Annotated in this window: 44 protein-coding genes and 2 tRNA genes (2 of these 46 only partly in view); 18 read left to right on the plus strand and 28 right to left on the minus strand. The window is 69.1% G+C overall.

What is annotated here, in order from left to right; translation table 11 throughout:
• Positions 1-131, plus strand: partial view of a DUF305 domain-containing protein gene (locus tag AB0L53_RS35310; protein WP_364003449.1) — the final stretch only. The gene continues 487 nt to the left of window position 1, outside the view; the window shows 131 of its 618 coding nt (coding positions 488-618); its start codon lies beyond the left edge, outside the window; it ends in the stop codon at positions 129-131.
• Between the two features lie 277 nt (positions 132-408).
• Here AB0L53_RS35310 and AB0L53_RS35315 read toward each other — a convergent pair whose 3' ends face one another.
• Positions 409-825 (minus strand): SsgA family sporulation/cell division regulator, encoded by a 417-nt coding sequence (locus tag AB0L53_RS35315; protein WP_020547189.1) that lies wholly within the window; start codon positions 823-825, stop codon positions 409-411.
• 427 nt (positions 826-1252) lie between these two features.
• On the opposite strand from AB0L53_RS35315, the gene AB0L53_RS35320 reads away from it, so the two are divergent.
• Positions 1253-1327, plus strand: a tRNA-Val gene (locus AB0L53_RS35320).
• Positions 1328-1575: 248 nt separating this feature from the next.
• Here AB0L53_RS35320 and AB0L53_RS35325 read toward each other — a convergent pair.
• Positions 1576-1800 carry a hypothetical protein gene (locus tag AB0L53_RS35325; RefSeq protein WP_357955675.1) on the minus strand — a complete coding sequence of 75 codons (225 nt, stop codon included), beginning with the start codon at positions 1798-1800 and terminating at the stop codon, positions 1576-1578.
• A gap of 248 nt (positions 1801-2048) precedes the next feature.
• Here AB0L53_RS35325 and AB0L53_RS35330 point away from each other — a divergent pair, with 248 nt between their 5' ends.
• Together AB0L53_RS35330 and AB0L53_RS35335 are read left to right on the plus strand one after the other, a co-directional pair.
• Positions 2049-3455, plus strand: coding sequence for a hypothetical protein (locus AB0L53_RS35330; RefSeq protein WP_364003452.1), 1407 nt, complete (start codon positions 2049-2051; stop codon positions 3453-3455).
• A 154-nt stretch (positions 3456-3609) separates the two neighbouring features.
• Positions 3610-3681, plus strand: a tRNA-Pro gene (locus AB0L53_RS35335).
• Positions 3682-3758: 77 nt separating this feature from the next.
• On the opposite strand, the gene AB0L53_RS35340 is transcribed toward AB0L53_RS35335, so the two are convergent.
• From AB0L53_RS35340 to AB0L53_RS35365, 6 genes are all read right to left on the minus strand, one after another.
• The gene (locus AB0L53_RS35340) at positions 3759-5939 is read right to left on the minus strand and encodes a hypothetical protein (RefSeq protein WP_364003455.1); all 2181 of its coding nucleotides are present in this window, start codon (positions 5937-5939) and stop codon (positions 3759-3761) included.
• Between the two features lie 382 nt (positions 5940-6321).
• Positions 6322-6528 carry a hypothetical protein gene (locus AB0L53_RS35345; RefSeq protein WP_364003458.1) on the minus strand — a complete coding sequence of 69 codons (207 nt, stop codon included), beginning with the start codon at positions 6526-6528 and terminating at the stop codon, positions 6322-6324.
• A gap of 2 nt (positions 6529-6530) precedes the next feature.
• Positions 6531-6866: a hypothetical protein gene (locus AB0L53_RS35350; protein WP_364003461.1), complete on the minus strand. Its 336-nt coding sequence runs from the start codon at positions 6864-6866 to the stop codon at positions 6531-6533.
• Positions 6867-6973: 107 nt separating this feature from the next.
• The gene (locus AB0L53_RS35355) at positions 6974-7840 is read right to left on the minus strand and encodes a helix-turn-helix transcriptional regulator (protein WP_364003464.1); all 867 of its coding nucleotides are present in this window, start codon (positions 7838-7840) and stop codon (positions 6974-6976) included.
• Positions 7797-8333 (minus strand): DUF6879 family protein, encoded by a 537-nt coding sequence (locus AB0L53_RS35360; RefSeq protein WP_364003467.1) that lies wholly within the window; start codon positions 8331-8333, stop codon positions 7797-7799. The genes AB0L53_RS35355 and AB0L53_RS35360 overlap by 44 nt, the downstream gene beginning before the upstream one ends.
• Positions 8317-8505, minus strand: a complete 189-nt coding sequence (locus AB0L53_RS35365; protein ID WP_364003470.1) for a hypothetical protein — start codon at positions 8503-8505, stop codon at positions 8317-8319. Before AB0L53_RS35365 ends, AB0L53_RS35360 begins: the two co-directional genes overlap by 17 nt.
• A gap of 394 nt (positions 8506-8899) precedes the next feature.
• Here AB0L53_RS35365 and pglW point away from each other — a divergent pair, with 394 nt between their 5' ends.
• The 7 genes from pglW to AB0L53_RS35400 all read left to right on the plus strand — a co-directional run bounded on the left by pglW (position 8900) and on the right by AB0L53_RS35400 (position 28967).
• A complete protein-coding gene (pglW, locus tag AB0L53_RS35370; protein WP_364003473.1) occupies positions 8900-13507 on the plus strand; it encodes a BREX system serine/threonine kinase PglW in 4608 nt (1535 codons plus the stop codon).
• Positions 13504-17124: a BREX-2 system adenine-specific DNA-methyltransferase PglX gene (pglX, locus tag AB0L53_RS35375; protein ID WP_364003476.1), complete on the plus strand. Its 3621-nt coding sequence runs from the start codon at positions 13504-13506 to the stop codon at positions 17122-17124. Before pglW ends, pglX begins: the two co-directional genes overlap by 4 nt.
• Positions 17125-17252: 128 nt before the next feature.
• Complete coding sequence (locus AB0L53_RS35380) at positions 17253-18539, plus strand: hypothetical protein (RefSeq protein WP_364003479.1); 1287 nt, start codon at positions 17253-17255, stop codon at positions 18537-18539.
• Between the two features lie 261 nt (positions 18540-18800).
• Entirely contained in the window at positions 18801-22676 is a 3876-nt protein-coding gene (locus tag AB0L53_RS35385) for a hypothetical protein (protein ID WP_364003482.1), read from the plus strand.
• On the plus strand, positions 22676-25534 hold the full coding sequence (gene pglZ / locus AB0L53_RS35390; protein WP_364003485.1) for a BREX-2 system phosphatase PglZ: 2859 nt from the start codon (positions 22676-22678) through the stop codon (positions 25532-25534). The genes AB0L53_RS35385 and pglZ overlap by 1 nt, the downstream gene beginning before the upstream one ends.
• 5 nt (positions 25535-25539) lie before the next feature.
• Complete coding sequence (gene brxD, locus AB0L53_RS35395) at positions 25540-26853, plus strand: BREX system ATP-binding protein BrxD (protein WP_364003488.1); 1314 nt, start codon at positions 25540-25542, stop codon at positions 26851-26853.
• Positions 26853-28967, plus strand: coding sequence for a DEAD/DEAH box helicase (locus AB0L53_RS35400; protein WP_364003491.1), 2115 nt, complete (start codon positions 26853-26855; stop codon positions 28965-28967). Before brxD ends, AB0L53_RS35400 begins: the two co-directional genes overlap by 1 nt.
• A gap of 47 nt (positions 28968-29014) precedes the next feature.
• On the opposite strand, the gene AB0L53_RS35405 is transcribed toward AB0L53_RS35400, so the two are convergent.
• The 7 genes from AB0L53_RS35405 to AB0L53_RS35435 form a co-directional block, all read right to left on the minus strand.
• Positions 29015-30340 (minus strand): HAMP domain-containing sensor histidine kinase, encoded by a 1326-nt coding sequence (locus tag AB0L53_RS35405; protein WP_364003494.1) that lies wholly within the window; start codon positions 30338-30340, stop codon positions 29015-29017.
• Entirely contained in the window at positions 30337-31026 is a 690-nt protein-coding gene (locus AB0L53_RS35410; protein ID WP_364003496.1) for a response regulator transcription factor, read from the minus strand. The genes AB0L53_RS35405 and AB0L53_RS35410 overlap by 4 nt, the downstream gene beginning before the upstream one ends.
• A gap of 58 nt (positions 31027-31084) precedes the next feature.
• On the minus strand, positions 31085-32425 hold the full coding sequence (locus AB0L53_RS35415; protein WP_364003499.1) for a cation:proton antiporter: 1341 nt from the start codon (positions 32423-32425) through the stop codon (positions 31085-31087).
• A gap of 114 nt (positions 32426-32539) precedes the next feature.
• The gene (locus tag AB0L53_RS35420; RefSeq protein ID WP_364003502.1) at positions 32540-34009 is read right to left on the minus strand and encodes a cytochrome P450; all 1470 of its coding nucleotides are present in this window, start codon (positions 34007-34009) and stop codon (positions 32540-32542) included.
• Positions 34006-35109: an alpha-hydroxy acid oxidase gene (locus tag AB0L53_RS35425; RefSeq protein WP_364003747.1), complete on the minus strand. Its 1104-nt coding sequence runs from the start codon at positions 35107-35109 to the stop codon at positions 34006-34008. Before AB0L53_RS35425 ends, AB0L53_RS35420 begins: the two co-directional genes overlap by 4 nt.
• On the minus strand, positions 35109-36692 hold the full coding sequence (locus AB0L53_RS35430; RefSeq protein ID WP_364003505.1) for an NAD(P)-binding domain-containing protein: 1584 nt from the start codon (positions 36690-36692) through the stop codon (positions 35109-35111). The genes AB0L53_RS35425 and AB0L53_RS35430 overlap by 1 nt, the downstream gene beginning before the upstream one ends.
• Positions 36693-36764: 72 nt before the next feature.
• Positions 36765-38336 carry a fatty acid--CoA ligase family protein gene (locus AB0L53_RS35435; protein WP_364003508.1) on the minus strand — a complete coding sequence of 524 codons (1572 nt, stop codon included), beginning with the start codon at positions 38334-38336 and terminating at the stop codon, positions 36765-36767.
• Between the two features lie 125 nt (positions 38337-38461).
• On the opposite strand from AB0L53_RS35435, the gene AB0L53_RS35440 reads away from it, so the two are divergent.
• The 4 genes from AB0L53_RS35440 (at position 38462) to AB0L53_RS35455 (ending at position 41754) form a co-directional block, all read left to right on the plus strand.
• Positions 38462-39151, plus strand: a complete 690-nt coding sequence (locus AB0L53_RS35440; RefSeq protein ID WP_364003511.1) for a sulfotransferase family protein — start codon at positions 38462-38464, stop codon at positions 39149-39151.
• 30 nt (positions 39152-39181) lie between these two features.
• Positions 39182-39580: a YchJ family metal-binding protein gene (locus tag AB0L53_RS35445; protein WP_364003514.1), complete on the plus strand. Its 399-nt coding sequence runs from the start codon at positions 39182-39184 to the stop codon at positions 39578-39580.
• A gap of 9 nt (positions 39581-39589) precedes the next feature.
• On the plus strand, positions 39590-40039 hold the full coding sequence (locus AB0L53_RS35450; protein ID WP_364003517.1) for a DUF6221 family protein: 450 nt from the start codon (positions 39590-39592) through the stop codon (positions 40037-40039).
• A 65-nt stretch (positions 40040-40104) separates the two neighbouring features.
• Complete coding sequence (locus AB0L53_RS35455) at positions 40105-41754, plus strand: RecQ family ATP-dependent DNA helicase (protein ID WP_364003520.1); 1650 nt, start codon at positions 40105-40107, stop codon at positions 41752-41754.
• A 7-nt stretch (positions 41755-41761) separates the two neighbouring features.
• Here the strand turns inward: AB0L53_RS35455 and AB0L53_RS35460 are convergent, their stop codons facing one another.
• From AB0L53_RS35460 to AB0L53_RS35500, 9 genes are all read right to left on the minus strand, one after another.
• Positions 41762-43075, minus strand: a complete 1314-nt coding sequence (locus tag AB0L53_RS35460; protein ID WP_364003523.1) for an aminopeptidase P family protein — start codon at positions 43073-43075, stop codon at positions 41762-41764.
• The gene (locus AB0L53_RS35465) at positions 43068-44351 is read right to left on the minus strand and encodes an alpha/beta fold hydrolase (RefSeq protein ID WP_364003526.1); all 1284 of its coding nucleotides are present in this window, start codon (positions 44349-44351) and stop codon (positions 43068-43070) included. The genes AB0L53_RS35460 and AB0L53_RS35465 overlap by 8 nt, the downstream gene beginning before the upstream one ends.
• On the minus strand, positions 44348-45172 hold the full coding sequence (locus AB0L53_RS35470; protein WP_364003529.1) for an ATP-binding cassette domain-containing protein: 825 nt from the start codon (positions 45170-45172) through the stop codon (positions 44348-44350). Before AB0L53_RS35470 ends, AB0L53_RS35465 begins: the two co-directional genes overlap by 4 nt.
• Positions 45169-45981 (minus strand): ABC transporter ATP-binding protein, encoded by an 813-nt coding sequence (locus AB0L53_RS35475; protein ID WP_358435442.1) that lies wholly within the window; start codon positions 45979-45981, stop codon positions 45169-45171. The genes AB0L53_RS35470 and AB0L53_RS35475 overlap by 4 nt, the downstream gene beginning before the upstream one ends.
• The gene (locus AB0L53_RS35480; protein ID WP_364003533.1) at positions 45978-46973 is read right to left on the minus strand and encodes an ABC transporter permease; all 996 of its coding nucleotides are present in this window, start codon (positions 46971-46973) and stop codon (positions 45978-45980) included. Before AB0L53_RS35480 ends, AB0L53_RS35475 begins: the two co-directional genes overlap by 4 nt.
• On the minus strand, positions 46973-47911 hold the full coding sequence (locus AB0L53_RS35485) for an ABC transporter permease (protein WP_357955639.1): 939 nt from the start codon (positions 47909-47911) through the stop codon (positions 46973-46975). The genes AB0L53_RS35480 and AB0L53_RS35485 overlap by 1 nt, the downstream gene beginning before the upstream one ends.
• Before the next feature lie 6 nt (positions 47912-47917).
• Entirely contained in the window at positions 47918-49603 is a 1686-nt protein-coding gene (locus AB0L53_RS35490) for an ABC transporter substrate-binding protein (protein ID WP_364003536.1), read from the minus strand.
• 36 nt (positions 49604-49639) lie between these two features.
• Entirely contained in the window at positions 49640-51535 is a 1896-nt protein-coding gene (locus AB0L53_RS35495; RefSeq protein WP_364003539.1) for a beta-L-arabinofuranosidase domain-containing protein, read from the minus strand.
• A gap of 105 nt (positions 51536-51640) precedes the next feature.
• Complete coding sequence (locus tag AB0L53_RS35500; protein WP_364003542.1) at positions 51641-52867, minus strand: alpha-hydroxy acid oxidase; 1227 nt, start codon at positions 52865-52867, stop codon at positions 51641-51643.
• Positions 52868-52949: 82 nt separating this feature from the next.
• Here AB0L53_RS35500 and AB0L53_RS35505 point away from each other — a divergent pair, with 82 nt between their 5' ends.
• The gene (locus tag AB0L53_RS35505) at positions 52950-53585 is read left to right on the plus strand and encodes a metal-dependent phosphohydrolase (protein WP_364003546.1); all 636 of its coding nucleotides are present in this window, start codon (positions 52950-52952) and stop codon (positions 53583-53585) included.
• Here the strand turns inward: AB0L53_RS35505 and AB0L53_RS35510 are convergent.
• The 4 genes from AB0L53_RS35510 to AB0L53_RS35525 all read right to left on the minus strand — a co-directional run bounded on the left by AB0L53_RS35510 (position 53535) and on the right by AB0L53_RS35525 (position 56100).
• Positions 53535-53798, minus strand: coding sequence for a DUF4031 domain-containing protein (locus AB0L53_RS35510; RefSeq protein WP_225298128.1), 264 nt, complete (start codon positions 53796-53798; stop codon positions 53535-53537). The genes AB0L53_RS35505 and AB0L53_RS35510 overlap by 51 nt on opposite strands.
• Positions 53795-54547, minus strand: a complete 753-nt coding sequence (locus AB0L53_RS35515; protein ID WP_364003549.1) for an HAD family hydrolase — start codon at positions 54545-54547, stop codon at positions 53795-53797. Before AB0L53_RS35515 ends, AB0L53_RS35510 begins: the two co-directional genes overlap by 4 nt.
• 18 nt (positions 54548-54565) lie before the next feature.
• Positions 54566-55735, minus strand: coding sequence for a cytochrome P450 (locus AB0L53_RS35520; RefSeq protein ID WP_364003552.1), 1170 nt, complete (start codon positions 55733-55735; stop codon positions 54566-54568).
• Positions 55736-55824: 89 nt separating this feature from the next.
• Positions 55825-56100: a hypothetical protein gene (locus tag AB0L53_RS35525; protein ID WP_364003555.1), complete on the minus strand. Its 276-nt coding sequence runs from the start codon at positions 56098-56100 to the stop codon at positions 55825-55827.
• A 188-nt stretch (positions 56101-56288) separates the two neighbouring features.
• Between AB0L53_RS35525 and AB0L53_RS35530 the strand changes: the two genes are divergently transcribed.
• Both AB0L53_RS35530 and AB0L53_RS35535 read left to right on the plus strand, forming a co-directional pair.
• On the plus strand, positions 56289-57533 hold the full coding sequence (locus AB0L53_RS35530) for a hypothetical protein (RefSeq protein ID WP_358435481.1): 1245 nt from the start codon (positions 56289-56291) through the stop codon (positions 57531-57533).
• A 14-nt stretch (positions 57534-57547) separates the two neighbouring features.
• Positions 57548-57671: the beginning of a DUF2786 domain-containing protein gene (locus tag AB0L53_RS35535; RefSeq protein WP_364003558.1), read on the plus strand. Its footprint extends 560 nt past the window's final position; only the first 124 of its 684 coding nucleotides appear in the window; the start codon lies at positions 57548-57550; its stop codon lies off the right edge, out of view.

The raw sequence follows: 57671 nt of genomic DNA on the forward strand, positions 1-57671 counted from the left end.
TGAAGATGGCCGGAGAAGAGCTCTCAGCCGGCACGGACCAGCCGATGAGGCGCATGGCGAGAGACGTCTACTCGGGCCAGAGCATCGAGATTACGAGAATGAAAGCGGCTCTGACCGAGATCACCCAATAATCCCAGCAAACCATCAGGAACCCGACATACCGTCTATGGTCATGTCGTCTATGGCGCGGACCTCGGGCACGCGTTCACTGGGACCCCGGCCTAATGATCAGACCCCGGGCGGCCCCGCACAAATCATGAGACCCCGGCCCAATCCCCGGACCGGGGTCAAGAATGCGCACGTAACGGCGCCCGGCCACCTCCACCGGAGGAGCGTGCCCCTGGACAGACCCCAGCCCTGTGCGGCGCCTGGGGCTCACCGTGCTCTGCCGTAAAAGATCAAAAAAGGTCAACTCGGCCAGAGCATATTGGTGAGTTCGGCGTCGAGGTCCATGAAGTCGGTCTCGCGGCCGGCGGGCACCTTCTCGTAGGTGCGGTGGAGGAACTCGGTCAGCGGCGCCAACGGCACCTCGAACAGTGCCTGGCCGAACGGCGAGGTCAAACTGATGTGCAGGGTGCGTTCGCCGTCGGCGCGTGCGGGCCATACCTGCACGTCGCCGTCGCCGACGCGTCTCACGATGCCAACTGTCAGCAACTCACGGGCAAAGATCCACTCGACCGGTTCGTCGTTCCCTACGTGGAAGGCCATGCGGATGGCGTACGGGTCGTCGGCCGTGTAACTCAGTCCGGCGAGCAGGGGGACGGTAGTACGGTCGGGGACCACAAGCCGAAGGCCAAGCTCGGCGGAGACGGTGGTGCTGTTCATCGTCAGCCAAACCTTTTCGTCGAAGGTCCCCTCTTCGGGGCTATCACTGCTCTGACGGACTTCGTCCTGAGCTATCACGCGGAACGAAGAAACCTGTAGGAAAGATTCCGCTCCTAGGCCCTTCTGTAACGCACATCACAGCTGGACATTTAGGCATCTACCTGGCTAAACGGCATCAATCGGGTCGTATTTACAAGGGTTTTGCGTGTTCGTGGAGCCTGCTCCGGGGAGCCCACCAAGAACGTTCCTTGAGAAAAGATCACGATCGGCACCTACCGGAACACGACGATGGTATGCCAACGAGCCGTCACGCCGATGGGCAACCGCACCCTTTCCCCGAATCCCCCTCCGAGCCTCCCGCCGCTTCGCCACCTGGTCCCGGAGTGCGGTATGGTTTTCCCGTCGGCGCCGCAAGGGGCCGCAGGGCGGGCGATTAGCTCAGCGGGAGAGCGCTTCGTTCACACCGAAGAGGTCACTGGTTCGATCCCAGTATCGCCCACCACGCTTGTCGCAGGCCAGAGGCTCGCTACTCATCATGAGGAGCGGGCCTCTTCTCATGTGTGCGTCGCTGGTGCGGCCACACGGGCGCCAGCTGGCGGTCGGCGATCACGGGTGACCGGATGTGGACACCGACCCGGTCAGTCCGAGACACCCGCTGTGAGCCGAGACCCCGTGGGATGTCGAGGCGCCCTGTGAGCTGAGACGCCCCGCCCACGCCCAAGATGGACAGGGCGTCTTCACGGCGCACCGCTACTTGGCGGCGTCGACGAGGTTGACGATGGCCACCGCGGCGCGGAAGTGCTTGTTGCGGCCGAGATCGCCGATGGTCTTGATGTTGAACGCCTTGGCCAGCGACTCGGCGTCGGCGTCGCTCACCCCGGCGAGCGCGCTCACCGGGGCGGCGGGCAGCTTCTCCAGCTCGTACTTCTCGAATGCCTTGTCGAGCAGCTTGTCGAGATTGGCGTTGATCGTCATGGCGCACCTCCGTGCGGTGATCGGACAGCGGGTCACTGCATATCCCACGGGGAGGTTTTCAGCCTTGTCGTGATCCGCCCTGGAACGACCCGGCCACCTTTCCTGGTCATGAGAGTGGCTTGCCGAATCTCTGGAACCGGTGGCGGACGACCTCCGGTCACACGGTCAGGGCTTGGCGGACATCGGGTCCGGCCCGCGCGCCGGCAAATCGTTTGAGGCGGGATGGCGCGGACGTGGATGATGGGATCATGGAGTATCGCGAGGCCGACGGCCGCGTTCCAGCCCGCCGGGTAGTCCTGGTGGAGCTGCACGGCTCGCTGGATCGTCGATACCGGCCCGAGGACGTGGCCGACCTGGTGCTGCGGGCCCTGGACGGGAGCGTGTCGCGCCGTGAGCGGGTGCTGCTGGAGCGGGCGGCCAAGCACTCGGCCCGTCGACAGGGCTGGTTCTCCTCGATGTCCGCCGACTACGCCCGGCCGGTCGGCGGCGCCCGGCAGGTCGCCGCCGCCACCCGGCTGTTCGACCGGACCGTGGAGGTCGACCCGGACGATCCGGAGTCGTTGCTGGAGTTCGCCGCGACCATGGGACGCGACATCCGCTGGACGCCCCAGCGCACCGACTTCCTGGCCGACCGGCTCAACCGCGACGCGCGCGAGACGGCGGGCATGGAGCTGTCCAAACGGCAGTACAACCGTCGTTTCCGGATGCTGCGCCGGATCGCCGCCAAGACCGCCACGCTCGGCATCGAGCAGGACAAGCGTCGCCTGCTCATGGTGGGCGTCACCGGGTTCGGCACCGATATCCCGCTGGAGCGCTTCCTGGCCGACGCCGACGCGGCGTGCTTCGTGGCCTACTTCACCGCGCGGCGTAAGCTGCGCCGGGAGTTCAGCCTGTCGGGGCGGGAGAACCCGTTCGACGAGATCGCCGCGATGTCGCTGAAGCGGTGTCTGGCGGGCAGTGACTGGTGGATGGTCGCCCAAGTCCGCGCCTCCCCGGACGTGCTGGAACACCTGAGCGAGCAAGAGCGAGGCAGGCTGCTGGGCCAGTGGTCGGCGGTCATGCGCCACAGTGCCGACCTGCTGCGCGAGCGGTGGAATCCGGACACAGACCGGACGACGATGATCGTACGGCGGGGCGATGACTCCACCACCTGGAACAACCTCGCCACCGCCTACAACGCGGCCCGTTCCGGCTGGCTGGCGTGTCTGGCCTCGCTCGGCGCGCTCGACCTCCTGGAGGTGGCCTGCCCGGGCAAGACGATGCGGCTGATGGCCAGCGACCTGGTTGCCTGGCACAGCGGTGACGTCGATCCCAATACCGCGGTGTGGGCGGCGTTGCCGTTGCCGTGGGAGGTGCTGGACGGGAGCGCGGACTGCACGCGGACCGAGGTCGAGGCGGCGTGCCGTACGGCGAAGCTGGATCCGGAAAGATCCGGTTGGACGGCGCCCGCGGCCAGGCGCGGCGTGGCCGTCTTCCGGCCGACGCCCGAACTGGTGCACGGGGTGAGCATCGCCGACCCGGTCTGGGCCGGGCTGCTGCGCCGGGCCGGGGTGTTCAGCGGCAAGCACATCAAGCCGGAACTGGCCGACGATGCCACGCACGGGCTGGCCTCCGGGGTGGTGGTCAGCGACCTGCCGATCAAGGACACCCCGTGATGCGAACCCGGTCGCCATTAATCCGTGGTGCCCGTGGAGATGATCGATTAGGTTGAGAGGCGGCCCACTTGGTTCAGCGGTGGAACGCCTGGCTCTTCGTCCGGGCGGCCGCCGGTTCGAGCCTGGTCGGCGGCGCCTCGCACGATGGCATGGCCTTGCTGTAGCTCAGTGGTAGAGCGCCCGGCTCGGGACCGGGTGGACGCCGGTTCGAGCCCGGTCAGCGAAGCCTCCATCGACCTGGCCCGTGAGGAAACGGGCAGAGCCCGCGTCGATTGCTCCATCGAGGGCATGCGCTGTCGCGGGTCAGGGCAGGTTGAGCGGCGTGGTGACGACAAGGTCCCAGTCGTCCCAGCCTGCGACGTCCATCCAGGTGATCACGGGCCGGCCCTGGCCGTTCAGCGCCATGGCCAGGCGATTACCACCGCCGCGCCGGATCGTCGTAACCGGAGTACGAGTGCAGCGTGTTCCCGTGCAGGTGGCGATGACGATCCGTTCGCGGTCGAGGTCCTGGTAGGCCACCAGCGCCCGCCCGTTCCGGTCCAGCACCATTGCCGGCGCAGTGTTGCGACCGGGTTCGGCCAGCGTGACGCTGTCGGCCTTTGAGCACTCGCGGGTGTGGCAGTCGAGCAGCTTGATCGCGCCGTCGCTCACGTCCAGGTGGGCGACCAGCGGCCGCCCGTCGGCCTGGACCACCATGGCGGTGTCGGCTCGGTGGGCGTGGTCGGAGTAATCGGGCGAACCTTCCCGGACGGGCTGTCCTAGGCGTGTCCGGGCGCAGGCGGGATCGGCACAGGAGATGACGAAGATCGAGCCGGTGTCGCGGTCGAAGCGCAGGACAACGGGGCGGTCGTCGGGACCCACGCCCACGACGAGGCCGCGCCTGTCGACTCTGTATCTGTCGGCGGGAAGCTTGGCGATCTCCTTGGTGCGTGGATGGGTGCAGGCCGGATCATCGCAGGTGGTGATCGAGAGTGATTCCTTGTCGATGTCACGCGCGCTGAAGGGATGGTCGTGGAGCTGGGCGACCAGCAGGCCGCCGCCGGGCCGTGCCGCCAGGGCGACCGTCCTGTGCTGGACGGACGACGTCACCTCCGTGATGGGCTTGCCGCCAGGGGCTGGGATGCAGGCCGTCGCGTCGCATATCAACAGCCGAAGCCAGGCGCGCCATTTGTCGTAGTCCAGGATCAGCCCATCCTCGTCCGCGCCCTCCTGCGTCCACGTCGACACGACGAGACGGCCGTCCGCCAGCCGGGCGCCCGCCGCTGTGAACCGGCCGGCGACGCCGACTGGCTCGGCCCAGGTGAACCGGGTTTGAGTGCAGTTGATGTCCATGCAGGTCAGCAGCTTCGCCTCGGCGGAGTCGTCCATGAGCATGACCATGCGCCCGCCTGGCCCTACGTGCAGGGCTTGCAGGTCCGACGCATGGAGTTGCGGCTTTGGACGTCCGTCCTCCTCAGAAACCTGGGAGTCCGGGCCGCGTGACCAATTCTCTGTGACGGCCGTCTCGGAGACCACCAGCCAGCCGAGCGGGTTGATCAGCACCGCGCCGCAGTACAGCAGGCCGGGCAGGATCAGCGCCATGAGCACCGGCACGCGCCTGACCGGGCGTGGCGTGCTCGCCGGCAGCCCGTCGACGATCTCCTTGAACTCGTTGATCGTCCCCTTGAGGACCAGGCGGTGCAGGAACAGGCGGGCGATCACGGCCGCCTGGAACGGCACGGTGATCAGCGCCAGTACGAAGCCGGCCACGGCCGGCACAATGGGCAGCCCGGACACCGCCCAGTTCACCGCCCGCGCGGCCAGCGCGGGTAAAAGCACGACGCCGAAGGCCAGCGTGAGCGGCGTCGCCCAGGAGGCGCCGGCCGTCAGCCGGTAGGCGCGAGCGAGCGAGCCCCTCGCGGACCGGCCCTCCAAGACCATGGGCGCCACGGCCAGCAGGCACGGCATCGCGGCCAGGGCCAGGACCGCCATTACGGCGTAAGCCGTGACCTGCGCCCCGGTCCACATGAGAATGCCGAGCCCGGCCGCCAGAGCCGCCGTGAACGCCACCACGCCGACCAGGACGAGTACCGCCGTCGCGGGCCAGCGCCGGGCCGCGGCCCGCATCGCGTCGGAGGTCGAGACGTCCTTGCCGACCAGTCGCCCGGTGGCGAGCATCACCGTTGCGGGCAGCGCCACCGTCTGTCCGGCCACCAAGACGACCAGCACCGCCGCCGACCACGCCAGCAAGGACATATCAGGCGCGCCGATCAGCTCGAAGTCGTCGTTGACCACCGCCGCCGACCCGTCCGCGAGCAAAACCAGCGCCGACGCCGCAAGCAGGCCGATCGGCAGGAATACCGCCACGGCGGGCACCGCGAGCCGGATCAGGTGCCGCACCGCGGTGGCATAGGCCAGCCAGACCACGCCGCCCCGCCGTAGCTCGTCCCGGGCGTGCGGACGGCGATCGTTCGCACCGTCGCCCTCGGGGCGCTCACCGGTCAACCGGCTCGTTGCTTGTTCCGCCGCCGCAGGTGAAACCGATCCTGGGCGGGCTCTGTGAGGAGATGTGTCGCTCCCACCCCCGCGGCTCGAAGATCCAGGGTGTACGAGCAGGATCAGCGTCTGCACCCAGACGCAGGCCCGCGCCGGCCTGGCCCGCAGCTTGGCGAACAGTTGATCAGGCCCGGACATGGAGGCCTCCAGCAGGACAGGGGATGGCCGTGAGCCTAGATTCCGCGCCGTCCGTGAAGGATGCCGAAGACCCCTTCGGCATCGGATCGAACCCGCCGCTGGACGCGTTCCGTACTCCAACCGCGCTTTCGGCCTGCTGCGCAGTGCGGAGAGCGGGCAGGAATGAAGCGCCGCCGATACACGGGGCGGCAGGTCAGGCCGCACCTCGCAGCCGGGCAGGGCGTCGCGCGGGTTGGGCTTCCAGCTCCAGGTGCTTACGCAGTTCGTCCAAGGTGGCTCCGCACCGGACATTGGAGAGCCCGCTGTGTGCGGGGACCGTGGCGATGCGGACCGCGTACCAGCCCCCGCCGGCCGCGTCTGAGATGTCCCAGCCGGGGAACGCGCTGATCAATTCGCGCAAGCTCACACCCATGGATACGCACCGGGAGTCGCTTCGGAAGGCGGGTGCGTGGCGCGAAGGTCCGCATAGCGGAGCGCCACGCGGCGGCTGGCGCGCGTCGGGTCCGCCGATGGATGCCACGCGTAGACGGGTCTCGGGTGTTCTCCGTTCCAGCCGACACGCCACCAAAAGCGAAGCCCGTCCGACCAGACCACCAGGTCAACCCATACGGATACCAGCGCCAAGCCGTACCCGCCGTGCAAGTCGGCGGCGATGCCCTCTTGTGCGAGTGCCTGCCGTAGATGGTCGGCCGCGACGATCGGCGAAACGCCGGCGAGTTGCGGTGCGCGGGTCGCCACGATGCATTCCTTTGTCCGCAGGTTCGAAGGTGCCTCCACGCTATGAAGGAAACAGGGGGTGGGCAGACTATTCGAGTCATGGAATAAATCGCGAGTCGGAATAACCGCTAGCTTCCGTGGCGGAATTCTTCGGCCCATTGGGTGAGTAGCGCGATGGCTTCGTCTCCGAACCGCGCATAACTTACGAAGAGCGAGAAAAGCTCCCGGTGGTAGGCGATATCCCGGGGATCCCGCATGATTATCGCGCCGGCGAACACCTCCGCAGTGGCCAGCCGACTGTCGTAGACCGTGAATGTGCTCAGCGGCCCCTCTGGCAGGTGCGGTTGAGCCACGGGGATGACGCCTAGGCGGATATTGGGAAGAACCGCCAGCGATGCCAGACGACCAAGTTGGACCGCCATGACATCCGCCGGGCACAGAGGCCAGCGCACTGCCGCCTCGGTGAGGACGAAGGTGAAGCTCTTGCTCCGGTCGTACAGGACGGCCTGCCGCTCCAGGCGCTTGGCGATCGCCTGGGTGAGGTCGCCGGGGTTGCCGGCCAGGCTGGCCCGAGCGTACTCAGGTGTGTGCAGGAGGCCAGTGATCATGGTCGGCAGGAAGTAGCGCAGTTCGGTCGAGTCCGCTTCGATGGCGGCCAACTCGCGTTGACGATGACGTAGGCCGCGCCGAAGGGTAGAGCGCCAGTCTTGGAACTGCGTGTTCGCCAGTCGCGTGAGAGAGGTGATCTCCTCGATCATGTCAGGGGAAGCGTTCAGGGCGCGCAGGATGCGCTCGACGTCGACTGCGGAGGGCAGGACTTTGCCTGTCTCGATCTTGGAGATCTTGCTCTGGCTGATGCCGCTTCGAGCGGCCAGTCGATCTCCGGTCAGGCCCGATGCCCTCCGCAGTTCGCGCAGCGCGGTGGCCAGATCGTCGCGCCGCCGGCCCAGTTCACTCGGTTCGAACACCGCTCCTCGGTCCAGCCTGATACTCATGGAAAGGCACCGAGTGGCGCAGGGCTACATCCCGGTATTCGATGAAACGCGCGATGTCTGGACGGTCCAGTAGTTCGCGTCCCACCTGAACGCCGTTCGGGTCATACTCCATAAGAACCACATGCTTTTCGTCGAACATCCAGAAATCGAAATCCGGTATGCCTGGATGGGGAGTGTTGGTGAGATCCGCAATCCTGACGTCTTCGCCGGCTCGTGATGTGTGCCTATACACCGCGAATTCATAGCGCAGGTAATCGGAGAGCGGTCGGGTGAGAGCGTGCACTCTGCCTATCGTGCGTCCTGAAGCCCTGAAGTCACGCACCCGGGCCAGCCACGCGTCGTCGTCCGGGATGTCCAGCCGTCCTGTGGTCAGAAAGGAGGCGAACTCTTCCTGCTCGCCCGGCATGGAGTAGACCGCGCGAGTCTCCAGGCGCCAGGCCGAGGTCTGGAAGCCGTCGAAGAACTCGCGCCAGGCGTCACCCTCCAAGCGCACGTGCGGCCTCCAGGAGGACCTTGGCCGGAATGCTCACGACCGACTCTCCCTCGGGTGTCTCCCGATCGACGGTGTAGCCCTGAACGGCCACCATGCCGCTGTGGGGCATCGTGAAGACGGTCGGGCAGTCATCCCGACCGCAGTCGCCGCCCGCGATCTTTACCAGGTGCATGGTGACCTCCTGTAGTCGATTGCTCACTCGGAAGTTAAGTCGAGGATTCCTCGCGGTCAATGCCGTCCGGAATATTCGTGAGTTGGAATATCAGCGCGGCACACCATGTCGCCGTGCGGCGCCAGGTTCGATCCTCGTCCAGGAAGGGGAAGAACAGATCAAGTGGCTCCACATCGCCCGCCTCGCGTTCGATCTCAGCGGCCCAGCCCGAAGGACTCGTTCGACCGGGGCGCTCCCACCGCGCAGGACGCCTGGTCCACAATGGACCCCGGCGAGCGAGCGTCTTTCTTCCATGAATTCCTCAAGTGTCATACCCCGCAGATAAGCTCTTTCAGTAAGATCCGGTCTCTGATCAGAGGCCGATGAAGGTAGCGACGACCAGCGGAGTAGACGCATGCTCGAAGGTCGGTGGATCACAGTCACCGAGTCCGAGTTCGACCATGAGCGTCGTGGGCTGGAGGCCATCCGCGAGAAGCTTCCCAACGCCGAACCCTGGCGGGCCTGGTCCAACTTCACCTTCACCGCGCAGGCGGGTCATGTGCGGGAAGTTGACCTTTTGGTCGTGGCTCCCGGCGGCGTCTACATGATCGAACTGAAGGACTGGCACGGCAGTGTCACCACGGAGAACGGCACCTGGGTGCAGACGACGCCAACCAGTCGCAGGGTCCCCCATGGCAACCCGCTTCACCTGGTGAACAAGAAGGCGAAAGAGCTCGCCGGGCTGCTGGGAAGTCATGGCAAGCGAGTCTGGGTGAGCGAGGCGGTCTGCTTCACCGACGCGTCGCTGAGAGTGCGCCTGTCACCTCATGACCAGAACGGCGTCCACACGGTCGACGAGCTTGTAGAGATGCTGCAGCAGTCGGCGCGCGATGATCGGCGGCGGATCACCCACACCGACTCCCGGGAGATCAAGTCCACCCTGGAGAAGATCGGGATCCGGCGCAGTGACGCAGAGTACAAAGTTGGTCCCTACCTGCTGGAGCGCAAATCCTTCGACACCGGTCCGACCTGGGCCGACTACCTCGCGCGTCATAGCGAACTGCCAGAGGCAGCGCGCGTCCGCATCTATCTCCGAGAGCGAGGATCGGATGCGTCCATCCGCCAATCGGTGGAGAACGCCGCGCGTCGTGAGGCCGCCATCCTGCGCCGATTCCGCCATCCCGGAGTCGTCCAGCTCAAGCAGTACGATCCTTCCGGACATTCGGCCGGCCCCGCGCTGATCTTCGACTACCACCCGCATACCCTGCGTCTGGACGAATATCTGGTCCAGTACGGCGACAAGCTCGACATCTTGGGTCGGATGGCCTTGGTCCGGCAGCTCGCGGAGACCATGCGTTCGGCGCACTCCGGCCGCATTCACCACCGTGCTCTGGCCGCGCGTTCGGTACATGTGATCCCTCGCAACCGGGGCGGCGAAGGTCGGGCCTTGGGTGAGGAGGCCGCCTGGCTCTCCCCGCAGCTGCAGATCTCCGACTGGCAGATCGCCACCCATCGCAGCGGCGGACAGCCGCAGGGGACACCGAGGTTCGCCCCCACCGCCCTGTCGGCGATTCATCTGGCGGAGGACTCCGACCCGTATCTCGCGCCCGAGTTGACCGCGCTCAATGCCGACCCGATCGCCCTCGACGTCTACGGGCTGGGCGTCATCACCTACCTGCTGGCCACGGGTCAACCCCCGGCAGCGACCCAGGCCGAATTGCTGGCCCGGCTGGAGGCGGGGGAGGGGTTGCGGCCCAGCGCCCTGGTGGACGGCTTGTCGCAGGACATCGACGAGCTGGTCCAGGCCGCCACCGCCTATCGCCCCGGTCAACGGCTCTCCTCGGTCGATGAGTTCCTGGAGATGCTGGAGTGCGTTGAGGACTCGCTGACGACCCCTGAACCCGGCACGGCTGACGAGTCACCGGAGAAGGACCCGTTGGAAGCCGTCGCAGGTGACGTCCTGGCCGGCCGCTGGGAGGTGCGGCGAAGACTGGGCACCGGCTCGACCGCCCGAGCCTTCCTCGTGCGTGACCTGCAGGCGAAAGCCCGGGGCGGCTTCGCCGTACTGAAGGTCGCCCTGTCGGACAACCGCGGGGACGTTCTGGTTCGCGAGGCCGAGGTGATGGGACGGCTGCGGCCGGACTCCCGGATCATCCGCTTGGTGGAGCCCGAGCCGCTGGTCATCGGCGGCCGCACCACGCTGGCCCTGGAGTATGTCGGCGACGAGCGTGATCCCGGCGCGGCGGCCGAGCCGGGCAGCGTCAGCCGCCGTCGCGAGGAGACCGTCGCCCGCCAGCTCCGTGAGGGCGGGCGGCTCCAGATCGACCAGTTGGAGGCATACGGCGACTATTTGTTCGGCGCTGTCGATTTCCTGGAGGGCGAAGGAGTCTGGCACCGCGACATCAAGCCCGACAACATCGCCATCCGGGTGCGTCCCAACCGCACTCGTGAGCTGGTTCTGATCGACTTCTCGCTGGCCGGATACCCGGTTCGGGAGACGGACGCGGGCACCGACGGCTACCTCGACCCGTTCATCGGCACGCTGACCCGCTCGGTCTACGACGCTCATGCCGAGCGCTACGCTGTTGCCGTTACGTTGCACGAAATGGCTTCCGGGGAACTGCCGCAATGGGGCGAGGGCAAGGTCTCCGCCCGGCAGACAGAGCCGAAGGAGAGTCCCTCTCCGGCCATCGCCGTGGACGCCTTCGACCCGGCGATCCGCGACGCGCTGGCGGCGTTCTTCGCCAAGGCCCTGCACCGGGATGTCGCCGAGCGCTTCCCCGAGCTCAAGCCGATGCGGGATGCCTGGAAGAAGATTTTCCTCGACCTGGCCGAGTCCAAGCCGTCCAAGCCTCGGCTCTCCCGACACCCGGCGCCCGATTCGACGGCCGAGAAGGACGCAGCTCCGGCGATCTCCGACGCTGAGCCGGAGTCCGCTGAGCAGCAGCGCGACCAGCTTGCCGCCGAAGCCACCCGCGACACCCACCTGTCGGCCGCCGGCCTCACCCCCGCCGCCGAGCAGTTCCTTTACGGCCTGGGCGTCACAACGGTGGGCGGACTGCTCGACTTCAGCCAGCGCGGCCTGGTCAACGCTCCCGGTCTGGGCGCCAAGACGCGCAGCGAGATCCAGCGCCGTCAGCGTGAGTGGGGCGAGCGGCTGCGCCTGGTCCCGATCTCCCCGCTCAGCCCCGAAGGCCGCAGGAAGGCCGATGAGGAGCTGAGGCAGGTCAGCGCCGCGGAAGCCTCGGTGGCGACCACCCTGGCCACAGGCGAAAACGCTGACATGTTGCCGCAACGCACCCTGCGTTCGGTCAGCCTGGACACCTTGGCCACCCTGCTCGTGCCCGAGCTGAAGAAGAACGGCTCGAACGGCAACGAGGTGGAGATGGTGCGGCTGCTGCTGCGCCTGCCCGACGAGCGAGGCGAGCTGCCCCAGCGTATTGGCGCGTGGCCGAAGCAGAAGGACGTGGCCGAGGCGCTCGGACTCAGCGCCGGGCGTATCCCGCAGATGCTGAAAACCCAGCGCGTGCGCTGGCAGAAGATCCCGGTGATCTCCGCGCTGCGCACGGAGATCCTTGAGCTGCTGGCCGAGCTGGGTCGCGTCGCCTCCGCCGCCGAGATCGCGGATACCTTGGCTGTACGGAGAGGCACTCGGTTGCTGGGCCGCGACCGGCGTCGAGCCCTGGCTCTGGCAGCGGTCCGAGCCGTGGTGGAGATCGAGCAACTCGATCCGGCCGCCAGCGCGTTCCGTCATGTGCCCAACCGTGACGCCACGCATGAGGGTCTTGGCGCGGGTCTGCTGGCCATGGAAGTCGGGGACACCGACAGCCCTGACACCCCGTCCGCCCCAGGACTGCTCGACTACGCCCAGCGGCTGGGCAAGGTCGCCGACCGGCTGGCCAAGCTCGACGCGCTACCGACGGCGACCATCGTGTTGAGCGAGCTGGGCGCGATCACGCCGCCGCCCGGGACGATCGACTGGGACGAGCGCCGGATGGTCGCGCTGGCCGCCGCCGCCTCCAAGAATGCCGCCGTCACGCCACGACTGGAGATATACCCGCGTGATCTGTCGCTGGTGCGGGCACTGCGGCTCACGCAGGCGGGTCTCGTCCGCCACATCCCCGGCGTGCCGCCGGAACGGCTGCCGGGCCTGACCGCCGCCGATATCCACGAGCGTGTGCTCGCCCGGTTCCCGGAGATCACCTGTGAGGGCAAGTCGGAGTTGCCCGTCGGAGGCCTGCTGACCAAGGCCCTGCGTGAGGCCGGGTTCGACCTCACGCTGTCCACCCGCGAGGACACAAGAACCGTCCGCTACCTGCCCACTCGCGTCGAGACAGACACGAGCTACCTCTCCATGGGCGCCTGGCGGCAGGCCACCCGACTCAGTGCCGCCAACCGTTACGCCGACGATCCACAGCTCGCGGGCGCGGTGCGCGCGGAGGAGCGGCTCGCCGTGTCGGCGGGCCGGGACGGGTTCCGGATTCTCACCGTGCGGGCGGGGTTGAGCCAGATAGCGCTGGACGGCCTCGTCGGCGGCAGGTTCGGAGCCGAGGTCACCTCGGTGACGGAGCTCTTCCTGGAGGCCATGCACGAGCTGGTGCAGCCGGGAGCCAAGCCGACGTGGGACACGATCCTCCGGGCAGACGTGGCCGAGCGCGGCAGCCGGGCGGCGCTGAAGTTCGCCGAATACACCCGCACGGCGTGGGGCCGGATCGAGCCGCAGGTTAAGGAGCTGCTCAGCAATGGCTCTGGTCCGGTGCTGCTGCGCGATGCCGGGGTGTTCGCCCGTTACGACGGCATGGGCGTCCTCGACCGGCTGGCCGCCTCGGCGCGGTTGGGCCGTAGGGGACTGTGGCTGCTGTGCCCGCAGAACGACCCGGCTCGCGAGCCACGGATCGGCACGGTAGCTGTGCCATACCAGGCCGGGTTGGGTGAGTGGATCGAGTTGCCGGACTCGTGGGTGCAGAATGCCCACCGAGGCGGCGAGTTTGCTCAGACGACGCGATCGGGAGACGCCAAGTGATCGACAGCGAACTGCTGCGGGACCACCTGAAGGCCCAGGTCAAGGCTGTCGAGGTCGACCTCGGCAAGCAGGTCAAGGCGGTGGCGGAGGTCGGGTCACGGTTGCGTGCTGAGTATGACGAGGCTCGCAAGCTGGGGCGTACCGCCGCGACGTGGGGTTCCTGGCTGGACGAGCGGGTGACGCAGGTCGCAGTGGCGTGGGTGCTGGGTACGGTGTTCGTGCGCTTCTGCGAGGACAACCGGCTGATTCCCGAGCCGTATCTGACGGCACCCGACCCCGAACGACGTGACCTCGCGCAGGCTCGCTATGACACCTACGTCGAGGAGGACCCCGACCCGACCTATCGTGGCTGGCTGGAGCAGTCTTTCGCCGAGTTGGGCGAGGGGCAGGCGGGTGAACTGCTGTTCAACCGCAGGCACAATCCGCTGTTCCAGATCCCGCTGTCTCATGATGGGGCGCGGGAACTGGTCGAGTTCTGGCGTCAGCGGGACGAGGCGGGTGCTCTTGTTCATGACTTCACCGATCCGCTGAACGCGGACGGCACCGAAGGTTGGGACACGCGGTTCCTGGGCGACCTTTACCAGTGGATGTCGGAGGACGCGCGGAAGACGTACGCGCTGCTTCAGACGCCGGAGTTCGTGGAAGAGTTCATCCTCGACCGCACTATGGAACCGGCGATCCGGGAGTTCGGCTTCGAAGAGCTGAAAATGATTGACCCGACCTGTGGGTCCGGCCACTTCGTGCTGGGCGCCTTCCGGCGGCTGGTTCGTTTGTATGGCGAGCGGCACGGCGACCGTGACCTAAACGAGCGGATCAGAGCAGCTCTGGATTCGGTTCATGGCGTTGACCTCAACCCGTTCGCGGTTGCGATCGCCAGGTTCCGATTGCTGGTCGCGGCGATGGCCACCGCCGGGATGCGGACGATGCGAGAGGCCGCGAAGTACGAGTGGCCCGTCCACCTGGCTGTCGGAGACTCATTGATCAAGGCCCGGCAGCTTCCGCTGACCTTGGGTGACGAGATTCCGGGTGACCTCCTCGTCGACTTTGCCTATGCGACCGAGGACGTGCACGAGCACCCGCACATCCTGGAGCCGGGCCGCTATCACGTAGTCGTGGGCAACCCGCCCTACGTGACGGTCAAGGACAAGAAGCTCAACGAGCTGTATCGGGGCCTCTACCACGCTTGTGCGGGCAAGTACGCGCTCTCGGTGCCGTTCGCGCAGCGCTTTTTCGAGCTGGCTAAGCGCGGTGGCGACGATGGGCGTGGCTATGGCATGGTCGGACAGATCACGGCCAACTCGTTCATGAAGCGGGAGTTCGGGACCAAGCTGATCGAGGAGTTTTTCGCCCACAAGGTCGAGCTGACGGAGGTCATTGACACCTCAGGCGCCTACATCCCAGGTCACGGCACGCCGACTGTCATCCTCATCGGCACCCGGCGTCCCGGGCGCATGAGGGGCGAGACCGTCCGGACGGTACGAGGAATCCAAGGAGAGCCATCTGCGCCAGAGATCGCCGAGGACGGGTTGGTCTGGCGCGCGATCGTCGAGCAGATCGATCAGCCGAACCCAAACAACCGGTGGGTGTCAGTGGGTGATCTCCAACGTGAGCGCTACTTCGGTAAGCAGCCATGGATCCTGGCTGATGGCGGTCTTGAGCTCAATGAGGAGATCCAGTCGAGCAGCCCGTCCACTCTGAAGAGTTTGTTGTCTCGCGATATCGGTTTCGCCAGCTTCCCAGGCCAGGATGACGCCTTCATCAGCACGCCTGAGGCGCTTCGCCGTCGAGGGATTGACGAAACGGTGTCGAGGCAGCTCATCCTTGGCGAAGTCGTGCGCGACTGGAGCACTCACTGCGTAGAGAATGCGATCGCTCCGTATGATTCAAAACTAAGCCCGTTGCCTTATGACGAGGCGAGCGGCTGGGGGCGATGGCTTTGGGGGACGCGAAGCCACCTCCGCTCTACAACTGACTTTGACGGTAAGACTCAGAACGAATTGGGCAAGCCATGGTGGGCCTGGTATCGATGGGTTGCCGATCGGTATAGGACGCCGCTGTCGATCACGTTTGCGTTTGTGGCGACGCATAACCACTTCGTGCTCGACCGTGGTGGGAAGGTGTTCAAGCAGTCCGCGCCGGTGATCAAGCTGCGGGAGGGGGCAAGCGAGGAGGAGCATCTGCGCCTGCTCGGCCTCCTCAATAGCTCCACCGCCTGCTTCTGGCTCAAGATGGTGAGTCAGGAGAAGGGCGGCAGCGGTCTGGGGCGTGGGATCCAGAGCGAAGCCTGGGAAGAGCGATATGAATTCACAGGAACCAACCTTGAGGAGTTTCCGCTTTCCACTGGGTATCCAATCGAACTTGCGGCTTTGCTGGGCGAGCTCGCGCAGCAACTCGCCGCGACAAATCCGACCTCGCCCGTTTCCGGCGCAGTGCCGACGGCCGCCGATCTCCGGGAGGCCAAGGCGAGATGGCAGGCTACCCGCAGGCAGATGATCGCGCTGCAGGAAGAGTTGGACTGGCAGGTCTACTCCCTCTACAACCTCCACGTCGAAGATCTGCGCGCGCTCGAGGACGCCGTGCCTGAGTTGACGCTTGGCGAGCGGGCCTTCGAGATCGTGCTCGCTCGTAGGGTTGCCAACGGCGAGGCGTCCGGCGAGTGGTTTAAACGGCACAACTCCATACCCTGCACGGAAATCCCCGAGCACTGGCCGGATCCGTACAAGCAGATCGTGCAGAAGCGGATCGACGCCATTGAGTCGTCGCGGGCGATCGGGATGGTGGAGCGGCCGGAGTACAAGCGGCGGTGGGCGACCGAAGGCTGGGACGTCCTACAGGAGAAGGCGCTGCGTTCGTGGTTGCTGGACCGGATCGAGGCGCGTGAGCACTGGTTCGACGAGAATGGGCAACCTGCGATCCTCACGCTGCCTCGCCTCGTCGATGCGCTCTCGCGGGACGGCGACTTCGTTTCCGTCGCCGCGCTCTATGCCCCGCGCCGGGATCTGGCGGCGGTCGTTGCCGATCTGCTCTCCACCGAGCATGTACCGTTCCTGTCCGTGCTTCGCTACAAGCCGAGCGGGCTGAAGAAGCGTGCCGACTGGGAAGAGGTCTGGGACTTGCAGCGCCAGGAGGACGCCGCGCCCGAGTTCTCCAACGATCCGGACGTGAAGACCAAGCGGCGGATCCGCGAGTCGATCCCGACGCCGCCCAAGTACGGCTCGGCAGACTTCCTGCGCGCTTCCTACTGGTCGGCGCGGGGCAAGCTCGACGTGCCCAAGGAGCGCTTCATCTCCTACGGCTCGGTCAACACTCAGACCCCCGACCTGTACGGGTGGGCCGGCTGGGACCACCGGGAGCAGGCTCAGGCACTTGCCACCTATTTCACCAACAACGCCCTGACAACTGAGGAGATCACCCCGTTTCTCGCGGGTCTACTCGAACTTCAGCCGTGGCTCTATCAGTGGCACAACGAGTTCGACATCACCTACAGCGGTTCTCCGGCGGAATTCTTCGCTGCCTACCGCCAGCAGATCCAGGGTGACCATGGGCTGACCGACGACAACCTGCGGAAATGGGGCCCGGCCAAGCCGGTTCGCGGTAGTCGTACAAGAAAGAGGTGATCAGGCCCCGGCCGCCGCGACGCGCTGATTAGTGATCTGTGTCACCCGACGTTATGATTTCGGTCTGGGGTCGCTGATGGTGCGGTAAAGCTTATGGGTCGCGGTTGCCTGCGAAGGGTGCGGAAGTGATGTCCACTGCGTCGATGGAGGGAAGTTCCTTCCGCACATTGATTCCGGCGACGGTCATCATCGACACGCGCAACCTCGTCGGACAGGCGGAAGAGGTGCTTGGCAAGCGCCGCAACCCGGACGTGGCCGGTGTCCGGCTGGCGCTGGAGTGGTACGGCTTCGCGGTACAGAAAGTGATCGTCGCGACCGGCACCAGGTCGCAGGGCTCTGTCGCGCCTGAATCCCGGCTGGCGAAAGCGATTCGTGACAATTGCGACTACGCCGACAGGGTCAGGGCGGCCGGTGGAATCGTTCTTGAGGGCTATCTGCGCGACCGGTACGGCAAGCCGGAGGAGAAGCAGGTCGATGTGCTGTGCGCTCGCGCGATCGCCGAAGAGGCTTACGCTGTCCGGCACGGCGAGTCGTCGGCACGGGCGATCGTGCTGCTCAGTAAGGACTCGGACCTCACACCGATGTTCGACTTCGCGCACGGGCTGGACGTTCCGGTCTACGCGGCCGCTCCGTCGGTTGTGCACAACCGCGAGCTGGATTACTGGCTGCTGCTCGGCCAGGCAGCGATCGCCACGATGACTGCCGCCCGAGGTCTGATCGGTCATGGAGTCCGTGACACGGTGGCTCAGTTCGCGTTTCACGGCTGGGACCGTTGCCACGAATGGACCGTGACAGGGACGGCCAAGCGCAACGGGCGCGATGTCATCAAGCTTCGGCATCCGTCCGGAGCGCAGGGCAGTGCGCTGCCCCAGGAGTTCGGCGGCCGCCGCCCGGTTCGGGAAAGCAGGCACCCGCTTTACCCGGTCGGGGTGGATCTGGGGGAACGAAGCATCGAGTTTCCGATGGTGGCGCTGGGAAGGACGGCTGGAGCTCAATGTGAGCGCAGTCTGGTGCGAGCGGTGCTGATCGAGCGGATCGGCCCGACCAAGGCGGAGGTCCGTCTGGATTTCGGCCCTCGCTGCGTCATCGATGTACCGGTGGACAACATGACCATCGGTCGTGCCGTGCTGGTGCAGGCCGACGATCGGCGGGCGCGCTTTGTTGGTGGCTTGCAGGAGGGCGGGCCGACCCGTGCGGATGCCGGGGTGCTTGTGCCGCAGGTCGCCGAAGTGACTGGCGGCATCCCGGGCAGTGGCGTGGTCAAGGGTCTTCTGACCGACGGCTCGCCGGTGGTGATTCGGCTTCCCCGCAGCCAGCGAGCGGGGATCGGGTCACGCTTCGTGACCGTGGCGGCAGGCGCCACCGCAGAGGGGCTTCCGCTCTTCCAGGCGATTTCCAGCAGGCTGGGAACATGACTGAGGGGCGAGTCCGCTGGACCCGCCCCTCAGCTGTGCTTACTACCGGCCCCTATGTCCGGCACAGAGAGTAAGTGTCCTTTCGGACGGCTTCAGTATCGGCGGTCAACGTCTCGTCGTCAAGCAGAAGACGATAAACCGTAGCGACGAAAACCCAGGTGAAAGGGCCCAAATCGGTTGCGGTTGGGCCTGTGCAGGCGCCGGGAACGGCGACCATAGGAGAATTACGCGTAACCCCGAGAAGGAGAGGTCAGCCCGCCCATGGCACAGCAGCCGCTGCTCCGTGAAGTCATCGACATCAAGGAGTCGATCTCCACCTCCGACTTCGTGCTGCGCCTGGCCGACGCGGTCACCCCTGAGGGGGCAGAGCACGCGCTCAAGGACTACGTGGTCACCGAGCGGCTGCTGGACAACTTTGACGAGGCGCTCGGGCTGATCAAATCGGCGCTCGACGGTCACACGTCGAAGGCCGCCTATCTGCACGGCTCGTTCGGCTCGGGTAAGTCACACTTCATGGCCGTGCTGTACGCGTTGCTCAGCGGCAGGCGCGAAGCCCGCGCCATGGGAGTCTTCGACAAGGTGCTGACCAAGCACGAATGGCTGGTCAACGACGGCAAGAAGTTCCTGCTTGTGCCGTACCACATGCTCGGGGCGAAGGCCATGGAACAGCGCGTGCTGGGCGGCTATGTCAGCCACATCAGGAGGCTGCACCCGGACGCCCCCACTCCGCAGGTCTACCGGACCGATTCGCTGTTCACCGACATCCGTGCCATGCGGGCGCGAATGGGCGACGCCGCGGTCATCGGCGGTCTCGGCTGCGGTGACGACGGCGAGGACGATGATTGGGGCGAGTCGTTCGCCTGGACACCTGAGCTGCTCGACCAGGCGCTGGCCGCCGAGGAGTGGCATGACAATGCCGATCCGGACGGCACCCCTCGTGAGCCGCTCAACCTGGTGCATCCGACCACCCCTACCGAACTGCGGGCCAAACTGGTCCAGGACGCGAGCACGAGCCTGCTACCGGGCTTCGCGCAGAACGCGGCCGAGGACGAGCATGGCTTCATCTCCCTGGATGCCGGCGTTTCCGTCATCGCCCAGCATGCCAAGTCGCTCGGTTATGACGGGTTGATCCTTTTCCTGGACGAGCTGATCCTCTGGCTGGCGACGCTCATCCACGACCAGAAGTTCGTGGCCCGGGAAGCCAGTAAGATCACCAACTTTGTGGAGGGTGGCGACGCGCGGCGCGCCATCCCCGTGGTGTCCTTCATCGCGCGTCAGCGTGACCTGCGGGAACTGGTCGGAGAGGAAGTGGACGCGGGAGCTGCGGAGTCCTCGATTCAGGACACCCTGAATCTGGCCTCCGGGCGCTTCGACAAGATCACCCTGGAGGATCGAAATCTCCCGCAGATCGCGCACGCCCGGCTGCTGCGGCCCAAGGAGGGCAAGGCCGCGCTGATCGATGAGGCTTTCGCGCAGACCAAGAGGGTCGGTCCGCAGGTGTGGGACACCCTGCTCGGCTCCGAGCAGGGCATGACGGGAGCGGACGAGGAGTCCTTCCGCCTGACCTACCCGTTCTCGCCCGCCTTCATGGACACCCTGGTTCACATCTCATCGGCCCTGCAGCGCTCCCGCACCGGTCTCAAGCTGATGGGGCAGCTGCTCGCCAACCATCGTGACGACCTGCGGCTGGGGCAGCTTGTCCCGGTGGGTGAGCTGTATCCGGTGATCGCGGACGGTGGCGACAAGCCGTTCGTCGACAGCTTGAAGGTGGTCTTCGAGGCCGCCGACAAGCTCTACAAGATCAAGCTGCGGCCCTACCTCCTGACCTCGGCCAATGTCACCGAAGACGAGATCGAGCAATATCTGCACCGGCCCGAGAGCATCTCCGACCCGCAGCTGGCCCAGCGATGCAAGGTGTTCGTCGGCGACAACCAACTCGTGTGCACCCTGCTGCTGTCCGCGCTGGCCCCCAGCGTCCCCGCGCTCAGCGATTTGACGATTCGCCGCCTCGGCGCGCTCAACCACGGTTCGGTCACGGCGCCGATCCCGGGCAGTGAGGTCGGCATCATCAAGAACAAGGTGGCCGAATGGGCTGCCCGCTTCCCCGAGATCAAGGAGACCGGCACCGGCCCCACGGCCGGAGTGCGGCTGGAGCTCGCGGGCATCGACGTCGACACGGTCATCGCCAACGCCGCGGTCAACAACAACCCGGGCAACCGGATGGCGCTGGCCAAGAGGTTGCTCATCGAGGACCTCGGCGTCGAACACACCGACGGCCGGTTTGGTGCCGACGAGCTGCGTTTCGTGTGGCGCGGCTCCAGCCGTACAGCAGAAGTGATCTTCGGGAACATCGCGGACGAGGACGAACTGCTCGATCACGATCTGCAGCCACAGATCGACGGGCAATGGCGGATCATCGTTGACCTGCCCTTCGATGAGAACGACTACGGCCCGGTCGACGACGTCAACCGCCTTCGTCTCCTGGGAGAGCGGCAGCGCGAACGCAGCCGGACGCTCGCGTGGGTGCCGACCCACCTGTCCGCCCAGCGAATGGAAGACTTCAAGCGGCTTGTGATCATCGACAAGGCGTTGTTCGATGACAACCGGTTCGCCACGCAGTACGCGGCGCACCTCAGCCCCGACAACCGGGCTCGGGCGAAAGGGCTGCTGGAAAGCCAGAAGGCGGCGCTGCTCAAACACGTGAGGGGCGCCTTCAAACAGGCATACGGTCTGGCGAAGCAGATGGAGGCCGACGTCGAAGTGGGCTTCGACGACCATCTCGTCTCCCTGCGTGACGTCGGTGAGCTGACCCTGGCCTTCGGTCAGTCGATGCACGAGGCCGTCCGCGCGGTCGCCGGCAAGCTAATGGCGGCGCAGTTCCCCGCGCATCCGAACCTCGACCAGGACGGCAGCCGGGTCGCGGTGAAACCGATCGACGCCAAGACGGTCTTCACCCATGTCCGCGCTGCCGCCGAGGCCCGGGATGGGCGGGTGGAAGTGCCGTCGAAGGACCGCAAGCTGATGGAGCGGGTAGCCGCTCCGCTCGGGCTCGGTCAGCAGAAGGAGGCGTACTTCGAGCTGTCCCACCGCTGGGCCGACCACTTCCGGCGCATGGCGCAGACCGAAGGTGTCACCGGGGACCTGAGCCTGATCAAACTCATCGATTGGATGGACAAGCCGGATAAGCGTGGACTGGAGCCGTTCCTGGTCAACCTGGTCGCCGCCTCGTTCGCGGAGATGGACGACCGGGTGTGGGTACGCGGTGGCGTCCCGCTGGACCCCGCCCCCGAGTTGTCGCAGATCAAGCCAGGAGACGCGCTGCGCAGCCAGCCGCTGCCCAGCGAGCACGAGTGGAACGCCGCCAGACAGCGATACGAGACCATCTTCGGTGACAAGGCACCGACGCTTCGGCGAGGCCGGATGGTGCATCAGTTCGCCCGGCAGATCCTCACCGCCGCCCGCCAGTACCAGGAGACGGCGGCCGGGTTGGTGACGCAGTTGGAGCACCACTCCACCTTCCTCGAGCTGGACGAGACGACTGATGAGACCGGGCGGCTCGTCATCGCGCGGCGTTCGCTCGACCTGCTGAAGTCGCTGACGGCGACCGCGTCGTCCTCGGCGAAGAAGACCATCGAGACCCTGGCCGCGTTCGATCTCGGCCCCGTGAGCCCCGACCGCTACGGCACGTCCGTCAAGCGGGCCCACGACGTCGCCCAAGCGCTGGCCGGAGCCTCATGGGACACCCTCGACCTCGCATCGGGGCAGGGCGCCGAAGGGCAGGCCCTGCTGGAGTCTCTGCGCGGAGTGGCTCGGGCCGACCAGCGGACGGCTGATCTGATCGAAGCGCTGAACCGGACACGCCGTGAGGTCACCGCGCTGATCAAGCGCAATCAGAAGGACGCGCAGCCCCCGTCGGATCCGCCCAGACCTCCGGTCGTTCCCGGTCCCGAGAACGTGGACCTGACCACGACCACCAGCCACCCTCAGGTGCCCGTGGACACCTCCGCGCGCCGATCGAGCGGCCAGCGCAGGACGACGGTCGCCAGGGCGGTTGCCGATCTTGAGTCCGAGCTGGCGGAGCTGGCCGTCAAGCGGCCGGGAGCCACCATCGAGATCAACTGGCGGGTCGTGGACTGATGAGCACCACGGGCACAACTCTGGGCACGGTCCGGCTCAACGCCACGACGGTCACCCAATACCTGACCTCACACAAGTCTCTGGCTCCCTCGTTGGGGGGTGCGGGACGCCGACGGGTCGTGCTGTTGCGTTCCGCACCTCATTGGGAAGGGCCAGATGAGGTGCTCCTGGGCTCTGGCCAGCGAGTCCACGTCGCGACAGCCGCCTCGCCACTGGCCGTCCATGAGCTGGTGCTCGCGCATCTGAAGGCGACGGCTGACGCCCCGGCGGTCCTGGTGGTGCTGACCGATCGTGAACAGCCCGAACTGGACCCGGCGATCCTCGCCCACGTCTACAGACAGCGCATCGAGGCCGTCGACAGTTGGAACGTCGTGCGGGAGGCCTTCGGCGCCGAGCAGGTGGATCCCAGGTTGCGAGACACCAACTGGGCGGCTGAGGCGATCCTGGATGCCACCCCACCGGCGGGCTGGCCTCCACTGGCAGGCGGGGTGCTGTCGCGTCGGACGGCGCTCGCCGAACTTGCGCTGCGTCGACTCCGCCTCGGACGCTACGACGCTGAACATGAGCAGGTGCTAGGCGACAACCTGGACATTTACGCACTGCTGTCGTGGTCGCTCACACCGGGAGGGCCGGAGCGGCTGCTCGCTCTGCGCGGTCCGGAACGCGACGGACTGATCACCTTCCTCGGGGAGGAGGATCAGGCCGGAGTCGCAGGACAAGCCCTCTTGGCGCTGGTGACAGCCGAACACGGCGCCGAGGCGGTGCCGTATGGATTGGTCTGCGCGGCGCTGTGGCAGCACGCTGAGGCCGACGCGCAAACCTACCGGGCGCGAGGCCGGGCCGAACGCTGGCTGGGCGAGCAGTTCCCCGCAGGAAGCGAGGTTCTGGACACGATCGTGGCCGCGTTCGGACGAGCCTGCGAGGAGTTCGTGGCGGTGCTGCTCGGTGTGAGTCGTACCGACACCGACGAGGAACGGGCGCGCGAAGCGCGCCGGATCACCAGCATGGTCCTGGACCGGGCGGAGTTGCTGGCACGGCAGTTCGGCGCCGAGGCCGAAGCGGCGTTCAGTCCCTTCCTGGCAGCTGGGATCCGGGCGTGGTTCGTCTCAGCCGGCCACGCTCTGGCAGGTGGAGAGCCGCGGACGATCGCGGAAGCCGTCGGAAAGCTGGACACCCACCATTTGGCTGCCGAGCCTGATGTGCGGGTGCGGATCGAGCGCGCCCGGATGGGGCAGCGGCTGGCGCAGTGGCTCGCGGGTGAGCCGAGCATGGAGGTCGAGACGGTCGCGGTGGCGGTGCAGCGGCACGTCGCCGAAACCGGCTGGGTGGATCAGGCGCTGGAGCACATCGAGTCCGGAGGCGACCCTGATCCGGTGCTGAAGGCCGCCTACGACGGACTGGGCGCTCGTGTCCGCGAGCGGCGGCGGGAGCTCGACGGCTCATTCGCCAGGACACTGGCCAGGTGGACCGCAGCGGGTACCGACCCCGGCTCGATGCTGACCGTGGAATCTTTCCTGGGACGCGTGGTCCGGCCACTGGCGGCGGCCAAGGCGGGACGACGGCTGCTGCTACTGGTCCTGGATGGCATGAGCGCCGCGATCGCCGCAGAGCTGAGCGAGGAGCTGCGCCGCCACTGGGCCGAGTACGACCCGGTGCCCGACGCCGAAGGCCGGCCTCGGCGCCGAGCCATGGCCGCGGCACTCCCGACGCTGACCGCCGTGTCACGGACGTCACTGTTCGCGGGCAAGCTCATGAAAGGCACTCAAGCTGATGAGAAGCGGCTGTTTCCCGGGCACCGATTCTGGGGTGGGGCTCCTGCTGCGGTCTTCCACAAGGACGACCTACGAGGTGACACGGTCGGAGACCCGTTCGGGCCGGAGCTTGCCGAAGCGCTTTCCGATCAGCGCACCCATGTCGCGGTGGTACTGAACACCATCGATGACAAGCTGGCCAAGGAGCAGAAGCTGGGCGACGGCGCCTGGCGGCTCGACCAGATCGGCAAGCTGCGGGAGCTCCTGCGGACGGCCGCCGAACAAGGAATGGCGGTGATCATCACCAGTGATCACGGGCATGTCGTGGACCGGCACGGAGTGAGACTCGAGGGCGAGGGCATCGGATCCGCGCGGCACCGGAATCCCGGCGGCCCGCTGGGCGAGACAGAGATCACGCTGTCCGGGCCCCGGGTGGTGTGGCCCGAACCGGGTGCCGACATCGTGGCTCTGTGGGATGCCGACTCCCGCTACACCGCGCAGAAGGCCGGATACCACGGCGGTGCCTCGCTCGCCGAGTTCACCATCCCCGTGCTGGCGTTCCTGCCCTTCGGCGCTGAACCACCGAGAGGATGGCGGGAACTCGGCGACCAACGGCCGGGCTGGTGGTCTCTGCAGCCGGGCGTGGTCGCCGCGGTTGAGCCGATCCCGGAGCCGAAGAAGCCGTCCAGGTCGTCGAAGCGAGCGAAACCGCGACCTGAGCCGCACGCGGCCCTTTTCGACGTGGTGCTGGAGCCGGGTGGGCAGGACGCCCTCCTCAGCCCCCGGCTGCGGTCGGCTGACGACGTCCTGGTCGAGGCGCTCCTCGTGTCTGAGATGTTCAAGGAACAGGTCGGCCTGCTGGCCCGGAAGCCGCCCATGGACAAGGTCGAGACCGCCGTGCGGGCATTGCTCGACACCGGCACCCTTCCCGCCACCGCTCTGGCACAGCGCATCGGCTATCCGCCCACCCGAGCCGACGGCTTCGCGGCCGTGCTGCGTCAGCTTCTCAACTATGACGGGGTTCAGGTCCTGGAGACTCTGCCGGACGGGCGGACGCTGCGGTTGAACACTGGACTGCTTCGAGATCAGTTCGAGCTGGGACACTAGGCGACATGAGTACTGTCCGGTCTTCGCAGGTCAGCACCGCACGCCGGCGTGCGGTGATCGACGCGCTGCGCCGCGGAGCCGTGCCCGAAAGCGGGCTTGATCTGCTCGCCACCGGCCTTGACCGGTTCGAATCGGCGCTTGACGCGGAGCTGGACGCCGTCGCCTCGGGCGCGTCGGTGTTCAAAGCCGTCCGAGGGGAGTACGGCTCGGGCAAGACGTTCTTCAGCCGGTGGCTGGGGGAACGTGCCAAGCGCCGCAACTTCGCCGTCTCCGAGATCCAGATCTCCGAGACCGAGACCCCACTTCACAAGCTGGAGACGGTCTACCGGCGGCTGACCGAGCGCCTCACCACCGCGAGTTTCCCGCCGAGCGCGCTGCGACCGGTGGTGGACGCGTGGTTCTACGCTCTGGAAGAGGACGCGCTGGGTGCGGGCGCCACGGAAGCGGACCTGCCCGCCGAGGTGGAGAAGCTGCTGACCGCCCGGCTGGCCGAGGTGTCGCGGCACGCGCCCTCCTTCGCGGCCGCACTGCGCGGCTACCGCTCGGCCCTGGTCGCGGGGGACGAAGCCACGGCTTCGGCAGTTCTGTCCTGGCTTGGCGGCCAACCACACGTGGCCGCCGCCGCGCGCCGGGCGGCGGGGGTGCGCGGCGATCTCGACCACTTCGGGGCGTTCGGGTTCCTCCAGGGGCTGCTGACCGTGCTGCGGGACACCGGGCATCCGGCGCTCTTCGTCGTACTGGACGAGGTCGAGACCCTCCAGCGAGTGCGCTCGGATGCCCGCGACAAGGCGCTCAACGCGCTTCGCCAGCTCATTGACGAGGTGCATTCGGGGCGCTTTCCAGGGCTGTATCTCGTGATCACCGGGACTCCGGCGTTCTATGATGGGCGGCAGGGAGTCCAGCGACTCCCGCCGTTGGCGCAGCGGCTGGCGACCGATTTCTCGACCGACCCGCGCTTCGACAATCCGCGCGCGGTTCAGATCCGGCTGGCCGGCTTCACGATGGACTCGCTGGTGGATCTCGGGGTGACCATCCGCGATCTGTACGCTGTCGGGGCGGCCGAGCGCATCAAGACTCTGGCCGATGACGCCTATATCGCCGACCTGGCGCAGGCAGTGGGTGGAGCACTCGGTGGGAAGGCCGGCGTGGCTCCGCGGCTCTTCCTGAAGAAACTCATCGGGGAGGTCCTCGACCGGATCGACCAGTTCGAGGACTTCGACCCCCGTCGGCACTACCGGCTGACCGTGTCCAACGCTGAGCTCACCGACGTCGAACGCAACCTGGCCACATCGGCCGACGACATCGACCTGGACCTGTGATGGCCGATCCCCTGGATCGGCTCGACCCGGTGGTGCTGCACCACATCGTCAACACACTCGGCTGGCCCGATCTGCGACCGTTGCAGCGCGTGGCGATCGAACCGCTGATGGACGGTGAGGACGCGGTGCTGCTCGCACCGACCGCGGGCGGCAAAACCGAGGCGGCCTGCTTCCCGATCCTGTCCGCGATGACGCGGAATCGCTGGACCGGGGTGTCGGTGCTGTACCTGTGCCCGCTGAAGGCTCTGCTCAACAACCTGGCCCCTCGTATCGACTCCTACGCCCAATGGGTTGGACGACGGGCCGAGCTTTGGCACGGTGACGTGCGTGAGTCGATGCGGCGAAGGGTCCGTACCGATCCGCCGGACATTCTGCTCACCACTCCCGAGTCGTTGGAGGCGATGCTGATCGGGGTCAAGACCGATCATGCCCATCTCCTGGGACAGGTCCGCACGGTGATCGTCGATGAAGTGCACGCCTTCGCCGGAGATGATCGCGGCTGGCATCTGCTGGCCGTACTGGAGCGCTTGGAGCGGGTGACGGGACAGCCCATCCAGCGGATCGGCCTGTCGGCAACCGTCGGCAATCCAGATCACCTGCTCAGTTGGCTGCAGGGGTCCGGAACGGGGAAGCGGAATGGCCGGGTGGTCGCGCCAGACCTGGGAGCATCCCGCCCGAGCGGTGAAGTCGAACTCGACTATGTGGGCTCGCTGGAGAACGCCGCGAAACTGATAGCCACGCTGCACCGCGGCGAGAAGCGGTTGGTGTTCTGCGACTCCCGGCGGCAGGTGGAGCAGCTGGGAGCGGCCCTACGCGCTCGCGACGTGATGGTCTTTCTGTCCCACGCCTCCCTGGCGGTGGAGGAACGCACCAGGTCGGAGCAGGCGTTCGCCGAGGCCCGTGACTGCGTCATCGTGTCCACTTCCACGCTCGAACTCGGCATCGACGTCGGAGATCTGGACCGGGTGATCCAGATCGACTCGCCCCGTACGGTGGCCTCGTTCTTGCAGCGGATCGGACGCACCGGGCGCCGGGCAGGAAGCGTACGCAACTGCCTGTTCCTGGCAACGAGGCGGGAAGCACTGCTGCAGGCAGCAGGCCTGCTGCTGCTGTGGGGCCGGGGCTGGGTGGAGCCGGTGATTCCGCCACCCGAGCCGCGTCACCTGGTCGCCCAGCAATTGCTGGCGGTCACCCTGCAGCAACTCAAGATCGGAGACCGGACCTGGCCCGAGGAATGGAACGGACTTCCGCCCTTTGATCGCTCCGCCGCTCCCATCCTGCGTCATCTGGTCGCCGAAGGGCTGCTCAATGAAGACAGCGGGCTCCTGTTCATAGGGCCTGAAGCCGAGCGGCGCTTCGGGCGGCGGCACTTCATCGAGCTGACCGCGTCCTTCACCGCGGCGCCGCAGTTCACCGTGCTGGCGGGGCGCCAGGAGATCGGGCAGGCCGATACCTCCGTGCTGACCGAGCAGAAGGAAGGACCGCGCCTCCTGCTTCTAGGGGGCCGGAGTTGGCGGGTGAACTTCATCGACTGGACACGCAAGAGGGTCTTCGTCGAGCCGGCAGACAGAGGCGGTGTCGCCAAATGGACCTCCAATGGGATCTCTGGGCTCTCGTTCGCTCTGACGCGTGCCATGCGGGATGTTCTGCTTGGGGCGGATCCCCCGGTGTCGCTCACTCGTCGGGCCCGGACATGCCTGGTGGAATGGCGGGAGGAGGAAGCTCCGGGCGTCGCGCATCCTGGGGGTACGTTGATCACGAGGGTCGGCGACGACGTGCGCTGGTGGACCTGGGCGGGCTACCGGGCCAACGCCACCTTGGCTGCCACACTGCCCTCCATCGCCGATCCGGTGCAGAGGCCCACGGACTTCTCTGTACGGTTGCGCGAGGATCTCACGCTGGCCACCTGGCGTGAGGCTCGCGCCAACTCGGCTGACGGTGCGATTCTCGTACTGCCGGACGTAGATCGTCGGGCGGTCAACGGGTTGAAGTTTGCTGCGGTTTTGCCGGAACGGCTCGCGGTTACGACGGTCGCGGCCCGCCTCGCGGACTTCGATGGCGCGCGCTCGGTATTGGCCGAGTCGACCCGATGGCAGTTTGCGCCACCGTCCTGAGGCGCGCCCCCCTGCGTGTCGATGACTGACGCGCGGGCAGGCGAGGGTCAGAAGCGCCGCTCCGGTTCCCGATCAGAGCGGTCGGCGGGCTCGCTTCTGGGCGGTGGGCGGCGCGGGGCGGTGGGATCCGCCGGGAGGCGGACGGTGAACACCGCTCCCGCTCCCAGCCGCCCGTCCGCCGTGATCGTGCCGCCGTGCCCGTCCACCACCTCCCGTACGAGGGCCAGCCCCAGCCCGAAGCCCTGGCCGACGAACCGGGCGAACAGCCGCTCGGAGTCGGCGGGATCCAGGCCCACCCCGTCGTCCCGCACCGTGAGCTCCACCACCTCCGGGCCGCCGACGACCGTCATCCAGATGTGGCCGCCCGCACTCGTGTGGCCGAGCGCGTTGTCCAGCAGGGCGGAGATCACGCGGCGGAGTGCCGACTGCGCCCCGCGCACGGTGTGGGGGTCGAGGCCCTGGCGGTGTACCTCGATCGTCACGCCGTGGGCCGCCGCGCGGGCCGCCTCGGCGACGGCCAGTTCCTCGGCCAGCGCCGCCAGGTCGACGGGGACGAACGGCCGGCGCAGCTGCCTGAACTGGGCCGACACCAGCAGGTCCTCGACCACCTCGCCCAGCTGGCGGCTGCCGGTGACCAGCTGGTCGGCCTCGTCGATGACCAGGATCGGGTCGGTGCCGCGCCGCAGCTGGCGGGCCACGAGCTGGGCGCGGGTGTGCAGGCGGGTCAGCGGGGTGCGCAGCTCGTGGCTGACGTCGGCGGCGAACCTGCGCTGGCGGGCCAGGGCCTCGCCCAGCGGCGCGATCGCCCGGCGGGCGAGGACCTGGCCGATCAGCAGCGCGGCCAGCAGCCCGGTGAGCTCGGCGGCGGCGATCGTGCGCAGCAGGCGTTGCCGTTCGGCGGCCTGGTAGCGAAGGTCGATCACCGCCTGGGTCGCCACGTCACCGCGCCGCTCGGTGCGTACGAGATAGCTCTGCCCGGCCAGCTCGGCCTGGGTGACCTGCGGTTCGCCGCCGGCGGCGGCCAGGTACAGCGCGGTGCGCAGGGGGAGCGCCGCCGGTGCGCCGGGAGAGGCCTGTACGGTGCCGTCGCGCAGTTCGAACAGCCAGACGCAGGGGGGCGGGTGGGCGATAGAGCCGTGTTGCGTCGCGGCGGCCAGGTCACGCCGTGCGGAGGCGCTCTGGTCGCTCACGGTGACGCAGTAGACCATCACCCCGAAGAGCGCGAGCACCACCGAGATCGCGCCCGCCACCTGCACGGTGACCCGCCGGCGGGCCCGGATCAGCAGACGCCGCTCCGGATCGGCCAGGGTGTCCCGGCGGTGGGCCCGGATCAGCGGGCGTCGCCCCGGATCGGTGGCCGGCTGCTCCCTCACAGCTCACCCAGGCGGTAGCCCACGCCTCGTACGGTGCTGACGATGCCCGCCCCCAGCTTGCCGCGCAGGTAGTAGACGTAGGTGTCCACGATCGCCTCGGTCCGGGCACCGTCGAAGACCCGCTGCCGCAGTGAGGCGCGTGTATGCACCTGCCGCGGCCGGATCGCCAGCGCGTGCAGCAGCCGCGCCTCCTGGCCGGACAGGGTCACCTGCTCGCCGGTCGGCAGCCGTACGGTGTGGGCCTCCGGATCCAGCCAGCCCGCGCCGACGGGCAGCAGCCCGGCCTGGTCCAGGTTCCTGCGGTGCAGCGCCCGTACCCTGGCCAGCAGTTCGTCGATCTCGAACGGCTTGACCAGGTAGTCCTCGGCGCCCGCGTCGAGCCCGGTGACCCGGTCGGCGACCGTGCCGAAGGCGCTGAGGACGAGCACCGGCACGGTGACGGCCTGCCTGCGCAGCCGCCGCAGCAGGTCGATGCCGTCGACCACCGGCAGGCCCCGGTCGACGATCATGGCGTCGTAGGCGCGGCTCAGGCCCAGGTGGAGGCCACGCTGCCCCTCCAGGGCCAGGTCGACCGTATAGCCCTCGTCGGTGAACAGGTCCACCAACATGCCCCCGAGGTCGCGGTCATCCTCCACGAGCAGCAGCCGACGGGCGGGGGAGCCGGCTGTACTCGATGTCCCAGCCACGGATCAACCGTTGCATCACCGCCGCAGAATTACCAGGGTCCCGACAAGTATTGACATTTCAGGAAATGGTGGGCCGGGCGGCGGCTGTCTGCTCCTCCAGAGGGCGGGGCTGTTCGGGGTCGGTTCTCCTGGCCTGCTCGAGGCGTTCGGGCAGCGCCAGTTTGTAGAGCGGCAGGGCGCCCGCGGTCGTGATGACGGCCACGAGCACCAGCATGGCGAACAGCTCCGGCGTGATCATGCCCTGAGCCAGGCCGATGTTGATGAAGATGAGGATCATCAGCCCTCGCGCGTTCATGAGCGCGCCCACCGCGTACGACTCGCGCCAGTTGAAGCCCATCGCCCTCATCGACAGCGAGCAGCCGAAGTACTTCCCGCTGAAGCCCGCCACCAGGATCAGCGCGAACGCCAGCAGCATGGTGCCCCCGGCGATGCCGTTGAGATGGGTGTTCAGCCCCGAGAAGGTGAAGAAGACCGGCAGCAGCAGCGTCGAGACGACGTCCATCATGCGGCCGTGCAGCACCTGGCGGAACGCCGGATCGCGGGGCATGGTCAGTCCGGCGAGGAAGCCGCCGAAAACCGCGTACACACCGATCCAGTCGGTGAGCCAGCCCGCCGTGAGCGGTACGAGGATGACGACGTACATGGCGCCGGGGCCGAGCCGGCCGGTTCGCGCGAGACCGCGGCCCAGCGGACGCAGCAGCCGGGCGACCACCGTCAGCATCACCACCGCGAAGACCGTGGCCAGGCCGATGGTGCGCAGGGCGCCGCCGGGGCCCGAGCCGAGGTGGACCGCCGACAGCACCGCGAGGATGCACCACGCCAGGGCGTCGTCGATGGAGGCCGCGATCAGCGTGAGCCGGCCGAGCGGGGAGTTCTCCAGCTTCCGCTCGTACAGGATTCTGGCCAGCATGGGGAAGGCGGTCAGCGACAGCGCGCCCCCGACGAACAGGGCGAACTCCCACCGGCTGACGTCCGGGCGGGAGAGCACGTCCCACAGGAGCAGGCCGGTGCAGGAGCCCAGGAACAGGGAGGGCAGGATGCCCGAGACGGCCAGGAGCGAGCCCCGGCGGACCTCGCCCGGCGAGCGCGCGCTGTGGTCCAGCCCGGCGCCGACCAGGAACATGTACAGCGTCAGCCCGATGGTGCTCAGCACGTACAGGACCGGCCGGACCTCCTTGGGGAACAGGGCGGCCTGGGCCTCCGGGAACAGCCAGCCGAACAGGGTCGGGCCGAGCAGGACGCCGGCCACCATCTCGCCGAGGACCCGCGGCTGCATGACCATCAGCGCCAGCCGGCCGCACACGGCCGCGGTCAGCAGGATGACGACCAGGGCGGGCAACACCTTGAGGATCAGTTCGAGGTTCGGGTCACCGGCGGCGACCAGGGCCATCGTGGGCATACCATTCCTTCCGCTCGCAATCCGGGAAATCGGTTGGGTGACGGGTCGGTTGGGGCGGTCAGCGGGTGATCGGCTGGGCGGGACGGTGAGTGGGTGACCGGCCGGCCAGGATGGTCAGTGGGCGACCGGTTGGCTGTCGTCCGCGAAGTGGCGCTCGCACAGCCGCTGCCTGCGCGCGTCCCAGACCATGTAGGTGCCGAGGACCAGCTGGACGAGGCTGCGCCAGACGTCCTCCCAGCGGTCCCTGAACCGCACGAACAGCAGCAGCGGCCGGTGGGCGGCACTCCTGCGGGCGTAGCGCGGGGTGAGCAGGCACGGTCCCCGGCTGGGCAGGGACCGGGTGTGGGAGGCGGTGGAGTCCAGGGCGTACAGGCGCAGGATCTCCTCTGCCGCGACCCGCATGGCGATCGGCGCCAGCCGCCAGGCCGGGCACGGCCGATTGGCGGCGACGCCGAACGGGATGTGGTTGAGCTCACGGACCGCCGTCCGGTGGGGGCGGGGGTGGGCCGGGTCGAACCGGTCGGGGTGGGAGCGGGCCGGGTTGAAGTGAGCCGGGTCGGACCGGTCGGGGTCGAAGCGGCTGGGGTCGAAGTGGTCGGGGTCGGTGAAGCCGGCGCGGTGGAACTCCGGGTAGTTGAAGCACAGCACCGAGCCCGCCGGGATCACCGTGCGCTCGTCCAGCGGGATGTCGCCGGTCGTGACGCGATGGGCGATGCCGAAGAGCGGGTAGAGCCGCAGCGTCTCCGCGATCACCTGGTCCAGGTAGCGCGGGCCGCCCGTCAACGCCCCGGCCTGTACGTCCGGGTGCTGGGCGAGGACCATCAGCAGGTGGGCCATGGCCTCCGACAGCTGGACGACCGCGGTGTTGAAGAAGGCCCCCTGCAGGTAGAGCGCCTGCTCCCGGGCCGTCAACCCCTCGGGGAGCGGCTGCCGCACCAGGGGCAGCCGGTCCATGAGATACCGGGTCAGCCGGTCGCGCCGGTCCATGTGCCGCAGCCCGCAGCACTTGAGCGAGGTGACGACGTCGTTCGCGTTGCCGGCGATCAGGTCGCGGGCCGTGCGCGGGCATGGCCTGCCGAAGACCAGTTCGTACGAGAACTCCGCCCAGAGCGGCATCATCAGGTCGCGCAGCCGGACCAGCCCGCCCGCCTCCCGCAACGTCCGGGTGACGCACCGGCGGGTCAGCTCCTCCGCTTCCGTACGCGGGATGGACAGGAAGCCGCGCGTGGCCCGGGCGACGGCGTCATACCGTTCGCCCGTCTCCAGGTGTTCCTGGTGCATCTCGGGGCCGGGCGCCAGCCAGTACCAGAACAGGTCCGACAGTGCGGCGCCCTTGCTCCGGCCAGCGGCCGCCGGATGGGAGTAGACCTCCTTGAACCGCTCGATCCCGACCAGGTCGCCGGGCACCGGGATGCCCTCGTCCCCGTTGACCCGGTTGAAGACCCGTACGCGCAGTGCCACGATCCGTCCCGGCAGCCACCACGGCAGGCTCAGGACCGCGGCGACGGCGAGCGCCGCGGCCACCACGGTCAAAACCCAGGTCAAAACCCCGGTCACCCCAGCCACTCCGACAGGCACGGTCACCACGGCCGTCGCACCATCCCCGGTTCGAGCTCGTCGATCGACGCGCAGCCGCACAGGGTGAGCGCCCGCTCGACCTCCGTACGCAAGAGGCTGAGCACCCGCCCCGCGCCTCGCTCCCCGTCCGCCGCCAGCCCCCAGATCACCGGGCGGCCCACCGCGACCGCGGCGGCGCCCAGCGCCAACGCCTTCAGCACGTCGGTGCCGCGCCGCACACCCCCGTCCAGCAGCACCGGGACGGTTCCGCCGACGGCGGCCACGATGTCCGGCAGCAGGTCGACGGCGGCCGGGACCGTGTCGAGCTGCCGCCCGCCGTGGTTGGAGACCACCAGCGCCGAGACGCCGTGGTCGAGCGCCAGGTGTACGTCGGCGGGATGCGCGACGCCTTTGAGCGCGATCGGCAGCGCCGTGATCTCCCTGAGCCGGTCGAGGTGGGCCCAGGAGATCTCCGGCGACATGACGATCGGCCGCACCCGGGCGCCGTCGCGCAGGTTCTCGCAGCACAGGCCCTCGGGCAGGTCGTGGAAGCCGTTGCGCCGGTCCCGGGGCCGCGCTCCCATGGTGGGGGAGTCCACCGTGACGACCAGCGCCGTGCAGCCGGCCGCCTCGGCCCGCCGGACGATGGTCTCGGTGAAGGCCAGGTCCGGCTGGATGTAGAGCTGGAACCAGAGCTTGGCCCCCGGCGCCGCCGCGGCCACGTCCTCGACGGCGACCGTGGACGCCATGGAGACGATCATGATCGTCTCGGCGGTGGCGGCGGCCCGCGCCATGGCCCGCTCGCCCTCGGGGTCGGCCAGCCGGTGGAACGCGGTCGGCGCCACCAGCACGGGCATGGCCGCGCGGCTGCCCAGCAGGGTGACGCCGAGTTGGAGCTTCCCGGCGCCGCGCAGCACCCGCGGTACCAGCGCCAGCCGGTCGAACGCCGCCTCATTGGCCCGCAGCGTGACCTCGTCACCGGTCCCACCGGCGAAGTAGTCGTAGTGCGCGGGGTCGAGACGCGCGCGGGCGGCGGCTTCGAACTCACTGAGCGTGTCCATCTCGCCGTTCTCGAAATCGCCGAGCGTGTCCATTTCGCCGGCCTCGAACTCGCCCGGCGTCTCCATCACGCCGGCACCGAGGCGGCCTGGCGGGCGAAGAAGGCTCGCAGCGGCGCGACGTGCACCTCCGGGGAGGTCCAGTCGTTCTCCAGGTTCTCGGTGATGTGGTGGACGGCGGCCGGCGCGCCGGGCCGGTGATGCCGCACCACCGGATGCAGGTAGTGGCCCTCGTGGGCACGCGCGGAGTCGCTCTGCCGGATCCGGCCGACCGCGATGTCGAAGGGGTCGACCTTGTCGTGTTCCGGCCCGTATTCCAGGGTGATCGCGAAGTGGCCGGCGTCGCCGATCGGCGAGCCCTCCAGGTCGACCGGCAGCTCCTCCAGGTAGCGGGCACCGCCCCGGCCGTCGGGGGCGATGACGTCGGCCAGCAGCCCGAACTGCTGCCACAGCGCCGAGGAGCGGTTGACCCGGTTGAGCACCGCCGCCGCCATGGCCTCCGGCTCTGCCGCGAGTTCGCGGCCGGGCCACGGGACGCCGTGGTAGCGGTGCTCCAGGACGCGGTGCAGCGAGCGTGTGCCGTACCTGAAGCCGTGGATGAACCCGCTGGTGCCGCGCTTGAAGTCGCGGGACTGCGTCAGCGTCCCGGCGAAATAGAGGCCGGGCACACTGACCGACTCGTAGGCGGGGGTGAGCGCCGGGAACCGGTCCCGGATCATCAGCTCCGGACGGCACCCGTCGTCGAAGATCGAGGCGTCGAACCGGAAGCCGGTGCAGACGATCACCCGGTCGTACGGGATGTCCTTGGTGACCTCGTCGGCGCGGGCGAAGCTCACCGTCACCAGGTACGATCCGTCGGCCTGCTGCTCGATCCGCTTGACGGAGCCGTCCAGCACCGCGTTCTGGGACTTGAGCTGGTAGGTGTCGAGGAAGTTGTTGTTGACCGCGCGCAGGTGGCCGACGAAGTGGGTGCGCCACGCCATGCGTACCGAGTTCGGGCCCGCGACGTGGATCACCGCGGCGGTCTCGACCAGGTTGTCCGCCGTCTCGAAGGCCGAGTTGCCCTTGCCGATGATGAGCACCCGCTGGTTCACGTAATCGGCCGGGTCGGTGGCGGCCGTGCCGTAGAGCTCGGCGGTCTCGATGCCCGGTATCTCCGGGACGTTGGGCCGGCTGACCCCGGTCGCCACGATCAGGCGCTTCGCCTCGTACGTCCGGCCGCGCTCGTCGGTCACCCGGAAGGGGCCCGCTGCGGGCGCGCGGGTGATGTGGACGGCGCGGGCGTCGTGGACGATCCGCAGGCCGCACGCGGCGGCGTAGTCGGCGAGGTAGCGGACCATGTCGTCGGCGGCGGGGAAGTAGCGGTCGCTGTAGCGGGTGAACAGCAGGTCCGGGTCGTCCGACAGCAGGGAGTTCCAGTCCATCCGGAGGTTGAGCTCCGGGTCGGAGGTTCCGTTGTACCTCTTGTTGATCGAGATGAGCGTGCGATGGCGCGGGAAGGTGCGGAAGAACATGCCCGGCGTGGGACCGGCTTCCAGGATCTGGTATGACCGGCCCGCCTTTTCGAGGAAATATCCAAGTTGCAGCCCCGCCGGGCCGGCGCCGATCACCAGGTAGTCGAGGGCGTTGTCCGGCACGTAGGCCTCCGTCACAGCGATGTCATGAAACGAGCGATGTCATGAAACGGACGACCTCAGTGTTGGCGGGCGATTCTCAGAGAATGCTCAGAGCATCCGCCCGCCGGGCCGGTCCAGCAGGGCGCGCTTGTCCGGTTTGCCGCTGGCGGCGACCGGTACGGCCGACACCACCGTGATCGTCCGGGGCACGCTGTCGTCGCCGAGCTCGGCGCGAACCAGGGCGGTCAGCGCGTCGCGGTCCGGGGTCCGCCCGGCGGCGGGCACCACGAACGCGTGTACGGCCTCGCCGGTCAGCTCGTCCGGCGCCCCGGCCACGTACGCCTCGTCCACGTCGGGATGAGCGGCCAGCACCCGCTCGATCGGACCCGCGTACACCACCATCGCGTTCACCATGATCACATCCCGGGTCCGGCCGACCAGGTACAGGAAGCCGTCCTCGTCCACGTAGCCCAGGTCGCGGGTGCGCAGCCGGCCGTCCCGCAGCGTGTCGCGGCTCTCCTGCGGCTGCCCCCAGTAGCCGGACATCAGGTACGGGCTGCGTACGTGGATCTCGCCGGTCTCTCCCGCGGCCACCTCCCGGTCCGCCTCGTCCCGAACGCTGATCTCGACCCCCGGATGCGGCCGGCCCACCGAGGCCACGTTGCCTCGGGCGATGTCGGCGGGTGTGAGCATCGCGATGTTGCCCGCCTCGGTCTGGCCGTAGCCCTGGTAGACGACCGGGCCGAGCCGTTCCGCCGCCGCCGCCAGCCGGGACGGGCTGAGCGGGGAGCCGGAGACCATCAGCGCGCGCAGGCTGCCGACGTCGACCTGGTCATCCTTGAGCAGCCGGAGCATCTGGTACAGCCGGGGCACGGTGATGATGGAGCCGGTGATCCGGTGGCGCTCGATCGCGTACGGGAAGACCGGCCGCCCGTCGTCCTCCGGGATCACCGCCGTGCCACCGCCCAGCAGGCACGGCGCCAGGAACTCCATGACGACCATGCTGGCCAGGGTGCCGAACAGCAGGTAGCGCCCGAACGACGCGGCGAGCGCCGCCGCGACCGGGCCCCATGCGCGGGGCTGCCACGCCCAGTGCTCGCTCAGCGCGCGGTAGGTGATCACGCAGCCCTTGGGCCGCCCGGTGCTGCCGCTGGTGAAGGTCAGGGCGGCCACGTCGTCCGGGCGCGCCGTGACGGCGAGGGGGCGGCCGTCGTCGGCGCGCGCCAGCAACTCCGCCAAGGACAGGACGGGCAGCCGCCCCTCGGGCACCGCGCTCGACCGGTCGGCCGGCACAGGTACCGCGCTGAACCGGTCGAGTGGCCCCTCAGGCATCGCGCTCGACCCGCCGACCAGCGTGGGAAGCGACCCGTCGACCAGCAGGACGTCGACCCCCATCCCCAGCACGTGGGCGAGCTGCGCGGCCGGGTAGCCGGGCCGGACGCCCACGACGCGGCAGCCCAGCGCGTGCGCGGCCATGTGCGCGGCGAACGCCTCCGGCGAGACGGCGGTCCGGATGGCGACGCCCCGGCCGGGCCCGAGCCCGGCATCGGCCAGCGCGCCGGCCAGCCGCCGGATCATCTCCAGCAGCTCACCCCGTGAGACGGTCCGGGACCCGTGCTCGAACGCCACGCCGCCGGGCGAGTCTCGCAGCGCGTCGAGAAGGGGAAGCGGGAACAGCATGGTCGGCTCCTCACCATTGCGGCGGTCGGCTGCGACATGTATCTGGTCATATAACCGGCTTGTCGTTCACTGCGACGGTAGGCACCTCGGATCAGAGGCCGATCAGAGGCGGGAGGGAGCGCGCGGTGAAGGTGATCGGCGCGGGATTCGGCAGAACGGGGACGAGGTCGCTGAAGGCGGCGCTGGAACGGCTGGGGTACGGCCCCTGCTACCACATGTCCACGGTCATAGCCGAGCCGTACCGGGTCCGCCAGTGGCTCGACGTCGGGGAGGGCCGCGTCCGTGACTGGGACGAGATGTTCACCGGCTTCCGATCGGCGGTGGACTGGCCCGCCGCCTCCTACTGGCGGGAGCTGGCCGAGCACTATCCCGACGCGAAGGTCATCCTCACCGTCCGCGACCCGAGCCGGTGGTACGACAGCGTCAGCGAGACCATCTTCGCCGGCGCCCTGGCCGAACGCCGCCCGATGCCGATCCGCCGCCGGATCATCCGGTGGCTGGTGGCGCGCCGGGCACCGGACTTCGCCCTCTACCCGCGCATGGCCAGGGCGACCGTCATGGACCGGGTCTTCGACGGCCGCGTCGACGATCCCGCGTACGTCATGGAGGTCTTCGAACGGCACCTCGCCGAGGTCCAGGCGGCGATCCCGGCCGCGCGGCTGCTGGTCTTCGACGTCCGGGAGGGATGGGAGCCGCTGTGCGCCTTCCTCGGGACGCCCGTACCGGACGAGCCCTTCCCCCAGGCCAACGAACGCGAGGCGTTCCGGCGCAAGCGGACCGGCAGGCAACTGCGCCTGATCCTGCGCGGGCGCTGACGGTCCCCGGCACCGGGCAGAATGAGAGGCGTGCCGCGACGTGACTCGAAATCCGCCTCAGCCCCGTGCCCGTGCGGGCTGCCGGCGACCTACCGGGAGTGCTGCGGGCGGCTGCATCGCGGCCTCGCCGCCGCGCCCACGGCCGAGGCGCTCATGCGGTCCCGGTTCAGCGCCTTCAGCGTCGGCGACGCCGGATATCTGCTGCGCACCTGGCACCCGGCGGCCCGCCCGGCCCGGCTCGACCTCGACCGGGGGACGCGCTGGACCCGGCTGGAGATCCTGGAGACCACCGGGGGCAGCGTCGTCCACACCGAGGGCACCGTCCGTTTCCGGGCCCACTACACCGACAACGGCGAGCCGGGCCGCATGGAAGAGCACAGCCGCTTCGTCCGGCACGAGGGCGCCTGGACCTATGCCGGGGCCGACTGAGGGAGAGCGTTGACCTACGACCTGTTGTCCTGGCTGCGCGCCACGATCGAGGGCGACAACGCGACGGCCGAGGCGGCGACTCCCGGCCCGTGGTCCTACGACCCCACCAGGGAGTGGTACGACGGCGACGACTTCGTCACCATGACCAACGGGCAGGAGTTCGTCGGCTTCGGCGACCCGTCGGCCTTCCGGGGCGCAGTATGCATCACCGGCGACGCCGGTCACACGCCGTCCATGAGGGACGCCGTGCACATCGCCCGCCACGATCCCCGTGACGTCATGGCCCGCTGCGCCGCCGAGCTGCGCCTGATCGCCGCGCACGGACACGGAGCCGTGGACGAAGGCGGGCGCGCGGGCGAAGAAGGACACGCGGACGAGGGGCCCTGCGACACGCTGCGACTCCTCGCCTACGGCTACCGCCATCGTCCGGGCTGGCTGCCCGAGTGGGCGCCACGCTGAGTTCGACGGCCGGCGTTCGGTGAGCGCGGCAGCGGGTACTGGCCGCCCACTACCAGGAGGGGTGTATGGGATTACGGGCGAGGCTCAACAGCCGGTTCGGACGGAAGGGACGGCGGCTGCGGGCCACGGCCCGGCAGACCTTCGACTGGAAGGACCTGCGGCCGGGCCAGCAGGAGGCGATGGAACACCTGCTCGACGGGCGTGACGTGCTGCTGGTCATGCCGACCGGCGCCGGCAAGTCGGCGGTCTACCAGGTGCCCGCGCAGCTGCGCGACGGTCCCACCGTGGTCGTCTCGCCGCTCATCGCGCTGCAGCGCGACCAGGTGCTCGGCCTGGAGAAGGCCGACGCGGGCGGGGCCGTCGCGGTCAACTCCACCTCCTCGGTCAAGGCGGGGCTGGAGAAGGTCACGGCGGGGGAGGCAGAGTTCGTGTTCCTGTCGCCTGAGCAGCTGGCCAAGCCCGACGTCGTCGCCCAACTGGCCAAGGCCAAGCCGTCGCTCATCGCGGTCGACGAGGCCCACTGCGTCTCGTCATGGGGGCATGACTTCCGCCCCGACTACCTGCGGCTGGGCAAGGTCATCGCGCGCCTGGGGCATCCGCCGGTGGTGGCGATGACCGCCACGGCGGCGCCGAACGTCCGGGAGGAGATCGTCCGCTCCCTCGGGCTGAAGGACCCGGTGCAGATCGTCCGCGGGTTCGACCGGCCCAACATCCGGCTGGAGGTACGCCGGTTCGTCGGCGACGACGACAAGAGCCGGGCCCTGGCCGAGCACGCCGCCTCCCTCGACGGGCTCGGCCTGGTCTACGTCGCCACCCGGCGCGAGGCCGAGGAGTACGCCGCGCTGCTGACCGGGATGGGCCGCCACGCGGAGCCGTACCACGCCGGGATGCGGGCGGCCGAGCGGACGCGCGTGCACGCGCTCTTCACGGCGGGCGAGGTGGACACGGTGGTGGCCACCTCGGCGTTCGGGATGGGGATCGACCGGCCCGATGTCCGCTACGTGCTGCACGCGTCCCCGCCCGAGTCGCCCGACGCCTACTACCAGGAGATCGGCCGGGCGGGCCGGGACGGCGGGCCCGCCCACGCCGTGCTGTTCTACCGGTCGGAGGATCTGGGCCTGCGCCGCTTCTTCGCCAGCGGCCGGGCGGACGCCGACGCGCTGCTGCGGGTGGCGACCCTGGTGAAGGAGCACGGCGGCACCGTGCCCGTCACCGAGCTGCGCGCCCTGCTGGAGGTGGGCGCCTCGCAGCTGACGAGCCTGATCAACCTGCTGGAGCAGGCCGAGGCGGTGACCGTCACCGACTCCGGCGACCTGCGCTACGCGCCGGGCGGCCCGCCGCCGGAGAAGGCCGCCGCGCGGGCGGTGGAACTCGACGAGATCCGGCACCGCGTCGACGACTCGCGCATCGACATGATGCGCGGCTACGCGGAGACGACCGGGTGCCGCCGCCGCTTCCTGCTGGAGTACTTCGGCGAGCCGTACGACACGGCCTGCCGGACCTGCGACACCTGCCAGGACGGCCTGGAGCCCATCGCGACCGGGGAGGGACCGTACCCGCTGCACGCCAATGTCGAGCACAAGGCATGGGGGCGGGGCACGGTCATGCGCCGCGAGCCGGACCGGATCACGGTCCTGTTCGACTCGGTGGGCTACAAGACGCTCGCCCTGGCCGCCGTGGAGGGCGTCCTGCGCCGTGCGGACGACGCGTCGTAGGCCAGAGTCACTTCATCCAGTCCTCCAGGCCGCTCGCCGACAGGGGCAGCTCGGCCGAGAGCACGTCGATGCCGTCCGCCGTCACCAGCAGGTCGTCCTCGATGCGCGCGCCGATCCCGCGCAGCTCGGGCGGCACGGTCAGGTCGTGGGCGTGGAAGTACAGGCCGGGCTCCACGGTGAACACCATGCCCGGCTCGATGAGCGCCCCCTGGTAGGCCTCGGGCGCGGCCTTGGCGCAGTCGTGCACGTCCAGGCCGAGGTGGTGGCCGATGCCGCAGATCAGGTAGCGGCGGTGGTGCTGGCCGCGCTCCGACAGCGCCTCGTCCACCGAGACGGGCAGCATCCCCCAGTCGTCCAGCCCATGCGCGATGACCTCCATCGCGGCGTGGTGGAAGTCGGTGAACCGGCGGCCGGGGGCCACCTGCGCCAGCGCCGCCCGGTGCGCCCGCTCCACCAGGTCGTGCACCTGGCGCTGGGCGGGGGAGAAGGTGCCGGAGGCGGGGAAGGTACGGGTGACGTCCGCGGTGTAGTGGCTGCGTACCTCCACGCCCATGTCGAGCAGCAGCAGCTCGTCCGGCAGCACCGGGCCGTCGCAGCGCACCCAGTGCAGGGTCGGGGCGTGCGGGCCGCTGCCCACGATCGAGGCGTAGCCGGGGCCGTTGCCGTACGCCCTGGCGTACCGGTCGAAGGTGCCCTGCAGCCAGCGCTCACCCGGCCCGGCCACGGCGGTCGGGATCTCCGCGAGCACGGCGGCGAACCCCTCGACCGTCCGGTCCACGGCCTCTCGCAGCTGGCCGATCTCCCAGTCGTCCTTGATCATGCGCAGCTCGGCCAGCACCCGGGCGACCTCGTCGTCGGTGGAGAGCGTGCCGTCGAAGTCGGTCAGCGGCCTGACCGGCACGCCCAGCGCCGCCGACCACTCGGTCAGTCCGGGTGCGGCGCCCACCCACAGCTCCCCGTGGGCGGCGTCGGCGAAGAAGCCCGGCTCGCCGGGATAGGCGGGGACGGGCAGGTAGACGACCGCGTCGCCGTCCCTGATCACCGCCACGGCGTCCTCGGCCACGCAGCCGGTCAGCCAGTAGAAGTCGCTGCCGGGGCGGAAGTCGTAGGAGGTGTCGTTGCTGCGCACCGGCGCCTGGCCCGCCGCCACCACGACGGTCCGGCCGGGGAGCGCGGCGCCGAGCCGGGCCCGGTGGGCGGCGGCGGCCTCGGCGGCGCCGGGGACCACGGTCGGGGTGCGGTCGGGGATGTCCCAGCCCTTGCCGATGTAGTCAGTGAACGCGGGGATGTCCAGCAGTTTCGGGGGCCTGCCGTCAGTCACCTGTGATGCCTCCTCCGATGTCATGCACCAGTTCGGTCAGCCGGGCGAAGACGCGCTCCTCGCCCAGGCCGTCGTGCTCGTACTCGTTGGTGACCCACGCCTGGGCGTTGCCGATGCGAGCGGCGGTGTCCAGTTGCAGGCCGGAATCTACATACATGTCGTCGTAATACACGGCGGCGGCCAGCGGAACCTCGTTGGCGGCCAGACGTACCGGGTCGTAGAGCGGCGGCCAGTCCGCCCGCTCGGCCAGCAGCTCCACGGCCGCGCGGAACGGGCGCAACGCCCGGATCTCCGCGAACATCCAGGGGTACATCATCTCCCCGGTGAACAGCAGCGGCCGGGCCGACTCGGCGAAGGCCGGGTGGCGGGCCCGCTCTTGCTCGGCGGCCCAGCCGGTGGCTCCGGGGCCCGAGCCGTAGATGCTCTCCTGGAGCGCGGCGAACAGCGGGTTGTCGCTGTAGGAGGAGCGGGCCAGCACCTGCTGCAGGAAGGTGTCCGTCACGTGCTCGCCGTCGAGCGCCTCGTCGAGCAGCCAGTGCATGCGCTCGTAGCCCGGCTTCATGCCGAAGTCGATGCCGAGCGACTGCAGCCGCCGTACCGTGAGCACGTCGCCGTCGGGCAGCCGGACGTCCTGCGCGGCCAGCCGGTCGGCCAGGCGGCCGACGGTCTCCACGTGGTGCGGGTAGCGGCGGTAGAACTCGGCGTTCTTGGCGGCGACGCGGGGATAGGTGCGCCGGTAGACCTCCGCCGCGTCCGGCTCCAGGCCGGGCAGCCCTCCGGTGACGTAGCAGGCGCGCAGCCCTTGTGGAGCCCGCGACAGGTACGTCAGCGTGAGGAACCCGCCGTAGCTCTGGCCCAGCGTCTCCCAGCGACGGCCGCCGAAAACGGTCGTACGCAGGTGCTCGGCGTCGGCGACGATCGAGTCGGCGCGGAAGTGGGTGAGGTAGTCGGCGGCCTCCCGCGCGCTACCGAACGCGCTCATGACCCGCCCGTCGATCCGCGAGCTGCGGCCGGTGCCGCGCTGGTCGAGCAGGATCACCCGGTGCGTCTTGAGCGCCTGGCCGAGCCAGCCGTTCACGCCGATCGGGCGCGGGCCCTTGCCGCCGGGACCGCCCTGCAGGTAGAGCAGGCACGGCAGGTTCTCGGCCGCGCGTACCGGATCGGCCAGCTCCCGGGCGAACACGGTGATCGTGTCCCCATCGGGCGCGGACCAGTCGAGCGGCACCTCCACCATGTGGTCGCGCACGCGCATCCCGGGAATGGTGTATGTGGTCAACGGGGGCTCCCTTCACGGCGCCTGCGGTCCCATTCGGGGTTGATGCGGGGGATGGCGGCCAGGAGCGTACGGGTGTACGGGTCCTGGGGATCGCCGAAGACCTCGTCGACCGGCCCCTGCTCGACGATCCTGCCCTTGCTCATGACCGCCACCCGATGGGCGATCTGCCGGACGACGGCCAGGTCGTGGGCGATGAAGATGTAGCTGAAGCCGCTCTCGGCCTGCAGCCGCCGCAGCAGCTCGATGACCTGGGCCTGTACGGAGACGTCCAGCGCGGACACCGCCTCGTCGCAGATGACCAGCTTGGGGTGCACGGCCAGCGCGCGGGCGATGCCGATCCGCTGGGCCTGACCGCCGGAGAACTGCGCGGGGTAGCGCTGGGAGTGGTCCGGGTCGAGCCCGACCCGCTCCATCAGCTCCCTGGCGTGCGCCCGCTTCCCGCCCGTCGGGGGGATCCCCTGGTACACCAGGGGCGCCATCAGGATGCGCTCGACCGTGTGGCGGGGGTTGAGCGAGGAGAACGGGTCCTGGAAGACGACCTGCACGTTGGCGCGATAGCGGGCCAGCGCGGCCCCCTTGGCGACGGTGATGTCCTCGCCCTCGAACTCCAGGGTGCCCGCGCTCGGCTCCGTCAGCCTGGCCACCATGCGGGCGGTCGTCGACTTGCCGCTGCCCGACTCGCCCACCACGGCCAGCGTCTCGCCCGGCCGGACGTCGAAACTGACGCCGTCGACGGCGACGAACTCGGCCTTGCTGCCCAGCGGCCCGCGGGTGACGAACCGCTTGGTCAGCTCGTTCGCCCTCAGCAGGGGCTCGCTCATGACATCACCTCGTCGATGGGGGAGTCGTCGATGCGCGGAACGCTGTCCAGCAGCATGCGGGTGTAGTCGTGCCGCGGATCGGAGAAGACCTGCTCGGCGGTGTCGTACTCGACCTGCTCGCCCCGGCACATCACCAGGACGCGGGTGGCGATCGAGCTGATCACCGCGAGGTCGTGCGTGATGAACACCATTCCGGTGCCGCTCTGCCGCCGCAGGTCGGCGAGCAGGCGCAGGATCTGCGCCTGGACGGTCACGTCGAGCGCGGTGGTCGGCTCGTCGGCGATGAGCAGGGCGGGGGAGCAGACCAGCGCCATCGCGATCATGACGCGTTGCCGCTGCCCGCCGGAGAACTGGTGCGGGTAGTAGTCCACCCGCCGCTCCGGGTCGGGCAGGCCCACCTGCTCCAGCGCCTCGATCGCGACCTTGCGCGCCGCCTTGCGCGAGCGGCCCTTATGGGCCCGGTAGACCTCCTCGATCTGCAGGCCCACGGTGTAGTACGGGTTCAGCGACGACAGCGGATCCTGGAAGACCATCGAGACCTGGTCCCCCCTGATCCGGCGCATGTCCTTGTCGCTGCGGCCGAGCAGCTCGGTGCCGTCCAGCCGGATGCTGCCCCGGGTCACCGCCCCCCGGGGCAGCAGCCCCATGATCGCGAGGCTGGTCATCGACTTGCCCGAACCGGACTCGCCGACGATGCCGACCGTCTCGTCGCTCCCGACGGTGAAGCAGACGTCCTTGACGACGTCCACCGGCCCCCGCGTGGTGGGGAAGGTGACGGTGAGGTCCTCCACGACAAGCAGGTCACTCATTTCGCGGTGATCCTCACTCTCGGGTCCAGCGTGGTGTAGACGAGATCGACCACCAGGTTCCCCACCACCACGAAGAACGCGGCGAGCAGCGTCACCGCCATGATCACCGGCTGGTCGTTCTTGGCGATCGAGTCGGCGGCCATCTTGCCCACCCCGTTGAGACCGAAGACCGTCTCGGTGATGAGCGCGCCGCCCAGCAGGGCCGCGAAGTCCATCCCGAAGATGGTGGCGATCGGGGTGAGCGCGGGCCGCAGCGCGTGCCGCCGCATGGTGAGCATGGGCGGCAGGCCCTTGGCCCGCGCCGTGCGCATGAAGTTCTCCGCCAGCGTGTCGATCACGTTGGCCCTGGTCAGCCGCGCGTAGAGGCAGGCGTAGCCGGTGGCCAGCACGACCCAGGGCATCAGGTACGACTGGAACCACAGCAGCGGTCCGTCGGAGAAGGAGACCGCCGACGGGAAGGGCAGGATCTGCAACCACACCACCAGCACGTACTGCAGCGCCAGCGCCAGCACGTAGTTGGGGATGCTCGACCCGCCGAGGGCCAGCCCCATCGCGGTACGGTCCCACCAGGTGCCCTCCTTCACCGCGCTGAGCAGCCCGGCCAGGATGCCGATCAGCAGCCAGAGCACCGCGGCGCCGATCGCGACGGTCGCGCTGACCGGCAGCCGGTCCACGACCATCTCCCAGACCGACTGATTGGTCTGGAAGCTGTAGCCCAGGCACGGGGCCGCGCAGTGGATCAGGTTCGCCCCCGAGCCGTAGTCCCGGCCGACGAAGATGGCCGTCAGGAATGTCCAGAACTGGGTGAAGAACGGCTGGTCGAGCCCGAGCACCCCGCGGATCTGGTCGATCCGCTCGGGCGTGCACGTCTTCCCGCAGATCATCAGCGCCGGATCCGGCGACAGTGTGAAGAAGATGATGAAGGTGAACAGGCAGACCAGGAACAGGATCACCACGATGCCGGCGAACCGCCCGGCGACATAACGCGCCATCAGGAGGCCTCCCCGGCGTCGAAGGCGGCACGCAGGCGGTCCCCGAGCACGGTCAGGGACAGCACGGTGCAGAACAGGAAGGCGCCGGGCACCGCGAAGTACATCGGGTCCACGGCGTACCAGCCCACCGAGCTGGAGATCATCTGCCCCCAGGACGGTGTCGGCGGGGCCACGCCGACGCCCAGGAACGACAGCCCCGCCTCGGTGCCGACGTAGCCGGGCACGGCCAGCGTGGTCATCACGATCAGCGAGCTGCGCAGGTTCGGCAGGATCTCCCTGAACACCAGGACGCCCGTCGAGGCGCCCGACACCCGGGCGGCCTCGACGAACTCCCTGTTCACCAGCGTCAGCGTCTGGCCGCGCACCACACGGGCGAGGTACGGCCAGCCGAAGACGCTGATCACCACCACCAGCAGCACCGACCGGTTGCCCGTCGGCAGCGAGGACAGGATCGCGATCATGAAGATGAGGGCGGGGAAGGCCATCAGGAAGTCCATGATCCGGCAGATCACCTGGTCGACCCAGCCGTGGTAGAAGCCGGCCAGCATGCCGAGCACCACCCCGAGCAGGGTGGTGAGCACGGTGGCGGCGGCCGCGATCAGCAGCGAGACGCGCGCGCCGTACGCGATGCGCGCCAGGATGTCGCGGCCGTTCTGCGGCTCCACACCGAGCAGGTGGTCGGCGCTGATCCCGCCCAGCGAGCCGCGCGGCAGCCCGCCGAGGTCGGTGTCGATGGCGGCGCTGTCGAAGTCGTTCGGCCCGTGGCCGGTGATCGCGGAGATCAGCGGCGCGCAGATCGCCATCAGCAGGACCAGCACGAGGAAGGCCGTGCTGAGCACGGCCGCCCAGTCGTGCAGCAGCGCGCCGGCGACCCGCCGGGCCGAGGTGGCGGGCGCCACGGGGGCACCCGCCGGTGGGAGGGCAGTGGTGGTGGTCATCTTCGGCTACTTGCCCGGCTTGGCCAGCCCGACGGATACCAGGTCGATACCCCCGGAGAACGAGGCGGACTGGTACGCGCCGGCGATGTTGGCGCCATAGACGATGACGTACTTCTCATAGGCCAGCGGCACGATCGGCGCCAGCTTCATGATCTCCTTGTCCAGTTCCCCGTAGGCGGCGTTCGCGGCCGTGACGTCGGGCATCGCGGCGATCTCGTCGATGCGCTTGTTGATCGCCTTGTCGTTGATCTGGGCGAGGTTCGCGTTGCCCTTGGCGGTGATGTTGCGGCCGTCGAACAGCGGCGGCAGGAACGTCGCGCCGGACGCCCAGTCGGGGCACCAGCCGGTGACGGCGGCGTCGTGCTGCTGCGCGGGTGTGCCGATCACCTCGTAGTAAGTGGAGGTGTCAATGTTGTTGATCTTGACGTCGATCTTCACCGCCTTGAGCGCCTCCTGGATGGCCACGGCGACCGCCGCCATCTTCGGGTCCGGCCGGGTGTCGAGGGTGAGGGTGAAGCCGTTGGCCTGGCCCGCCTCGGCGAGCAGCTTGCGGGCCGCCTCGACGTCGGTGGGATAGGGGTCGTAGTCGACCCGGCCGGCGACCGTCGGCGGCTGGATGGAGGTGCCCTTGGCCGCCAGGCTCGAACCGCCCATCCCGGCCACCACGGTGTCCTTGTTGATGGCGTAGTTGATCGCCTGGCGCACCCGCACGTCGTCGAGCGGCTTCTTGGTGGTGTTCAGGCCCATGTAGGTGGTGCAGCCGTTGAGCCCGCTCAGCGCGCGCGCCTTGAGCTGCGGAGTCTGCACCCGCGCCACGGTGGCCGCCTGGATCGTGCCCGCGACGGCGTCGGCGTCGGCGCCCTGCCCGGCCAGCATGCGCTCGTCGATGGTGGCCGGGTCCAGCCCGAACGTCCACTCCCAGGCGTCCGGCTTGGCCGTCCTGACGCTGTCGGTCTCGGCCTTCCACTGCGGGTTGCGCACCAGCTTGAGCGAGGAGCCGCGGTTGTAACTGGCCACCTTGTACGGCCCCGACGCGATCGGCTTGGTGTCGAACGCGGCCGCGGCGCCGGTGCCCTTGGGGAAGGGGACGAAGTTGGCCATGGCCAGGGCGCTGGGGAAGTCGGCGAAGGGCTTCTTGAGGTGGAAGACGATGGTCTTGGCGTCAGGGGTCTCGATCGTGTCGAGGTCGCCAGAGACGTACGGGCCCTTGTAGTCCTTGGGCGCGTCGAGGAGCAGTTTGGCGTACGGTGAGCCGATCCCGGCCTCGGGGTCGAAGCCGCGCGTGGCGCCGAACTTCACCGCCTCGCTGTTGATCGGTGTGCCGTCCTCGAAGAACAGGTTGTCCTTGAGGGTGAAGGTCCAGGTCTTGGCGCCGTCGGACGGTTTGCCCGTGTCGGTGGCGAGGTCGGGCACGATCTTCGTGCTCTCCGCGCCCGGGGCCGCGCCGAAGGTGGTCAGGTTCCGGTAGATGAGCCGGTAGAAGTTGTTGACGCCGCCGTCCCAGCCGCGTACCGGATCCAGGTGGGAGAAGTCCGCCTTGACCAGGAAGTGCGCGGTGCCGCCCGTGGCGGGGGTCTTCCCGGACGAGCCGGATCCGGTGGAGGTGGAGGGGGCGGCGCCGCCGCCCCCACAGGCCGCGAGCGCCAGCATGGCGCTCACCGCGACGCCCGAAAGCGCAGCCGATCTCCTCATGTCGCCTTCTTTCTGAATGAATCCACCGGGTGGGGGTCACGCATTGCGGACCCACACCCGCATGGCCTCGGGGCTACGGTTGCCCCACATGAAGTACGGGACGAAGGTCGTGGTGACCGTCGTCTCCGGGGACGCCGGTTCCTGCGGCAGCTCGGGGTAGAGCTCCGCGGACGGCGGTGGTGCCGTGGCCGCCTCCACCTGGAGGACGACCGCGCCTTCCGACGTGGCGATGTCGGCGTTGGATTTGGCGATGTTGGCGTTAACAATCCGTGGTAGGACCAGGTCGTCCACGTCCACAGGGCAGTCCTGCTGTTCGACGCAGTACACCAGCGGGCCGCGCGCCAGGCTGGCCGCGCCCCGGGTCGCGTCGAGGTGGGGGTGCGAGCCGTGCGCCCTGACCGGCATGGGCAGGCTCAGGCGTACCTCGTCGCCCGCCTGCCAGACCCGCTCGACGCTCAGCCACCCGTCCCGCGCGGTGGCGCCGGCCGCCGCGCCGTTGACGGTGACCGTCACGTTCTTGGCCCAGCCCGGCACCCGCAGCATGATCGTGTACGGCTCGTCGGGCGCCCGGTCCAGGACCAGGCGCACGTCGCCGTCCCACGGATAGTCGCTCTCCATCGTCAGCCCGAGCGCCTCGGTGTCGATCCTGGCCGTGGCGTAGGCGGCGATCAGCAGCGCGCCATCGCGTTCGGCGGCCACGTGGTCGCCGAGCTGGGTCATCCAGCGCACGATGTTCGGCGGGCAGCAGGGGCAGCCGAACCACGGCCGGCGCAGCGGGTCGCCGCCGTCCTCCGCGCCGCTGCGCTGCTCGTGGTCGGGGCGGCGCTGGAGCGGGTTGTCGTAGAAGAACGCGGTGCCCTCGGCCGACAGCCCCACGGCGTAGGCGTTGTACTGGATCCGCTCGAACACGTCGAGGTACTTGGCGCCGCCGGTGGCCAGGAACATCCGCCACGCCCACTGCATGGTGCCGATGGCCGCGCAGGTCTCGCTGTAGGCGCGTTCGGACGGCAGTTCGTACCGGTCGCCGATGGCCTCGTCGGAGTGACGGCTGCCCAGCCCGCCGGTGACGTAGAGCTTGGTGGCCACCATGTCGTCCCACAGCCGCTCCAGCGCCTCGAACAGGGAGCGGTCCCCCGTCTCGAGGTACACGTCGGTCGCGCCGGCGGCCAGGTAGGCCATGCGCACGGCGTGGCCGGTCACCGAGGGCAGGTTGCGGAAGGGCAGGTGGTCCTGGAAGTACTCGGCGGTGAAGATGCTGTGCTTCAGGTGCCCGTGGCCGCGCCGGTCGACGAACAGCCGGGCCTGGGTGAGGTAGGCGCGCTCACCCGTCTCCCTGAACAACTCGACCAGCGCCATCTCCACTTCCGGATGACCGCAGACGGCCTCCTCGCGGCCCTCGCCGTAGCGGGCCACGACCAGGTCGGCGAACTTGACCGCCACCGCGAGCAACCGCCTGTCGCCCAGGTGCCGGGCGGCGGCGACGGCGGCCTGGATGAGGTGGCCCAGGTTGTACAGCTCGTGCCCCCAGGCCAGGTCCTCCCACGGCTTCTTGGCGGCGGCCGGGTCCTGGAAGAAGGAGTTCAGGTAGCCGTCGTCCGCCTGGACCCGCTCCAGCAGGCCGACGACCTCCTCGTAGAACTCCCGTACGGGCTCGGCCGCGGTGCCCGTGGCCAGCTCGTACGCCAGCCCTTCGAGCGTTTTGTACAGGTCGGTGTCGAGGAACGGGTAGCGGCCCCGGTACGGGGGCGGGTCGTCCACCAGCAGGCGGCTGAGGTTGTCCACGTTCCCGGCGGCGCGCAGCCGCTCGATGGCGTGGGGGACCGTGGCCGCGCTGTTCCTGAGCTGCCAGGCATGCAGCAGGCCGCCCACGATGCGGACGGCGACCGGCTTGACGTGCTCGGACACCAGCTCTTCATCAGTAATGTGTGGCATTGCACTGAACGATAGGTGGCTGGCGGGTGGACTGCCAAGGGTTACGGCCAGGAATTCATTCGCTGTAACCAGACCGTAAACCGGGAAAGGGTTTGTCCGCGTCGCTTACCGCAGGCGTACGCAGTCGGGGTCGAGCCCCTCGACGCCGCCCACGCCCAGCAGTTGCAGGGTGCGGACCAGCTCGGCGCGCAGCATGGCCAGCACCCGGTCCACGCCGGGCTCACCGCCCGCCATCAGCCCGTACAGGTAGGCCCGGCCGACGAAGCAGGCCCGCGCACCCAGCGCCACCGCGATGGCGATGTCCGCGCCGCTGCGTACCCCGCCGTCCAGGAACACCTCCGTGCGGTCACCGACCGCGGCCACCACCTCGGGCAGCAGTTCCAGCGGGGTGGGGGCGCGGTCCAGCTGACGCCCGCCGTGGTTGGAGACGACCAGCCCGTCCACTCCCACGGCCGCCAGATCCTTGGCGTCGTCCACCCGCTGCACGCCCTTGACCAGCAGCCGGCCCGGCCAGGCCGACCGGATCCACTCCAGGTCCCGCAGCGTCACCGTCGGATCGAACATCAGGTTCGTGATCCCCGCCAGGTCGTCCGGCGCGCCGTCGACCGTGGCGAAGCGCAGCGGCTCGCTGGTGATGAAGTCGAACCACCAGGCCGGACGGCTCAGCGCCTGCAGGACGCCACGCCAGCGCAGGGCGGGCGGCATCGTCATGCCGTGCCGCACGTCACGCAGCCGCGCCCCCGCCACCGGCACGTCCACGGTGACGACCAGCACGTCCATGCCCGCCTCACGGGCCCGGTCGAGCGTCTCCTGGCTGCGCCCCCGGTCGCGCACGACGTAGAGCTGGAACCAGTTCCAGCCGTCCGGCGCCGCCGCCACCACCTCCTCGGGCGTCGTGGTCCCCATCGTGGACAGTGTGTACGGCACCGCCGCCCGCGCCGCCGCCCTGGCCACGGCCCGCTCGCCCTCGCGGTGCATCATCCGGGTGAACCCGGTGGGCGCGAGCACGACCGGCATCGAGATCCGCTTGCCGAGCACCTCCACCGATGTGGGCGCCTCGGAGACGTCCCGCAGCACCCGTGGCCGCAGCTCGGCCCGCGCGAAGGCCGCCACCGACCTGGCCAGCGACCGCTCCGCCTCGGCCGCGCCGTCGACGTAGTCGAACACCACCCGTGGCGCGCGCCGCCACGCCAGCCGCCGCATGTCCGCCAGATCGGCCACCGCCGCCAGCCGCCGCTCCCGCGACGGGAAGGGCCGTGGCCGGGGCGGGAGTACGGCACGCAGTTCCTGCCAACGGGGCAGGCGCCGGGGATCCCTCGCCGTCGGCTCCATGCCAAGAACGCTATCAAGCGGGTAAATCCCGGCATACAGCCTGCACGTCCACGCCCCCACCCCCGGGACTACGGTGGTCTCCATGCGCGAGGACTGGCTCACCCTGGTGACGGACTCTGCGGCGGCCAGGGCCACCGGCGCGGAGCTGGTCGCCCGCTGGGCCGAGCCGCACCGCCGCTACCACACACTCGCCCATCTCGCCGCTGTGCTCGCCGCGGTCGACCGGCTCGCCGACGCCGCCGCCGACCCCGTCGCGGTACGGCTGGCCGCGTGGTTCCACGACGCCGTCTACGACGGGCGGCCGGGCTGGGACGAGGAGCGCAGCGCCCAGCTGGCCCAGGCGCGGCTGCCCCGCTGCGGAGTGCCCGCCGACCGGGTCGCCGAGGTTGCCAGGCTGGTACGGCTGACGGCCGCGCACGACACGCTGGCCGAGGACGACCGCGACGGCGCCGTCCTGTGCGACGCCGATCTGGCGGTCCTGGGCGGTCCGGACTACCAGCCCTACACGGCGCAGATCCGCCAGGAGTACGCGCACGTGCCCGACGACCTCTTCCGCCAGGGACGGGCCGCGGTGCTGCGCAGGCTCCTGGCCGTACCCCGGCTCTATCGCACGGACGAGGCGTACGCGCTGTGGGAGGCGCGCGCACGGGCCAACATGAGCGCCGAGCTAGTGGCGCTTGCGGCGGCGCAGGCCACCGGCGATGAGGCGGCGCAGTAGCTCGCGCGAGCTGACCGCCTCCGCGCCCAGCTCCACGGCACGGGCGTGCACGGTCTCCGGCACGTCGTAGTGGTCCCGGTCGAAGGCCCGCTCCGGCACGCCGAGCCGGAGCGCGAAGGCGTGCAGCTCGTCCAGGGAGCTGTCGCTGACCAGGTGCGACCACATGAGGCCGCGCGGCCCCGGCCAGGCGGGGGGATCGATGAGCACCGTCACGAAGTAAAGGGTAGGACCCTGCCGCGCACGGCCAGCTCGGCGAGGTCCTTCACCACCACGTCGGCGCCCTGCGCGCTCAGCTCGGTGGTCTCGCCGTGCCGGTCGACCGCGACGACGAGCCCGAAGCCGCCCTTGCGGCCCGCCTCGATGCCCGGCAGGGTGGCCTCCACCAGGGCCGCCTTGGGCGCGGGCAGCGCCAGGCGGCGCACAGCCTCCAGGAACAGCGCGGGGTCCGGCTTGCCCGGCAGGTTCATCAGGGCCGCGTCATTGCCGTCGACCAGCACATCGAACAGGTGCAGCACGCCCGCCGAGCCGACCAGTTTGCGGCCGTGCAGGCTGGCGGAGACGGCCGCCGTGCGCGCGCCCCGCTGGCGCAGCTCGTGCAGCAGCGCCACGGTCGAGGGGAAGGCGGCCACCCCGTACTTGTCCACCTGCGACATGAACAGCCGGTCCTTGGCCAGGCCAAGGCCGTGCACGGTGGGCGCACCCACCTCGTCGTCGGGGGCGCCCTCCGGCAGCGTGATGCCGCGTGAGGCGAGGAAGGTACGGACGCCGTCCAGACGCGGACGGCCGTCGACATGCCGCAGGTAGTCGTCGCGGATGTCGAAAGGCGCCGAGCGGCCGCGCAGGAACGCGTCGAAGACGTGCTTCCAGGCGGCCGCGTGCCCCCGAGCGGTGTCGGTGACCACGCCGTCGGTGTCGAACACGACGGCGCCGATCGCGGTCAGGTCGATGACGGGCTCGTTCACTCTGTGAACGTAACCGCTCTACCACGCTACGGGTAGCTTCTCCACGCCATAGACGATGGCGAGCTTTCTGAACGGCACCTCACCCGCCACCCGCAGCCCCGGAAAACGCCGCAGCAGCGCGGGGAAGGCGATCCGCATCTCCATCTGGGCCAGGGGCGCCCCGACGCAGCGGTGGATGCCGTGGCCGAAGGCCAGGTGCGAGCCCGCCGTCGGGCGCTCCGGCCGGACCTCCTCGATCCCCTCGCCGAGGTGGGGGTCGCGGTTGGCCGCCGTGAGCGAGCAGAGCACCATCTCGCCCTTCTTGATCGAGTGGCCGAACAGCTCCAGATCCTCGCGGGCGAAGCGGGGGAAGGCCACCTGCACCACGGTCATGTAGCGCAGCAGTTCCTCGACCATCTGCTCGGCGTAGCGGTCGTCCTCGCGCACCCGGGCGGCCTGCTCGGGGTTCTCCAGCAGCCAGAGCGTGCCCAGCGCGAGCATGCTCGTGCTGGTGTCGTGGCCGCCGGTGAGCAGGCCGTCGGCCATGCTGGCCAGCGTCCGGTCGTCGAGGTCGTCGCCGTGCTCGCGCAGCAGCTCCCCGAGCAGGCCCTCACCGGGGTTCAGCCGTTCGCGGGCGACCAGGTCCGTCAGGTACGCCATCGCGTCGTTGATCGCCTGAAGGGACGCCTCGGGCCCGGCGGTGAGGTCGAAACGGTTCGTGCTGATCTTCAGGAATTCGGACCGTTCCTCGTACGGCACACCCAGCAGCTCGCACACGACCAGAGAGGGGATCGGCAGTGCGAACGCCTCCACCAGATCGGCGGCCGACCCGTTGGCCGCCATCCGGTCCAGGCACTCCTCGACCAGGGCCTCGATGCGCGGCACCAGCCTGCGCAGGCGGTGCACGGTGAACTCCGGCGTCAGGTATTTGCGCAGTCTGGTGTGCTCAGGCGGGTCGCGGAAGCCGAGGCCGCCCGGATCCTCCTGATTGGTGCCCAGACCGATCACGTTGCCGAAGTCGTTGCTGAACCGTTCATGGTCGGCGAGCACGCTGCGCACGTCGTCGTAGCGGGTGACCAGATAGACCGTCTGGTCCCCCGGGATCGACATCGGGAACACCGGCTGCTCGGTGCGGATGCGGCCGAGCTCGGCCACCGGGTCGAAGCCCTCGCGCATGAACTGGACGAGCGGGAACTCTGAGTCTGACATCGAAATCCGTCCTGCTGGGATACATCACACTTTGTTGGGATAAATCCCTACATAGATGGTCCCATCCGCAGGACGCGATCTGGCCAGGCTCAGCCGAGCGCCGGCATGCTCGTGACCTCGTCCGGAGATGGGATCGACCGGTCGCGCGCCCGCACCGGAGGCTCGGGCAACAGGGCCTGCGCCATCAGCGACGGCGGCGCCGGTTTGGGCCGGCGTGGCTCGCGCACCCCGCCTTCTCCTCCGCCCGGTTCGTCGAACGGGAAATCCTCGTCGTCGGGGCCGTGCGGCTCGCCCGGACCGAAGCCGGGCAGCCAGCTCGGAGCCCCACTGGGGAGAGCACGGCGTCTGCGCGATCGCTTGCTCACGAAGCCTCCTAGGCCGACCGGCTCCATTCTGCGTCACCACCTTCATGAACGCGAGGTCTCCTGTGCCGGGGGAGGATTGTGGTAAACGTGGGCAAAGCGGGGCGGCAGAGGCCGTTTGGCGTACAGGTACGCCACATTCTGCGATGATCTCGCTATAAGCGGAGTTTGAGCCTCACGGATAGTGACTGATGCCCACCACATTCGAGGAAATAGCTGCCTTCGTCGCCGACAAGCCGTTCGCCACCGCGGTCATAGCGCTGCTGGGCCTGGCCGGGCTGGTGCTCGCCTACCTGATACTCAGGGTCACCTGGCGGGCCCTCGCTTTCGTCGTCGCGCGCTATATCGCCCCACGTCCCATCGAAGACGTCCTGACCGTCGTGGCCGCCTCCATCGCCACCGGTGTCTCCGCCCAGGGCATGTGGCGCTTCTCCGGTGACGTGCTCGGCCTCGACGGGCCGCTGCGGCTGCTGCTGTTCGCGTTCATCGAGGTCGCGATCATCACCTCGGCCGTACGGGCGCGCCGCAACATGCGCGAGAACTTCTCCGCCGGGATCGACGGCATCGCCGTGTGGGCGCTGACCTGCCTGACCGCCGTACTGTCCAGCATGGACGCGCGCAGCCTGCCCGAGGCCGTCTTCCGCCTCGCCGCGCCGCTGGTCGCCGCCTGGCTGTGGGAGCGCGGCATGGCCATCGAGCGGCACCGCATCAGGGGCACCGGCCGCATCAACTGGCGCCTCACCCCCGAACGGCTGCTGGTCAGGGTGGGCCTGGCCGAAGTGAGCGACCGCACCGCGAGCGAGGTCGACGCGCACCGCAGGCTCACCCGCGTCGCGCTGGCCGCCAAGCGGGCCAAGTCGCTGCGCGAGGGCGGCGCGTCCGAGCGCAAGCTGCGCGGCGCGCTGGCCAAGCTCGACAAGGCCATGGACCAGGCCGTCGAGCACACCGGGCTGGCCGTCGACCAGGGCCGCCAGGAGGCGCTGCTCGCCCAGATCGCCGCCCTGTACAACACCTCCGCCCTCATCGACGCCGACCCGCGCGTGCCCTGGGAGCCGGAGGCCGACCACCACCCCGTGCCGGCCCGCCCCGCCCTGCCGCCCGCGCTGGTCGAGCTCGTCCAGGACGACGACGAGGACGTCCAGGTGTTCGACACCACGCCGCAGGTCGTCGACACCGCCCAGCGGGCCGCGCTGATGCGCTCCGCCCGCGACTACTGGGACAGGCAGATCGCCAAGGGCATCGTGCCGCGCACGATCGACATCGCGCAGGAGATCGGCCTCTCACTGCCCGCCGCCCGCCAGTATCGTGCCCTGTGGAAGCTGGAGCCCGAGGCGCACGCGCTCATCGAGGCTCTGTACCAGCAGCACGGCATCGTGGACACCGGCGCCTTCCCGGCCATCGCCGACGACGGGCGGATGCTGACCACCAAGTCCTGAGCCCGGGGGGCCGGTTGAGGGAGCGCACGCTCGAACGGGTCAGAAAGCTCCTGGCCAAGGCCGAACGTACCGACAACGAGCACGAGCGGGCCACGTTCATGGCGGCGGCGGCGTCGCTCATGGCCAAGTACGGCATCG

It is taken from the genome of Nonomuraea sp. NPDC052129, from assembly GCF_040680095.1.
GTDB lineage: Bacteria > Actinomycetota > Actinomycetes > Streptosporangiales > Streptosporangiaceae > Nonomuraea.

Excerpts from the sequence above, each read along its gene's own strand:
- pglW (WP_364003473.1), top strand. The coding sequence starts at position 8,900 with ATGCTCGAAGGTCGGTGGATCACAGTCACCGAGTCCGAGTTCGACCAT.
- AB0L53_RS35520 (WP_364003552.1), bottom strand. The coding sequence starts at position 55,735 with ATGTCAGACTCAGAGTTCCCGCTCGTCCAGTTCATGCGCGAGGGCTTC.
- AB0L53_RS35475 (WP_358435442.1), bottom strand. The coding sequence starts at position 45,981 with ATGAGTGACCTGCTTGTCGTGGAGGACCTCACCGTCACCTTCCCCACC.
- AB0L53_RS35505 (WP_364003546.1), top strand. The coding sequence starts at position 52,950 with ATGCGCGAGGACTGGCTCACCCTGGTGACGGACTCTGCGGCGGCCAGG.
- AB0L53_RS35490 (WP_364003536.1), bottom strand. The coding sequence starts at position 49,603 with ATGAGGAGATCGGCTGCGCTTTCGGGCGTCGCGGTGAGCGCCATGCTG.
- pglZ (WP_364003485.1), top strand. The coding sequence starts at position 22,676 with ATGAGCACCACGGGCACAACTCTGGGCACGGTCCGGCTCAACGCCACG.
- AB0L53_RS35315 (WP_020547189.1), bottom strand. The coding sequence starts at position 825 with ATGAACAGCACCACCGTCTCCGCCGAGCTTGGCCTTCGGCTTGTGGTC.
- AB0L53_RS35380 (WP_364003479.1), top strand. The coding sequence starts at position 17,253 with ATGTCCACTGCGTCGATGGAGGGAAGTTCCTTCCGCACATTGATTCCG.
- AB0L53_RS35500 (WP_364003542.1), bottom strand. The coding sequence starts at position 52,867 with ATGGAGCCGACGGCGAGGGATCCCCGGCGCCTGCCCCGTTGGCAGGAA.
- AB0L53_RS35530 (WP_358435481.1), top strand. The coding sequence starts at position 56,289 with ATGCCCACCACATTCGAGGAAATAGCTGCCTTCGTCGCCGACAAGCCG.
- AB0L53_RS35455 (WP_364003520.1), top strand. The coding sequence starts at position 40,105 with ATGGGATTACGGGCGAGGCTCAACAGCCGGTTCGGACGGAAGGGACGG.
- brxD (WP_364003488.1), top strand. The coding sequence starts at position 25,540 with ATGAGTACTGTCCGGTCTTCGCAGGTCAGCACCGCACGCCGGCGTGCG.
- AB0L53_RS35470 (WP_364003529.1), bottom strand. The coding sequence starts at position 45,172 with ATGAGCGAGCCCCTGCTGAGGGCGAACGAGCTGACCAAGCGGTTCGTC.
- AB0L53_RS35480 (WP_364003533.1), bottom strand. The coding sequence starts at position 46,973 with ATGGCGCGTTATGTCGCCGGGCGGTTCGCCGGCATCGTGGTGATCCTG.
- AB0L53_RS35385 (WP_364003482.1), top strand. The coding sequence starts at position 18,801 with ATGGCACAGCAGCCGCTGCTCCGTGAAGTCATCGACATCAAGGAGTCG.
- AB0L53_RS35330 (WP_364003452.1), top strand. The coding sequence starts at position 2,049 with ATGGAGTATCGCGAGGCCGACGGCCGCGTTCCAGCCCGCCGGGTAGTC.
- AB0L53_RS35355 (WP_364003464.1), bottom strand. The coding sequence starts at position 7,840 with ATGAGTATCAGGCTGGACCGAGGAGCGGTGTTCGAACCGAGTGAACTG.
- AB0L53_RS35365 (WP_364003470.1), bottom strand. The coding sequence starts at position 8,505 with ATGCACCTGGTAAAGATCGCGGGCGGCGACTGCGGTCGGGATGACTGC.
- AB0L53_RS35325 (WP_357955675.1), bottom strand. The coding sequence starts at position 1,800 with ATGACGATCAACGCCAATCTCGACAAGCTGCTCGACAAGGCATTCGAG.
- AB0L53_RS35415 (WP_364003499.1), bottom strand. The coding sequence starts at position 32,425 with ATGCCCACGATGGCCCTGGTCGCCGCCGGTGACCCGAACCTCGAACTG.
- AB0L53_RS35435 (WP_364003508.1), bottom strand. The coding sequence starts at position 38,336 with ATGCTGTTCCCGCTTCCCCTTCTCGACGCGCTGCGAGACTCGCCCGGC.
- AB0L53_RS35425 (WP_364003747.1), bottom strand. The coding sequence starts at position 35,109 with ATGGAGACGCCGGGCGAGTTCGAGGCCGGCGAAATGGACACGCTCGGC.
- AB0L53_RS35495 (WP_364003539.1), bottom strand. The coding sequence starts at position 51,535 with ATGCCACACATTACTGATGAAGAGCTGGTGTCCGAGCACGTCAAGCCG.
- AB0L53_RS35400 (WP_364003491.1), top strand. The coding sequence starts at position 26,853 with ATGGCCGATCCCCTGGATCGGCTCGACCCGGTGGTGCTGCACCACATC.
- AB0L53_RS35485 (WP_357955639.1), bottom strand. The coding sequence starts at position 47,911 with ATGACCACCACCACTGCCCTCCCACCGGCGGGTGCCCCCGTGGCGCCC.